55 protein-coding genes (1 of these 55 cut by a window edge) are annotated in these 56,023 nt (G+C 60.5%); 20 read left to right on the top strand and 35 right to left on the bottom strand.

The features are described from left to right. Nucleotides 1–1,145 carry the 3' portion of an MFS transporter gene (locus tag HA46_RS09755; RefSeq protein ID WP_033788800.1) on the top strand. The gene continues 220 nt to the left of window position 1, outside the view, so only the last 1,145 of its 1,365 coding nucleotides appear in the window; its start codon lies beyond the left edge, outside the window; the stop codon is at nt 1,143–1,145. Between the two features lie 71 nt (nt 1,146–1,216). Here HA46_RS09755 and adhP read toward each other — a convergent pair whose 3' ends face one another. Further along, on the bottom strand, nt 1,217–2,242 hold the full coding sequence (adhP, locus tag HA46_RS09750) for an alcohol dehydrogenase AdhP (protein ID WP_084883944.1): 1,026 nt from the start codon (nt 2,240–2,242) through the stop codon (nt 1,217–1,219). Between the two features lie 154 nt (nt 2,243–2,396). Next, complete coding sequence (locus tag HA46_RS09745) at nt 2,397–2,888, bottom strand: YajQ family cyclic di-GMP-binding protein (RefSeq protein ID WP_033788798.1); 492 nt, start codon at nt 2,886–2,888, stop codon at nt 2,397–2,399. 138 nt (nt 2,889–3,026) lie between these two features. Between HA46_RS09745 and panE the strand changes: the two genes are divergently transcribed. Both panE and yajL read left to right on the top strand, forming a co-directional pair. Continuing rightward, complete coding sequence (gene panE, locus HA46_RS09740; RefSeq protein ID WP_084883941.1) at nt 3,027–3,947, top strand: 2-dehydropantoate 2-reductase; 921 nt, start codon at nt 3,027–3,029, stop codon at nt 3,945–3,947. Beyond that, the gene (gene yajL / locus HA46_RS09735; RefSeq protein ID WP_084883938.1) at nt 3,901–4,497 is read left to right on the top strand and encodes a protein deglycase YajL; all 597 of its coding nucleotides are present in this window, start codon (nt 3,901–3,903) and stop codon (nt 4,495–4,497) included. Before panE ends, yajL begins: the two co-directional genes overlap by 47 nt. A gap of 179 nt (nt 4,498–4,676) precedes the next feature. Here yajL and thiI read toward each other — a convergent pair whose 3' ends face one another. After that, the gene (gene thiI / locus HA46_RS09730; RefSeq protein WP_084883936.1) at nt 4,677–6,125 is read right to left on the bottom strand and encodes a tRNA uracil 4-sulfurtransferase ThiI; all 1,449 of its coding nucleotides are present in this window, start codon (nt 6,123–6,125) and stop codon (nt 4,677–4,679) included. A 231-nt stretch (nt 6,126–6,356) separates the two neighbouring features. On the opposite strand from thiI, the gene xseB reads away from it, so the two are divergent. Genes xseB through HA46_RS09710 form a run of 4 tightly spaced genes read left to right on the top strand, consistent with a single transcriptional unit; the run spans nt 6,357 to nt 10,414 of the window. Next, the gene (xseB, locus tag HA46_RS09725) at nt 6,357–6,599 is read left to right on the top strand and encodes an exodeoxyribonuclease VII small subunit (protein ID WP_033752728.1); all 243 of its coding nucleotides are present in this window, start codon (nt 6,357–6,359) and stop codon (nt 6,597–6,599) included. Further along, nucleotides 6,599–7,498, top strand: a complete 900-nt coding sequence (gene ispA, locus HA46_RS09720) for a (2E,6E)-farnesyl diphosphate synthase (RefSeq protein ID WP_033788794.1) — start codon at nt 6,599–6,601, stop codon at nt 7,496–7,498. Before xseB ends, ispA begins: the two co-directional genes overlap by 1 nt. Nucleotides 7,499–7,517: 19 nt before the next feature. Further along, nucleotides 7,518–9,383, top strand: a complete 1,866-nt coding sequence (gene dxs / locus HA46_RS09715; protein WP_084883932.1) for a 1-deoxy-D-xylulose-5-phosphate synthase — start codon at nt 7,518–7,520, stop codon at nt 9,381–9,383. A gap of 56 nt (nt 9,384–9,439) precedes the next feature. Continuing rightward, nucleotides 9,440–10,414 (top strand): aldo/keto reductase, encoded by a 975-nt coding sequence (locus HA46_RS09710; protein ID WP_033788793.1) that lies wholly within the window; start codon nt 9,440–9,442, stop codon nt 10,412–10,414. 238 nt (nt 10,415–10,652) lie between these two features. Here the strand turns inward: HA46_RS09710 and pgpA are convergent, their stop codons facing one another. From pgpA to nrdR, 6 genes are all read right to left on the bottom strand, one after another. Continuing rightward, nucleotides 10,653–11,150, bottom strand: coding sequence for a phosphatidylglycerophosphatase A (gene pgpA / locus HA46_RS09705; protein WP_033788792.1), 498 nt, complete (start codon nt 11,148–11,150; stop codon nt 10,653–10,655). After that, nucleotides 11,137–12,114 carry a thiamine-phosphate kinase gene (gene thiL, locus HA46_RS09700; protein ID WP_084883927.1) on the bottom strand — a complete coding sequence of 326 codons (978 nt, stop codon included), beginning with the start codon at nt 12,112–12,114 and terminating at the stop codon, nt 11,137–11,139. The genes pgpA and thiL overlap by 14 nt, the downstream gene beginning before the upstream one ends. Before the next feature lie 50 nt (nt 12,115–12,164). Then, a complete protein-coding gene (nusB, locus tag HA46_RS09695) occupies nt 12,165–12,584 on the bottom strand; it encodes a transcription antitermination factor NusB (protein WP_033752734.1) in 420 nt (139 codons plus the stop codon). A gap of 19 nt (nt 12,585–12,603) precedes the next feature. Then, nucleotides 12,604–13,074 carry a 6,7-dimethyl-8-ribityllumazine synthase gene (gene ribH / locus HA46_RS09690; protein ID WP_033752735.1) on the bottom strand — a complete coding sequence of 157 codons (471 nt, stop codon included), beginning with the start codon at nt 13,072–13,074 and terminating at the stop codon, nt 12,604–12,606. 89 nt (nt 13,075–13,163) lie between these two features. Continuing rightward, complete coding sequence (ribD, locus tag HA46_RS09685; protein ID WP_179944735.1) at nt 13,164–14,264, bottom strand: bifunctional diaminohydroxyphosphoribosylaminopyrimidine deaminase/5-amino-6-(5-phosphoribosylamino)uracil reductase RibD; 1,101 nt, start codon at nt 14,262–14,264, stop codon at nt 13,164–13,166. 2 nt (nt 14,265–14,266) lie between these two features. After that, a complete protein-coding gene (gene nrdR, locus HA46_RS09680) occupies nt 14,267–14,716 on the bottom strand; it encodes a transcriptional regulator NrdR (RefSeq protein WP_033788790.1) in 450 nt (149 codons plus the stop codon). A 178-nt stretch (nt 14,717–14,894) separates the two neighbouring features. Here nrdR and lysM point away from each other — a divergent pair, with 178 nt between their 5' ends. Beyond that, complete coding sequence (gene lysM, locus HA46_RS09675; RefSeq protein ID WP_033752737.1) at nt 14,895–15,332, top strand: peptidoglycan-binding protein LysM; 438 nt, start codon at nt 14,895–14,897, stop codon at nt 15,330–15,332. A gap of 17 nt (nt 15,333–15,349) precedes the next feature. Further along, entirely contained in the window at nt 15,350–15,904 is a 555-nt protein-coding gene (locus HA46_RS09670) for a SadB/YajI family lipoprotein (protein WP_084883925.1), read from the top strand. A gap of 62 nt (nt 15,905–15,966) precedes the next feature. Here the strand turns inward: HA46_RS09670 and secF are convergent, their stop codons facing one another. The 5 genes from secF to queA form a co-directional block, all read right to left on the bottom strand. Further along, nucleotides 15,967–16,935, bottom strand: coding sequence for a protein translocase subunit SecF (gene secF / locus HA46_RS09665; protein WP_033788787.1), 969 nt, complete (start codon nt 16,933–16,935; stop codon nt 15,967–15,969). Between the two features lie 10 nt (nt 16,936–16,945). Then, on the bottom strand, nt 16,946–18,793 hold the full coding sequence (gene secD / locus HA46_RS09660) for a protein translocase subunit SecD (RefSeq protein ID WP_071997378.1): 1,848 nt from the start codon (nt 18,791–18,793) through the stop codon (nt 16,946–16,948). A gap of 25 nt (nt 18,794–18,818) precedes the next feature. Beyond that, a complete protein-coding gene (gene yajC, locus HA46_RS09655; RefSeq protein WP_033752741.1) occupies nt 18,819–19,151 on the bottom strand; it encodes a preprotein translocase subunit YajC in 333 nt (110 codons plus the stop codon). A 25-nt stretch (nt 19,152–19,176) separates the two neighbouring features. Beyond that, nucleotides 19,177–20,301 (bottom strand): tRNA guanosine(34) transglycosylase Tgt, encoded by a 1,125-nt coding sequence (tgt, locus tag HA46_RS09650; RefSeq protein ID WP_033752742.1) that lies wholly within the window; start codon nt 20,299–20,301, stop codon nt 19,177–19,179. A 76-nt stretch (nt 20,302–20,377) separates the two neighbouring features. Beyond that, entirely contained in the window at nt 20,378–21,448 is a 1,071-nt protein-coding gene (queA, locus tag HA46_RS09645) for a tRNA preQ1(34) S-adenosylmethionine ribosyltransferase-isomerase QueA (protein ID WP_084883922.1), read from the bottom strand. A 105-nt stretch (nt 21,449–21,553) separates the two neighbouring features. Here queA and HA46_RS09640 point away from each other — a divergent pair, with 105 nt between their 5' ends. From HA46_RS09640 to HA46_RS09625, 4 genes are all read left to right on the top strand, one after another. After that, nucleotides 21,554–22,135, top strand: a complete 582-nt coding sequence (locus tag HA46_RS09640) for an ACP phosphodiesterase (protein ID WP_033788783.1) — start codon at nt 21,554–21,556, stop codon at nt 22,133–22,135. A gap of 87 nt (nt 22,136–22,222) precedes the next feature. Next, a complete protein-coding gene (locus tag HA46_RS09635; RefSeq protein WP_033788991.1) occupies nt 22,223–23,473 on the top strand; it encodes a mechanosensitive ion channel family protein in 1,251 nt (416 codons plus the stop codon). Between the two features lie 184 nt (nt 23,474–23,657). Further along, the gene (locus HA46_RS09630) at nt 23,658–24,473 is read left to right on the top strand and encodes an inositol monophosphatase family protein (protein WP_084883919.1); all 816 of its coding nucleotides are present in this window, start codon (nt 23,658–23,660) and stop codon (nt 24,471–24,473) included. 468 nt (nt 24,474–24,941) lie between these two features. Next, entirely contained in the window at nt 24,942–26,897 is a 1,956-nt protein-coding gene (locus HA46_RS09625) for an acyltransferase family protein (protein ID WP_084883916.1), read from the top strand. 75 nt (nt 26,898–26,972) lie between these two features. On the opposite strand, the gene proY is transcribed toward HA46_RS09625, so the two are convergent. From proY to phoB, 6 genes are all read right to left on the bottom strand, one after another. Then, nucleotides 26,973–28,322 carry a proline-specific permease ProY gene (gene proY, locus HA46_RS09620; protein ID WP_033752747.1) on the bottom strand — a complete coding sequence of 450 codons (1,350 nt, stop codon included), beginning with the start codon at nt 28,320–28,322 and terminating at the stop codon, nt 26,973–26,975. A gap of 66 nt (nt 28,323–28,388) precedes the next feature. Further along, entirely contained in the window at nt 28,389–29,708 is a 1,320-nt protein-coding gene (gene brnQ / locus HA46_RS09615) for a branched-chain amino acid transporter carrier protein BrnQ (RefSeq protein WP_033788777.1), read from the bottom strand. 401 nt (nt 29,709–30,109) lie between these two features. Continuing rightward, nucleotides 30,110–31,213, bottom strand: a complete 1,104-nt coding sequence (locus HA46_RS09610; RefSeq protein ID WP_084883913.1) for a cobalamin-independent methionine synthase II family protein — start codon at nt 31,211–31,213, stop codon at nt 30,110–30,112. Nucleotides 31,214–31,376: 163 nt separating this feature from the next. After that, nucleotides 31,377–32,312, bottom strand: a complete 936-nt coding sequence (locus HA46_RS09605; RefSeq protein ID WP_084883910.1) for a PstS family phosphate ABC transporter substrate-binding protein — start codon at nt 32,310–32,312, stop codon at nt 31,377–31,379. An 18-nt stretch (nt 32,313–32,330) separates the two neighbouring features. Next, on the bottom strand, nt 32,331–33,644 hold the full coding sequence (gene phoR, locus HA46_RS09600) for a phosphate regulon sensor histidine kinase PhoR (protein ID WP_033788774.1): 1,314 nt from the start codon (nt 33,642–33,644) through the stop codon (nt 32,331–32,333). A 14-nt stretch (nt 33,645–33,658) separates the two neighbouring features. Beyond that, on the bottom strand, nt 33,659–34,348 hold the full coding sequence (gene phoB, locus HA46_RS09595; RefSeq protein ID WP_033788773.1) for a phosphate response regulator transcription factor PhoB: 690 nt from the start codon (nt 34,346–34,348) through the stop codon (nt 33,659–33,661). 195 nt (nt 34,349–34,543) lie between these two features. Between phoB and sbcD the strand changes: the two genes are divergently transcribed. Genes sbcD through HA46_RS09580 form a run of 3 tightly spaced genes read left to right on the top strand, consistent with a single transcriptional unit; the run spans nt 34,544 to nt 39,782 of the window. Then, nucleotides 34,544–35,743: an exonuclease subunit SbcD gene (gene sbcD, locus HA46_RS09590; protein ID WP_084883907.1), complete on the top strand. Its 1,200-nt coding sequence runs from the start codon at nt 34,544–34,546 to the stop codon at nt 35,741–35,743. After that, on the top strand, nt 35,740–39,423 hold the full coding sequence (locus HA46_RS09585; protein ID WP_084883905.1) for an AAA family ATPase: 3,684 nt from the start codon (nt 35,740–35,742) through the stop codon (nt 39,421–39,423). Before sbcD ends, HA46_RS09585 begins: the two co-directional genes overlap by 4 nt. Next, entirely contained in the window at nt 39,423–39,782 is a 360-nt protein-coding gene (locus HA46_RS09580; protein ID WP_084883901.1) for a cell envelope integrity protein TolA, read from the top strand. The genes HA46_RS09585 and HA46_RS09580 overlap by 1 nt, the downstream gene beginning before the upstream one ends. 3 nt (nt 39,783–39,785) lie before the next feature. Here the strand turns inward: HA46_RS09580 and mak are convergent, their stop codons facing one another. Beyond that, entirely contained in the window at nt 39,786–40,697 is a 912-nt protein-coding gene (gene mak, locus HA46_RS09575; RefSeq protein ID WP_084883899.1) for a fructokinase, read from the bottom strand. Between the two features lie 146 nt (nt 40,698–40,843). Here mak and rdgC point away from each other — a divergent pair, with 146 nt between their 5' ends. Then, nucleotides 40,844–41,755 carry a recombination-associated protein RdgC gene (gene rdgC, locus HA46_RS09570; protein WP_033788768.1) on the top strand — a complete coding sequence of 304 codons (912 nt, stop codon included), beginning with the start codon at nt 40,844–40,846 and terminating at the stop codon, nt 41,753–41,755. A 59-nt stretch (nt 41,756–41,814) separates the two neighbouring features. After that, entirely contained in the window at nt 41,815–43,209 is a 1,395-nt protein-coding gene (locus HA46_RS09565) for a hypothetical protein (protein WP_084883896.1), read from the top strand. Nucleotides 43,210–43,312: 103 nt separating this feature from the next. Here HA46_RS09565 and ppnP read toward each other — a convergent pair whose 3' ends face one another. The 7 genes from ppnP to aroL all read right to left on the bottom strand — a co-directional run bounded on the left by ppnP (nt 43,313) and on the right by aroL (nt 48,924). Beyond that, complete coding sequence (gene ppnP, locus HA46_RS09560) at nt 43,313–43,603, bottom strand: pyrimidine/purine nucleoside phosphorylase (protein WP_033788767.1); 291 nt, start codon at nt 43,601–43,603, stop codon at nt 43,313–43,315. Nucleotides 43,604–43,709: 106 nt separating this feature from the next. Further along, complete coding sequence (locus HA46_RS09555; protein WP_084883893.1) at nt 43,710–44,387, bottom strand: AroM family protein; 678 nt, start codon at nt 44,385–44,387, stop codon at nt 43,710–43,712. Then, the gene (locus HA46_RS09550; RefSeq protein ID WP_084883890.1) at nt 44,387–45,319 is read right to left on the bottom strand and encodes a DUF1177 domain-containing protein; all 933 of its coding nucleotides are present in this window, start codon (nt 45,317–45,319) and stop codon (nt 44,387–44,389) included. The genes HA46_RS09555 and HA46_RS09550 overlap by 1 nt, the downstream gene beginning before the upstream one ends. Nucleotides 45,320–45,331: 12 nt before the next feature. Next, nucleotides 45,332–46,888 (bottom strand): OPT/YSL family transporter, encoded by a 1,557-nt coding sequence (locus HA46_RS09545; protein WP_084883887.1) that lies wholly within the window; start codon nt 46,886–46,888, stop codon nt 45,332–45,334. Nucleotides 46,889–47,051: 163 nt separating this feature from the next. Continuing rightward, nucleotides 47,052–47,813 (bottom strand): IclR family transcriptional regulator, encoded by a 762-nt coding sequence (locus tag HA46_RS09540; protein ID WP_084883884.1) that lies wholly within the window; start codon nt 47,811–47,813, stop codon nt 47,052–47,054. A 270-nt stretch (nt 47,814–48,083) separates the two neighbouring features. Beyond that, entirely contained in the window at nt 48,084–48,275 is a 192-nt protein-coding gene (locus HA46_RS09535) for a YaiA family protein (protein WP_071997377.1), read from the bottom strand. 124 nt (nt 48,276–48,399) lie between these two features. Continuing rightward, a complete protein-coding gene (gene aroL, locus HA46_RS09530; RefSeq protein WP_033788758.1) occupies nt 48,400–48,924 on the bottom strand; it encodes a shikimate kinase AroL in 525 nt (174 codons plus the stop codon). A gap of 280 nt (nt 48,925–49,204) precedes the next feature. Between aroL and HA46_RS09525 the strand changes: the two genes are divergently transcribed. Further along, nucleotides 49,205–49,900 (top strand): DUF2076 domain-containing protein, encoded by a 696-nt coding sequence (locus tag HA46_RS09525; RefSeq protein WP_033788757.1) that lies wholly within the window; start codon nt 49,205–49,207, stop codon nt 49,898–49,900. 2 nt (nt 49,901–49,902) lie between these two features. Here the strand turns inward: HA46_RS09525 and HA46_RS09520 are convergent, their stop codons facing one another. Genes HA46_RS09520 through HA46_RS09510 form a run of 3 tightly spaced genes read right to left on the bottom strand, consistent with a single transcriptional unit; the run spans nt 49,903 to nt 51,324 of the window. Next, complete coding sequence (locus HA46_RS09520; protein WP_033752765.1) at nt 49,903–50,352, bottom strand: YaiI/YqxD family protein; 450 nt, start codon at nt 50,350–50,352, stop codon at nt 49,903–49,905. A gap of 9 nt (nt 50,353–50,361) precedes the next feature. Next, nucleotides 50,362–50,805, bottom strand: coding sequence for a DUF421 domain-containing protein (locus HA46_RS09515; protein ID WP_033788756.1), 444 nt, complete (start codon nt 50,803–50,805; stop codon nt 50,362–50,364). Nucleotides 50,806–50,814: 9 nt separating this feature from the next. Continuing rightward, nucleotides 50,815–51,324: a hypothetical protein gene (locus HA46_RS09510; protein ID WP_084883881.1), complete on the bottom strand. Its 510-nt coding sequence runs from the start codon at nt 51,322–51,324 to the stop codon at nt 50,815–50,817. A gap of 87 nt (nt 51,325–51,411) precedes the next feature. On the opposite strand from HA46_RS09510, the gene proC reads away from it, so the two are divergent. Then, the gene (gene proC, locus HA46_RS09505; RefSeq protein WP_084883878.1) at nt 51,412–52,224 is read left to right on the top strand and encodes a pyrroline-5-carboxylate reductase; all 813 of its coding nucleotides are present in this window, start codon (nt 51,412–51,414) and stop codon (nt 52,222–52,224) included. 35 nt (nt 52,225–52,259) lie between these two features. Here proC and HA46_RS09500 read toward each other — a convergent pair whose 3' ends face one another. The 4 genes from HA46_RS09500 to iraP all read right to left on the bottom strand — a co-directional run bounded on the left by HA46_RS09500 (nt 52,260) and on the right by iraP (nt 55,733). Further along, a complete protein-coding gene (locus tag HA46_RS09500) occupies nt 52,260–53,786 on the bottom strand; it encodes an FAD-dependent oxidoreductase (protein WP_084883875.1) in 1,527 nt (508 codons plus the stop codon). Nucleotides 53,787–53,957: 171 nt separating this feature from the next. Further along, nucleotides 53,958–54,869, bottom strand: coding sequence for a lipid A hydroxylase LpxO (gene lpxO / locus HA46_RS09495; protein WP_084883872.1), 912 nt, complete (start codon nt 54,867–54,869; stop codon nt 53,958–53,960). 192 nt (nt 54,870–55,061) lie between these two features. Further along, on the bottom strand, nt 55,062–55,370 hold the full coding sequence (locus HA46_RS09490) for a PsiF family protein (RefSeq protein ID WP_033788750.1): 309 nt from the start codon (nt 55,368–55,370) through the stop codon (nt 55,062–55,064). Between the two features lie 108 nt (nt 55,371–55,478). Then, complete coding sequence (gene iraP / locus HA46_RS09485; protein ID WP_033788749.1) at nt 55,479–55,733, bottom strand: anti-adapter protein IraP; 255 nt, start codon at nt 55,731–55,733, stop codon at nt 55,479–55,481. Between the last annotated feature and the right edge of the window lie 290 nt (nt 55,734–56,023).

Here is a 56,023-nt window from a genome sequence, read left to right as displayed (position 1 = left end):
GCATCGGCCGCAAGCCGCTGATCGTCGGCGGCCTGCTGCTGTTCGTCCTCGGCAGTATTATCGCCGCAACCACCACCTCTATCTGGGGCATCATTCTCGGCCGCGCGCTGCAGGGCTCCGGCGCAATCGCCGCCGCCGTGATGGCGCTGCTCTCTGATTTGACCCGCGAACAGAACCGCACCAAGGCGATGGCCTTTATCGGCATCAGCTTCGGCGTCACCTTCGCAATCGCAATGGTGGTCGGCCCCATCGTTACCCACGCGCTCGGCCTGCACGCGCTGTTCTGGATGATCGCCATTCTCGCCTCGCTGGGTATCGTGATTACCCTGCTGGTGGTGCCGAGCGCGCCCGGCCATGTGCTGAACCGCGAATCGGGTATGGTGAAAGGCAGCTTCCGCAAGGTGCTCGGCAATTCGCGCCTGATCAAACTCAACGTTGGCATTCTCTGCCTGCATATTTTGCTGATGTCCAGCTTCGTCGCCCTGCCCGGCCAGTTCGAGCAGGCGGGGCTGCCCGCTGCCGAACACTGGAAAATCTATCTGGTGACGATGCTGATCGCCTTTGTCGGCGTGGTGCCCTTTATTATTTACGCCGAGGTAAAGCGCCGCATGAAGCGGGTATTCGTCGCCTGCGTCGGTTTGATCGTCATTGCAGAGATCGTGCTGTGGGGCGCGGAAGGCCACTTCTGGACGCTGGTGATCGGCGTGCAGCTCTTTTTCCTCGCCTTTAACCTGATGGAGGCGATTCTGCCGTCGCTGGTGAGCAAAGAGTCGCCGGCCGGCTATAAAGGCACGGCGATGGGGCTCTATTCCACCAGCCAGTTTATCGGCGTGGCGATTGGCGGCAGCCTCGGCGGCTGGGTATTCGGCCATTTCGACGCGCAGACGGTGTTTCTGGTGGGCGCCATCGTGGCGGCGGTCTGGCTGTTCGTCGCCATGACCATGCAGGAGCCGCCCTACGTCAGCAGCCTGCGTATCGTGCTGAGTGACAACGCGCTGGCGGTGCCGAATCTGGAACAGCGTTTGAAAGCCCAGCCGGGCGTATCAGCAGTGTTGATCGTGCCGGAAGAGAAAAGCGCCTATATTAAGATCGACAGCAAGGTCACCAGTCGCCCTGAGCTGGAGGCGCTGCTGGCAAGCAGCTAGCGCACACGGGCTTCTTCGCGATGACACAAAAGAACCGGCTTTGCGCCGGTTCTTTGCTTTTCACGCCAGCGTTAAAGCGACATATCCACCACGATCCGCCCCTCAATTTTTCCGGCGTGCATACGCTCAAAGATAGAGTTGATATTACTCAGCGGCTCGACGGCAATGGTCGCTTTCACCTTATTGCGTCCGGCAAAATCGAGCGCCTCCTGCAAATCTTTTCGGGTACCCACGATAGAGCCACGCACCGTGATACCGTCCAGCACCATATCAAAGATAGAGAGATCGAACTTACCCGGCGGCAGCCCGTTGAGCACCATGGTCCCGCCGCGCCGCAGCGTGCCGATAGCCTGTTCAAAGGCCGCTGGCGACACGGCGGTGACCAGCGCCGCATGTGCGCCGCCAAACTGCGCGTGAAACATCTTCGCTGGGTCGTCTTTACGTGCGTTTGCCACGACGCTGGCACCGAGACGCTGCGCAAAAGCCAGCTTCTCATCGTCCACGTCTACCGCAGCCACGTTAAGCCCCATCGCCACCGCGTACTGCACCGCCAGATGACCCAGGCCCCCGATACCGGAAATCACCACCCAGTTTCCAGGCCGGGCCTCTGTCATTTTCAAGCCCTTGTAGACCGTGACCCCTGCGCAAAGGATCGGCGCAACCTCGGCATAATCGAGGTTATCAGGCAAAATGCCGACATAGTTGGCATCGGCCAGGCAATACTCCGCAAAGCTGCCGTTAACCGAATACCCCGCATTCTTCTGCTCATGACAGAGCGTCTCCCAGCTATCAAGGCAGTGCTCGCAGTGCCCGCACGCCGAATAGAGCCAGGGCACGCCGACGCGATCGCCCAGCTTGAGGTGAGTGACGTTCGCCCCGACGGCCACGACTTCGCCCACCCCTTCATGACCGGGAATAAAAGGCGGCACGGGTTTGACGGGCCAGTCGCCCTCCGCCGCATGAAGATCGGTATGGCAGACGCCGGTTGCCGCAATTTTGACCAGCACCTGCCCTGCGCCAACTTCTGGTATCGGCACCTGCTCAATAACCAGCGGTGCACCAAACGCCTTAACCACGGCAGCTTTCATCATTTTCATGACTTCTCTCTCCTGTTGAGGGTTTCATCAAGAGAGTTGCACACCTTTGCCGCTAAGCATATTGATTTAACGCAGAGGGAAGAGGAAATAAACGGGGCGAGAGAGGCAGTAAGCAAAGCGTGCAGCAGATCGGCCGCCGCACGCCTTAAGAGGATTAATCGCGGAAGTTCTTAAACTGGAACGGCTGGCCAAGATTGCCGCCGCGCACCAGCGCCATCGCGCTCTGCAGATCGTCGCGCGATTTGCCGGTAACGCGCAGCGAATCGCCCTGAATCTGCGTCTGCACCTTGATCTTGCTGTCTTTGATCAGCTTCACGATCTTCTTCGCGACTTCGCTCTCAATGCCCTTTTTCATTTTGGCATCGACGCTCCAGCTCTTGCCGCTGTGCTCGATCTCCTCGGGGATATCAAGCGCGGCGCCCTCGATGCCGCGCTTGAGCATCTTCTCGCGCAGCATATCCACCAGCTGTTTCACCTGAAAATCGGACTCGCTGGTCACTTTGATGGTTTCATTCTTTTCGTTGAGCTCGAAACTGGCGCTCACGTTGCGAAAATCGAAGCGGGTCGTTAATTCACGGTTGGCGTTTTCGACCGCGTTGCGGACTTCCTGCATGTCGACTTCTGAAACGATATCGAAAGATGGCATCTCTTCTTCTCCTGACGCTAAAGTGACATGCATAATACGCGTCTTGCCGCACTAAACAAAATCAGGCTGCGCACAACGCTATACTTACTATCGCTGTGTATAACAGAACAAACGACAAACCCGGATACGGGAGGCAGTATGAAGATTACCGTGTTGGGTTGTGGCGCTATTGGCCAGGTCTGGCTCGCCGCCCTGGCGCGCCAGGGCCACGAAGTGCAGGGATGGCTGCGCGTGCCGCAGCCCTACTGTTCCGTCAACGTGATTGATTACCAGGGGCAGGTGAGCAACAACACCTTTATCGCCAACGACCCGCTGTTTCTGGCCGCCAGCCAGTTGCTGCTGGTGACGCTCAAAGCGCCGCAGGTTTCGCCCGCGCTGCGCAATCTGCAGAGCGTGCTGTCGGACGATTGTCCGGTGCTGCTGCTGCACAACGGCATGGGTACGCTGGAAGAGCTGAAAGGCCTGAGCCAGCCGCTGCTGCGCGGCATCACCACGCATGCGGCGATGCGCGACGGCACGGTGATCAAACATGTCGCCAGCGGCATTACGCATATCGGCCCGGCAAACCGGAAAAGCGCGGCTTTTAGCGACCTCGCCGATATCCTGCACGCGGCGCTGCCGGACGTCGCCTGGCACGACAATATCGCCGCCGCCTGCTGGCGCAAGCTGGCGGTCAACTGCATCATCAACCCGCTAACGGTGGAGCACGACTGCCAGAACGGCGCGCTGCGCGCCTGGCCCGAGCAGATCGATCTGCTCTGCCAGGAGCTGAGCTGGGTGATGGAGCGAGAAGGCCAGCACATCAACGCCGACAGCCTGCGGGACATTGTCTACAACGTGATTGAAACCACCGCGGCCAATACCTCCTCTATGCTGCAGGACGTGCGCGCGCAGCGTCTGACTGAAATCGATTATATCTCCGGCTTTCTGCTGCGACGCGCGCGCGCGCAGGGCATCGCAGTGCCGGAAAACACTCGCCTTTATGAGCTCGTAAAACGCAAGGAGTCCCATTATGACCGCGAACACGCCAGTTCTCGTTTGCCTGGCACATGGCAGTGAAGAGACCGAGGCGGTCACCACTATCGATTTGCTGGTGCGCGGCGGCCTGAAAGTCGTCACCGCCAGCGTGGAGAGCGACGGCACGCGCGAAATCGTCTGTTCGCGCGGCGTGCGCCTGCTGGCGGATGCGCCGCTGGTGGAGGTGGCCGATGATGACTACGCGGCGATCGTGCTGCCGGGCGGTCTGAAAGGCGCGGAAACCTTCCGCGATAGTCCGCTGCTGGTGGAAACGGTGCGCCAGTTCCACCTCTCTGGCCGCATCGTCGCGGCGATCTGCGCGGCGGCCGGCACGGTACTGGTGCCGCACGACCTCTTTCCGGTGGGCAATATGACCGGCTTTCCCGGCTTAAAAGAGACGATCCCGGCGGAGAAGTGGATGGAAAGACGCGTGGTGTGGGATCCGCGCGTCAATCTGCTGACCAGCCAGGGGCCGGGCACGGCGATGGATTTCGCGCTTAAGCTCATCGATCTGCTGGCGGGAAAAGAGAAAGCGGCGGAGGTAGCGTCCCAGCTGGTGCTGGCGGCGGGCATCTACGATTACAGCGAGTAGCTTGTTCATCAGGTGCCGATGCAGGTGCCATGGCCCGATCGCAAAGACGCAAAAAACGTCATCCCTGACAGCTCGACCCGCGCAGTCCCTTACGCGGGACGCTTTGCTCTTCTGTCCATGTCACCCGCATTTCAGGTTGCAAGCAGTCTGAGGCTGCGCACTATGCGCAGCCTTTTTCATTACGGACGATAAACCTTCACGTTTTTGAAGCCCTGCTCGTGCAGATAGAGCGCCTGCAGCTTGCTCATCACGCCGCGATCGCAGTAGAGCAGCCAGGTCTTGCTCTGGTCGAGATCGCCGAACTGGCTGCTTAGCTTATAGAATGGCAGCGATTTCACCTCGGTGCCCTGCAGCGCCAGCGGCTTATCTTCCTGTTCGTCGATGGCGCGGATATCCAGCACCACATCGTCGCTGCCGAACGAGTCGACGGTTTCCACTTCCACGACTTCTTCTTCGGCCTGCTCGGCGATGTCGCGGATATCAACGTTGCTCGCCTCTTCCACCACGCGCTGCAGAATAGCGAAGTCGAAGTTTTGCTCTTCCGCTTCAATCTTCGCCTTAACCGCTTTCACCGTCGGGCTTTTAGAGATGACACCGCAATATTCCGGCATGGTGCTGGCGAAATCTTCGGTGCCAATCTCGCGCGCCACTTTGATGATGTGCTCTTTATCGTGCGAGATCAGCGGACGCAGGATCAGGGTATCGGAGGCGTTGTCGATCAGGCGCAGGTTGGTCAGCGTCTGGCTGGAGACCTGACCCAGCGCTTCGCCGGTCACCAGCGCCTGCACGCCGTAGCGCTCAGCGACCATCGACGCGGCGCGCACCATCATGCGCTTCAGCACCACGCCCATCTGGCCGTCATCCACTTTTTCCAGAATTTCGCCGACCACCGGTTCAAAGTTGATCGCCACAAAGCGCACGCGGTGCGAGCGGCCGAAGCGGTTCCAGATATAGTGCGCCACCTGGCGAACGCCGATTTCGTGCGCTGCGCCGCCGAGATTAAAGAAGCAGTAGTGCACGCGACAGCCGCGGCGCAGCAGCATATAGCTGGAGACGCCGGAGTCGAAGCCGCCGGAGATCAGCGACAGCACATCTTCCTGCGTGCCGATGGGGAAACCGCCTAGCCCTTCATAGCGGCCGGTGATCAGCATCAGCCGATCGTCGTCGATTTCGAGATGCACGGTGACGTCGGGCTTGTTCAGCTGAACCTTCGCGCTGGCAATATGCTGATTCAGGCCGCCGCCGACGTAGCGCTCTACGTCCTGCGAGCTAAACTCATGTTTACCGCGGCGCTTAACGCGCACGCAGAAGCTTTTGTTCTGCAGGCTCTCGCCATACTGCGCCAGCGTCTGCTCGAAAATATCGTGCACGTCGCTGTAGCTGCGATCTTCGACCGACAGCACGTGATGAATGCCGGGAATGCGGGTGAGCTCATCCACAATCACGCCGCGCAGCCCTTCGTCTTTCGACCGGACTTCGATGTGATCCCAGTGGCGCACCACGGCGATATCGTCGCCGACGGTTTTCAGCACGTTGCGAATATTGCTGGTGAGAATTTTAATAAAGCGCAACCGCACCGACTGACTTTTGATGGTGATTTCGGGAAATAACTTGATGATAAACTTCATGGCGACACGAATTCGTTGGGCAAATAAGTGCGAGCGAGCGGCACTTAGCTGGTAAAATCACAAAAATTGCGGGCTAAAGGGCGCAGCCGCATCCGAGGCGCGAGAGTATACCACCTTTGTCGGGTGACTGCTTCTGCAACCGCAGTCACATTGATTATTTTGCTAATCAAACGCTCTCCGCTACCATGACCGATTACGAGAGAAAGTCTTACACGTGAGTCGACACTGAATATGCCGAAAAAAGCCGAACAGCCCGCTAGTTTTGAAACCTCCTTGCAGCAGCTGGAGCAGATTGTCAGCCGGCTCGAGAGCGGCGAGCTGCCGCTGGAAGAGGCGCTGAATGAGTTTGAGCGCGGCGTACAGCTGGCGCGCAACGGTCAGCAAACGTTACAACAGGCCGAGCAGCGCGTACGCATTCTGCTCAGCGACGATAAAGACGCCGATCTCAGCCCCTTCACGCCGGAAAAAGAGTAATGGATTTTATTCACCTGCTGAGCCTTTATCCGGAGCGAGCCAATGCCGCGCTGTCTCGCTTATTAGCGCCGCTTCCCTTTCAGAGTTCTCCTCTGGTTAACGCTATGCGTTATGGGGCACTATTAGGCGGTAAACGCCTGCGCCCCTTTCTGGTCTACGCCACCGGCGAAATGTTCAACGCGGATCCAGCGAGCCTTGACGCGCCCGCCGCCGCCGTGGAATGCATTCACGCCTACTCCCTGATCCATGACGACCTGCCCGCGATGGATGACGATGCGTTGCGTCGCGGCCAGCCGACCTGTCATATCAAGTATGGCGAAGATACCGCGATACTCGCCGGCGATGCGCTGCAAACGCTGGCGTTTTCTATCCTGGCGGACGAGCCGATGCCGGGCGTCAGCGACGCCAGCCGCATCGCGATGATTGCCGAACTGGCGCGTGCCAGCGGCGTCGCGGGCATGTGCGGCGGCCAGGCGCTCGACCTGGCGGCGGAAGGCCAGCGGGTCGGGCTGGAACAGCTGGAGCAGATCCATCGCCATAAAACCGGCGCGCTGATCCGCGCCGCCGTGCGCCTTGGCGCGTTAGCGGCGGGCGAGCGCGGACGCGACGCGCTGCCAGCGCTGGATATCTACGCCGACGCCATCGGCCTCGCGTTTCAGGTACAAGACGATATTCTTGATGTGGTAGGCGATAGCGCCATCACCGGCAAAAAACAGGGCGCCGATCAGGATCTGGATAAAAGCACTTACCCGTCGCTGCTGGGGCTCGACAATGCCCGAGCGAAAGCCAGGGAGCTTCACCAGCAAGCGCTGAGCGCGCTGGATATTCTTGCGGCGCAATCGTTAGACACCACAGCATTGCAGGCGCTGGCAAGCTTCGTAATTGAACGCGACAAATAACTTCCATAATGAGTCTCTGATGAGTTTTGATATTGCAAAATACCCGACACTGGCGCAGGCAAGCACCGTTGAGGAGCTGCGTTCTCTCCCGAAAGAGTCGCTTCCGGCGCTGTGCGACGAGCTTCGCCAATACCTGCTGGACAGCGTAAGCCGCTCCAGCGGCCATTTCGCCTCGGGTCTGGGCGTCGTCGAGCTGACCGTCGCGCTGCATTACGTCTACAACACGCCGTTCGATCATCTGGTGTGGGACGTCGGACATCAGGCCTACCCGCATAAAATTCTGACCGGACGCCGCGACCGCATCGGCACTATTCGCCAGAAAAACGGCCTGCACCCCTTTCCATGGCGCGGCGAGAGCGAATATGACGTGCTCAGCGTCGGCCACTCCTCTACTTCCATCAGCGCCGGTCTCGGCATGGCGGCGGCGGCGGAGCGCGAAGGCCTGGGCCGCCGCACCGCCTGCATTATCGGCGACGGCGCCATTACCGCCGGTATGGCGTTTGAGGCGATGAACCACGCGGGCGATATCAAGCCCGATATGCTGGTAATCCTCAACGACAACGAGATGTCGATTTCGGAGAACGTCGGCGCGCTGAATAACCGTCTGGCGCAGATCCTGTCCGGCAAAACCTATTCGCGCCTGCGCGAAGGGGGCAAGCGCGTGCTGGGCGGACTGCCGCCGATTAAAGAGCTGGTGAAGCGCACTGAAGAACACCTGAAAGGCATGGTGGTGCCGGGTACGCTGTTTGAAGAGCTGGGCTTTAACTATATCGGCCCGGTGGACGGTCACGACGTGCTGACGCTGGTGACGACGCTGAAGAATATGCGCAGCCTGAAAGGGCCGCAGTTTCTGCATATCATGACCAAAAAAGGCAAAGGCTACGCGCCGGCGGAACAGGATCCAATCGCCTGGCACGCGGTGCCGAAGTTCGATCCCGCCAGCGGCGCGCTGCCTAAGAGCGCCGAAGGTCTGCCGAGCTACTCTAAAATTTTCGGCAGCTGGCTGTGCGAAATGGCGCAGGACGATCCAAAGCTGATGGCGATCACGCCGGCGATGCGCGAAGGCTCCGGCATGGTGGAGTTTTCGCGCCGCTACCCGGCGCAATATTTCGACGTGGCGATCGCCGAGCAGCATGCGGTGACTTTCGCCGCGGGCATGGCGATCGGCGGCTATAAGCCGATCGTCGCGATCTATTCCACCTTTCTGCAGCGCGCCTACGATCAGGTGATCCACGACGTGGCGATCCAGAGGCTGCCGGTGATGTTCGCCATCGATCGCGGCGGCATCGTCGGCGCCGACGGGCAGACCCATCAGGGCGCGTTCGACCTTGCGTTTCTGCGCTGCGTGCCGGAAATGGTGATTATGACGCCGAGCGACGAGAACGAATGTCGTCAGATGCTCTATACCGGCTATCACTATCAGGACGGGCCGAGCGCGGTGCGCTATCCGCGCGGCAATGCGGTCGGCGTCGAGTTGACGCCGCTGCAGAGTCTGCCGCTGGGCAAAGGCGTAGTGAAGCGCCAGGGCGAAAAGCTGGCGATCCTGAACTTCGGCACGCTGCTGCCTGCGGCGGCGGAAGCGGCGGAAGCGCTTAACGCCACGCTGGTGGATATGCGCTTCGTTAAGCCGCTGGATGAAGCGCTGATCGCCGAGCTGGCGCAGAGTCACGAATCGCTGGTGACGCTGGAAGAAGGCGCGATTAAAGGCGGCGCGGGCAGCGGCGTCAACGAGACGGTGATGGCGAAGCGCCTGCGCGTCTCGGTGCTTAACCTCGGCCTGCCGGATGAGTTTATTCCGCAGGGCACTCAGGATGAAGTGCGTCACGATTACCAGCTGGACGCGCAAGGCATTCAGCAGCAAATCCGCGACTGGCTCGCGCAGTAATCCCCTGCCCTCCTCTCCTGCTATGCTTGATGGTTTAATGCATAGCAGGAGCTTCCATGAAAACCACTCAGTTAGGCAACACCGACCTTCAGGTTTCCCGTCTCTGCCTTGGCTGCATGACTTTTGGCGAGCCGGACCGCGGTCGCCACGCCTGGACGCTGCCGGAAGCGAGCAGCCGTCCACTGATCCAGCAGGCGCTGGAGGCAGGCATTAACTTTTTCGATACCGCGAACAGCTATTCCGATGGCAGCAGCGAAGAGATCGTCGGCCGCGCGCTGAAGGCATTCGCGCGCCGCGAGGAGATCGTGGTCGCTACCAAGGTTTACTTCCCGCTCAGCAATCTGTCGCAGGGCCTGTCGCGCAAAAATATTATGCAGTCGATCGACGACAGCCTGCGCCGCCTGGATATGGAGTATGTCGACCTGCTGCAAATTCACCGCTGGGATTATGAGACGCCGCTGGAGGAGACGCTGGAAGCGCTGAGCGACGTGGTGAAGGCGGGCAAAGCGCGCTATATCGGCGCCTCTTCGATGCATGCCTGGCAGTTCGCCAAAGCGGTTTATACCCAGCGGCAGCACGGCTGGGCGCCGTTCGTCAGCATGCAGGATCAGTACAACCTGATTCAGCGCGAAGAGGAGCGCGAGATGCACCCGCTCTGTCAGGCGGAGAATATCGCCGTGCTGCCGTGGAGCCCGCTGGCGCGCGGCAGGCTGACGCGCCCCTGGGGCGAAGCCACCGCGCGTACCGCCTCGGACGAGTATGGTAAAACCCTCTATAGCGCGACGGAAGAGAACGATGCGGCGATTGCGCAGCGCGTGGAGGCGATTGCCGCACAGAAAGGGGTGAGCCGCGCGCAGGTGGCCCTCGCCTGGCTGCTGCATAAGCCCGCCGTTACCGCGCCGATTATCGGCGCATCGCGCGCCGAGCAGCTGGCGGACCTGGTCAAAGCGGTTGAGGTGGAACTAAGTACTGAGGAAATTGCCGAGCTGGAGACGGTTTATCAGCCGCATCCGGTAGTAGGCTTCGAATAAAGTTCCCTTTCAGGCCGCACAATGTCACTACAAGCGGGTGGCATGGGCAGAAGAGCAAAGCGTCCCGCGCCAGGGACAAAAACGCCGGGAGCGTTTTTGAACAACGCACAGCGTTGGCCCGGTAACGGGCGCACCTCAGGGATGAGGTGCGTATCTGCGCGGGCCGAGCGAGCATGGACGCCTTGAGCGACTTTGCGATCGGCCCATGCCACCCGCGTGGGCACACTATGGCAGCCTGTCAGGCCGCCAGCCACACCCCTGCCGCATAGAGCAGCGCCGCTGAGATCACGCCGGCGATGATATCGTCCACCATAATCCCCATGCCGCCGTGCACGTTACGATCGAACCAGCGGATCGGCCAGGGCTTCCACATATCGAAAATGCGGAACACCACAAAACCGGCCAGCACCCACTGCCAGCTATTCGCCGGAATCGCCATCAGCGTAATCCACATGCCGATAAACTCGTCCCAGACGATGCTGCCGTGATCGTGCACGCCCATATCTTTGGCGGTGCGGTGGCAGATATAGACGCCAAGGCTAATGCCCAACAGCACGATCAGCGAATAGAGATCCTGCGGCAGCCGCGCCATCAGCCACCAGAACGGGATCGCCGCCAGTGAACCCATCGTGCCCGGCACATAAGGACTCAACCCGCTACCGAAACCGGTGGCGAGCAGATGCCAGGGATTACTCATGCGCAGACGGCCCTTCGCCACATCCTTATTTCGCGTCAAAATGATCAAATCCTTTATGGCTGAAGGTAACCGGTTTGCCGTGCTCCAGCAGCATTAGCCCTTCCGCTTCCGGCATCAGCTGCCCGATGCAGGTAAAAGGCACCCCAAGGTGGCCCAGCGCTACGTCGAGCGCGCCGCGGTTCATCTCCGGTACGGTGAAGCAGAGCTCGTAATCCTCGCCGCCGCTCAGCGCCCAGCGCAGCACCTGCTCAGGCTCGAAATGGTCGCGCAGCGCAGACGACAGAGGCAGCGCCTCCAGATTCAGCCGCGCGCCGCAGCCGCTGGCCTTGAGAATATGGCCGAGATCGGAAATCAGGCCGTCGGAGAGATCGATCGCCGCCGAGGCGAGCGAACGCAGCGCCTGGCCCTGCAGGATGCGCGGCATCGGCCGCAGGTGGCGCTTAATCAGCGCCTCATGCACCGCCGGCTCGTTAATGCGATGACGATGCTGCAGCAGCGCCAGGCCCGCAGCGCTGTCGCCCAGCGTGCCGGTCACGTAGATCCAGTCGCCCGGCTTCGCGCCCGATCGCTTCAGCGCGCGCCCCTGCGGCACCAGGCCGTGGATGCCGAGCGTCATGCTCAGCGGGCCGCGCGTGGTATCGCCGCCCACCAGCTGCATATCGTAATACTCCAGCAGCTCGAACAGGCTTTCGCTAAAGGCTTTCAGCCACTCTTCGTCGACCTCCGGCAGCGTCAGCGCCAGCGTCAGCCAGGCCGGATCGGCCCCCATGGCCGCCAGATCGCTGAGGTTGACCGCCAGCGCTTTATAGCCGAGATCGGCAGGGTGGATATCGCGTAAAAAGTGGACGCCCGCCACCAGCGTATCGGTGCTGATTGCCAGCGTCTGTTTCTCCGGCACGCACATCAGCGCGCAGTCGTCGCCGATGCCGGTCTCGACGTCGCGGCGGCTGCGGGTTCTGCGATTAAAATAGCGTGCGATGAGTTCGAATTCGCCACAGGACATGGTTGCGTTCCGCTTACTGATGAAAAAAGGCCAGCAAGCTGGCCTTTTCTTTATTTGCGATTGGGTCTGATTTGTGGAGCGGCTTTATCCAGCACGCCGTTGACGAACTTATGGCTATCTTCGGCGCCAAAGACTTTCGCCAGCTCAATACCTTCGTTGATTGCCACTTTGTAGGGCACATCAGCGCGCTTGCTCAGTTCATACAGCGAAATACGCAGGATTGCTTTTTCTACCTGGCCCAGCTCTTCAAGCTGGCGCGACAGGTAAGGTTTCATCAGCCCATCCAGATACGCGCTGTTGGTCGCCACACCGGACAGCAGTTCGCGGAAATAGGTAATGTCGACGTCTTTGACGTCCTGTTCCGCCAGAAACTGGTATTCCACATCGGCAATGTCGTTTTTAGACAATTGCCAGGAGTAAAGCGCCTGGACAGCGCACTCGCGGGCGCGGCGACGAGCAGCAGGTTTCACAAAATTCCCCTTACAAAAATCAGGCTTTGATGGCTTTCAATACGTTAATCATTTCGAGTGCGGTCAGGGCCGCTTCGGCGCCTTTGTTACCCGCTTTGGTACCGGCACGCTCAATAGCCTGCTCGATATTTTCCGTGGTCAGCACGCCGAAAGTCACCGGGATTTCGCTGGTCATCGCGACGTTAGCGATGCCGGAGCTGGCTTCGCCGGCGACATATTCAAAGTGGGCGGTGCCGCCGCGAATGACGGTGCCCAGCGCCACGATGGCGTCGTGCTTACCGCTGTTCGCCAGCGCGCGGGCTGCCAGCGGCAGTTCGTATGCGCCAGGAACCCAGACGACGGTGATGTTTTCATCTTTCACCTGACCGATACGCTTCAGGGCATCGATCGCGCCGTGCAGCAGGCTGTCGTTGATGAAGTTGTTAAAACGCGCGATAACGATGGCGACATTGGCCTCAGGCGTGGCAACAGCAGCTTCGATAACTTTCATACTTATCCTTTCAGGGTTTTGTTATGGCCCCGCAGGGGGGCGGATTCTATCACACTCTTTGGCGGCGTGCTCTCGCTTTTCCGCCGCGGTCAGCGCGGCGTCAGCGTCAGGCGCAGATCGGGACCGACCTGGCGCACGTCGCTAAATGAAAAGGCCGGCGCATCGGCCAGCTGCGCTAAGCCGGGCAGCTGGCACAGGCCGCGCGCGGCGTCGCCGAGCAGCCTCGGCGCCATATAGACGATCAGCTCGTCCACCACGCCCGTCTGCAGCAGCGCGCCAGCCAGCGACGCGCCCGCTTCGACCCACAGGCTGTTCACCTGCTGTTTGCCCAGCAGCATCATTAGCGCCACCAGGTCGAGCTGCTCGCCGCGCGGCGGCACGGCGATCTGCGTCACGCTCTCCGGCCAGGCCTGCTGATCCGGCGCGGCGCGCATCAGCCAGGTTTCGCCCGGCTGGGCAATCAGTTTATGCTGCGGCGTCACCCGATTGCGGCTGTCGACGATCACGCGCAGCGGCTGCCGCAGCTCTGCTTCGTTCAGCAGCGACTGCGACTCGCTATCGAGCTCTGCCCAGCGCACCGTCAGCGACGGATCGTCCGCCAGCACGGTGGCGCTGCTGCTGAGGATGGCGGAGCTCTGCGCCCGCAAACGCTGCACGTCGCGACGCGCGGCGGCGGAGGTAATCCACTGGCTTTCGCCGCTCGCCATGGCGGTGCGGCCATCCAGCGAGGCGCCGAGCTTGAGCTGAACAAACGGAAACCCGGTGCGCATGCGCTTCAGAAAGCCGCGATTCAGCGCTTCCGCTTCCGCCATCATCAGCCCGTGGCTGACTGCGACACCCGCCTGCTGCAGGCGGTAAAGTCCGCGCCCGGCGACCTGCGGATTGGGATCCTGCATCGCCGCGACCACGCGGCTAACGCCGGCGGCGATCAGCGCGTCGCAGCACGGCGGCGTGCGGCCGTGGTGGCTGCACGGCTCGAGCGTGACGTAGGCGGTGGCGCCGCGCGCCCTGTCGCCCGCCATGCGCAGCGCGTGCACCTCGGCATGCGGCTCGCCGGCGCGCTGATGCCAGCCTTCGCCGACGATCTCGCCGTCGCGTACGATAACGCAGCCCACGTTGGGATTGGGCGTCGTGGTAAAACGTCCGCGCCGCGCCAGCTCCAGCGCGCGCGCCATATAGCGTTCATCCATAATCAATCCTGTAATCTGGCAATCTCCGCGCCGAAATCGCGAATATCTTCAAAGCTGCGGTAGACCGAGGCGAAACGAATATAGGCGACCTTATCGAGCTTTTTCAGCTCGTCCATCACCAGATTGCCGATCAGCTTGCTGGGAATCTCTCGCTCGCCGGTGGCGCGCAGCTGGGTTTTGATATGGTTTACCGCACTTTCCACCGCATCGGCGCTGACCGGGCGCTTTTCCAGCGCCTTCATCATGCCGCTGCTGAGCTTGTCTTCATTAAAGGGTTCGCGCACGTCATTGCTTTTCACTACCCGCGGCATCACCAGCTCCGCCACTTCGAAGGTGGTGAAGCGCTCATGGCACACCAGACACTGCCGGCGTCGCCGAACGGACGATCCTTCACTAACCAGACGTGAATCAATGACTTTAGTGTCCACAGCAGAGCAAAATGGGCAGTGCATGACCTTTCCTGACGCTAAACAAATGGGCCACACAGTGTAGCGCGAATGGCATGTCAACAAAATGTATAAGCGTGCCTTTCCTCTTTTGCCAATCGGCAGGAGAGGTCGCGAGAAAGTGTCTATGCTTACAGATGTCGTCAGAAAGACGGCCTACACCATGACAATCTGGAGGATATATATGGGTTTGTTTAACTTTGTGAAAGAGGCAGGCGAAAAACTGTGGGACGCGGTATCCGGCCATGATGATGCCAGCAAAAAGCTGAAAGAGCACATCGACAAGCTGGGCTTACCTGACAGCGACAAAGTAAACGTAGCGGTCAACGGCGACACCGTAACGGTGAGCGGAGATGGCATTTCTCAGGAGCTGAAAGAGAAAATTCTGGTGGCGGCCGGCAACGTCGCGGGCATCACCAAAGTCGACGACCAGGTCAAAACAGCCGACGGCGCGCCGGAAGCGGAATTCTATACCGTGAAAAAAGGCGACACGCTGAGCGCAATTTCGAAAGCGGTTTACGGCAACCCCAACGAATACAATAAGATTTTCGAAGCCAACAAGCCGATGTTGACCCACCCTGACAAAATCTATCCGGGCCAGGTATTACGCATTCCTAAATAACGGACAAGGAAGACTTTATGATCAGGACGGTTTGGGCGCCGCTGGCGTGCGCGATGGCGCTGTTAAGCGGCTGTAGCTCGACGCCCGCCAGCCCCAAAGTGAATCAGCTGCATCAGGAAGTGAGCCAGCTGAATCAGCAGATGCGCCACCTGACCACTCAGGCGAGCGCCATCGAAATCCAGGGGCAGCTTAACAGCAACTCGACGCAGGGCGCCTGGCTGGTGCCGCAGGCTGACACGCCGGTCGAGCTGCAAACCCAGCTCGGCAAGCTGCGCCTCTCGCTGACGCGCGTAGCGGCGGAAGCTAATGGCACGCGCGCTAACCTGACCATCAGCGCCACAGACAGCCAGCCCGTTCCGGCGCTGCGCGCGCGCGTGGTATGGGGCGAGCGCGATCCGGCGACGGGCAAGCCGCTTGACGCCACCAGCCTGAGCCAGGCGATCGAGGTGCCAGCCGCGCTGCTGCCGCGCGCCTCGGTTATCGTGCCGCTGCGCCTGAGCGGCCTGACGCCGGACCAGCTCGGTTTCGTGCGCGTGCACGACGTAGTGGGCGACGCGCCCGCCGCGCAGTAACAGAAGCGCCCAAACAAAACGGGCTGCCAGATGGCAGCCCGTTTTTTTATTACGCTTGCGCGTTACGGCATGATTGAAGGCTGGTCCGCGCCCTCTTTCTCCACCTTCTGCACCAGCATATGTTCGCGCTTCATGCCCAGCTTCAGCGCCAGCGCGGAAGAGACATAAATCGACGAAATGGTACCGATGGAGACGCCGATCAGCATCGTCAGCGAGAAGCCTTTCAGCAGCGCGCCGCCGAAGATGAACAGGATCAGGATCATCGCCAGCGTGGTGAGGGAGGTGATCAAGGTACGGCTCAACGTCTGGGTCAGCGACACGTTGGTGATATCGTAAGAAGAGCCGCGGCGGATCTTGCGGAAGTTCTCGCGAATACGGTCGGATACCACGATTTTATCGTTAAGCGAGTAGCCAATCACCGACATCAGCGAGGCGACGATGGTCAGATCGATCTCGATGTGCGCCAGCGACAGAATGCCGCAGGTGATGATCACGTCGTGCGCCAGCGCCAGCACGGTGCCGAGCGCCAGACGCCACTCAAAGCGAAAGCCGATATAGATCAGAATCGCAATCAGCGCCGCCAGCAGCGCCATCGCGCCCGCCTGCGCCAGGTCGTTGCCCACGCTCGGGCCGACGAACTCAATGCGCTTCACCGTCGCGTTCTGCTGGGTGGTCTGATTGATGATGGTGATGATCTTGTTGCCTAGCTCCTGGCCGGCCGGTCCGTCCATGGGCGCCATGCGCACCATTACGTCGCGGCTGCTGCCGAAGTTCTGCACGATAGGATCGGCATAACCCGCTTTTTCCAGCCCGTCACGCAGCGTATCCAGCTCTGCGGGTTTCTCCAGCGCGATCTCGATCACCGTACCGCCGGTAAAATCGAGACCCCAGTTGAAACCGCGCACTGAGACCATGGCGATAGACGCCACGATCAGCAGGCCGGAGATAATAAACGCCAGCGTGTCCCAGCGCATAAAGTCGACGACTTTACGCCCGTGGTTCAGCTGTTCAATATTGTATTCCTGTGCCACAACGCACTCCTCAGATAGACAGCTTGTTGATGCGCTTGCCGCCGTACACCAGGTTCACGATGGCGCGCGTTCCAACGATCGCGGTAAACATCGAGGTGGCGATACCAATAGCGGTGGTAATCGCAAAGCCTTTAATTGAACCTGTACCAACGGCATACAGGATGATGACCTTGATCAGCGTGGTCACGTTAGCATCGACGATACTGGAGAAGGCGCCTTTATAGCCTTCATGAATCGCCTGCTGCACGGAACGGCCGTTTCTCAGCTCTTCCTTAATACGCTCGTTAATCAGTACGTTCGCATCCACCGCCACCGCCAGCGTCAGCACGATACCGGCGATACCCGGCATCGTGAGCGTGGCGCCCGGCAGCAGCGACATGACGCCGACAATCAGCACCAGGTTGCACAGCAGCGCGCTGGTGGCGATCAGCCCGAACTTTTTATAGAACACCACCATAAACAGAATCGAAGCGATCAGGCCCCACAGGCAGGCTTCAAGCCCCTGCGTGATATTCTGCGCGCCCATGGTCGGCCCGATGGTGCGCTCTTCCACGATCTGAATCGGCGCAATCAGCGCGCCCGCACGCAGCAGCAGCGAGAGCTGACGCGCTTCGTTCGGGTTGTTGATGCCGGTGATGCGGAAACTGTTGCCGAGGCGAGACTGGATATTGGCGACGTTAATCACCTCTTCCTGTTTCACCAGCACCGCGCGACCGTTGGCGTCTTTCTTACCGCTGTCTTTGTACTCCACAAACAGGGTCGCCATCGGCTTGCCGATGTTGTCCTTGGTGAAGTTAGACATGATATTGCCGCCCGCGCCGTCCAGGGAGATATTGACCTGCGGCTGGTTGTACTCGTCCATGCTGGATGTTGAGTCGGTGATATGGTCACCGGTCAGGATTACGCGCTTGTAGAGCACAACCGGCTGACCTTCGCGCGTCTGTTTCACTTCCGAGTCGCCCGGCACGCGGCCGTTGGCGGCGGCGGTCGGATCGGCGGTGGTGTTCACCAGACGGAACTCCAGCGTCGCAGTGGCGCCGAGGATCTCTTTGGCGCGCGCGGTATCCTGAATGCCTGGCAGTTCAACGACGATGCGATCGGTGCCCTGACGCTGCACCAGCGGTTCGGCGACGCCGAGCTGGTTAACGCGGTTACGCAGAATAGTGATGTTCTGCTGAACGGCGTATTCGCGCGCTTCGCTGAGGCGCGCGTCGCTCATCACCGCGCGCAGCGCGTCGCTGCCGCTGGAGGAGATGACCATGTCGCGATGGCGGGCGCTCAGCCAGTTAATCGCGGCATCGCGGCTATCGCCGTCGCGGAAACGGATTTCCACGCCGTAGTTGGCGATTTTATTGACGTTGGTATAGGGGATATTCTTTTCGCGCAGATCGCTGCGCAGGCTGTCGGCATTCTGCTCCTGCAGCTTGCCCAGCGCGGTGTCCATATCCACTTCCATCAGGAAGTGCACGCCGCCGCGCAGATCCAGACCGAGCTTCATCGGCTCAGCCGCCAGCATGCTCAGCCAGCGCGGGGTAGCCGGCGCGAGGTTGAGCGCGACGACGTAGTTCTCGCCAAGCTTATTCACAATCGCTTCACGGGCGCGCAGCTGCACATCCGTGTTGGGGAAGCGCGCCAGAATGGCGCCGTTTTCCAGCGCGAGGGATTTGCTCTGGATATTCTCTTGTTTTAACAGGTTCTGAATCTGATCCAACGTTTGTTCACTGGCGGCGACGCCGCGCGCGCCAGTGATCTGAACGGCCGGATCCTCACCATACAGGTTGGGAAGCGCATAGAGCAGGCCGACGAGAATGACGACGACCAGCATCACGTACTTCCACAAAGGATAACGATTTAACACGGCAGTTCCCTTAGGGAAGTAAATATTAGAGCGCCTTCATCGTACCTTTCGGCAGGACGGCGGCCACGAAATCACGTTTGATAACCACTTCGTTAGTCTCGTTCAGGGCGATTGAAACATAGCCCGTGTCGGACACTTTCGTCACGCGACCTACCAGGCCGCCGCTGGTCAGCACTTCGTCGCCTTTAGCGATGGAATCCATCAGCTTCTTGTGCTCTTTCGCACGCTTCTGCTGCGGACGCAGGATCATGAAGTAAAAAATCAGGCCAAACACCACCAGCATGATCACCAGAGAATACGGACTTCCCTGCGACGGTGCACCTGCGGCAGCCACGGCGTCAGAAATGAAAAAGCTCATTTAATTTCCCTCATTGATAGAATTATCAGACGTTTAACGGCGGAACCGCTTTGCCCGTCCGTTGGTAGAACTCGCTAACAAAGCGCTCCAATTTACCCTCTTCGATAGCCTGGCGTAAACCCGCCATCAGGCGCTGGTAGTAGCGCAGGTTATGAATGGTATTCAGGCGCGCGCCGAGTATTTCGTTACAGCGATCAAGATGATGCAAGTAGGCGCGGCTGTAATTGCGACAGGTGTAGCAATCACACTCCGCATCCAGCGGCGAGGTGTCGTCTTTATGCTTCGCGTTACGGATTTTCACCACGCCGTCGGTGACGAACAGATGGCCGTTGCGCGCGTTGCGCGTCGGCATCACGCAGTCGAACATATCAATGCCGCGACGTACGCCTTCCACCAGATCTTCCGGCTTGCCGACGCCCATCAGGTAACGAGGTTTATCCTGCGGGATCTGCGGACAAACGTGCTCCAGGATGCGATGCATGTCCTCTTTCGGCTCACCCACCGCCAGGCCGCCCACAGCGTACCCATCAAAGCCAATCTCTACCAGACCTTTGACCGAGACATCACGTAAATCTTCGTAAACAGAGCCCTGGATAATGCCGAACAGGGCGTTCTTGTTGCCCAGGCTGTCGAAGCGATCGCGGCTGCGTCGTGCCCAGCGCAGCGACATCTCCATCGAGCGCTTCGCGTAGTCCCAGTCCGCCGGGTATGGCGTGCATTCGTCGAAAATCATCACGATGTCCGATCCCAGATCGAACTGGATCTCCATCGATTTTTCAGGATCGAGGAAGATCGGGTCGCCGTTGATCGGGTTGCGGAAGTGAACGCCCGCTTCGGTAATCTTGCGGATATCGCCGAGGCTGAACACCTGGAAACCGCCGGAATCGGTCAGGATCGGCCCTTTCCACTGCATAAAGTCATGCAGATCGCCGTGCAGCTTCATGATCTCCTGGCCAGGACGCAGCCAGAGATGGAAGGTATTGCCGAGGATAATCTGCGCGCCGGTTTCCTGGACCTCTTCCGGCGTCATGCCCTTAACCGTGCCGTAGGTGCCCACCGGCATAAACGCCGGGGTTTCCACCACGCCGCGATCGAAAATCAGACGGCCACGGCGCGCGCGCCCGTCGGTAGTGTCGAGTTCAAACTTCACAAAGCCTCCATCAGAGAAACAGTCTGATGCGATGGTTAAACAAGCGGTTTACGGCGCCGCCGTAAACCGGACGTCATCAGGCGCCGACCTTCTCGTTCGGTGCCTGCGGATTTTTCGTAATGAACATCGCGTCCCCATAGCTGAAAAAGCGATATTGTTCAGCCACAGCGGCCTGATAGGCCGCCATGGTGTGCTGATAGCCGGCAAAGGCCGACACCAGCATGATCAGGGTCGATTCCGGCAGGTGGAAATTGGTGATCAGCGCGTCGATCACCTGATACTGGTAGCCGGGATAGATAAAAATCTGTGTGTCGTCGAAGAAAGGCGCAATCAACGCTTGCTGGCTTGCCTGCGCCGCGCTCTCCAGCGAGCGCACCGAGGTGGTGCCGACGGCGACCACTTTATTGCCGCGCGCTTTGCACGCCAGCACCGCGTCGACCACCTCCTGCGGCACCTCGGCATATTCGGAGTGCATTACATGCTCTTCGATGCTGTCGACGCGCACCGGCTGAAAGGTGCCCGCGCCGACGTGCAGCGTCACGAACGCCATCTCAACGCCCTTTTCGCGCAGTGCCGCCAGCAGCGGCTCGTCAAAGTGCAGTCCAGCGGTCGGCGCCGCCACGGCGCCGGGACGCGCGCTATAGACGGTCTGATAAAGCTCGCGATCCGCCTCTTCGTCGGGACGGTCGATATAGGGCGGCAGCGGCATATGGCCGACGCTGTTAAGAATATCCAGCACCGCGCGGTCATCTTCGAACGCAATCTCGAACAGGGCGTCGTGACGCGCCACCATCGTCGCCTTCACGCTCTCGTCGTCCCCCAGCAGCAGCTGCGCGCCAGGCTTCGGCGCTTTAGATGCGCGCACGTGCGCCAGCACGCGCTTCTCATCCAGCATGCGCTCCACCAGCATTTCGATTTTGCCGCCGCTCGCCTTCCGGCCGTAAACGCGCGCCGGGATCACCCGCGTATTGTTGAACACCAGCAAATCGCCGGGATTCAGCTTCTCCAGCACGTCGGTAAAGACCCCGTGCGTCAGCTGCCCGCTCGGACCGTCCAGCGACAGCAGGCGACAACCGCTGCGCTGCGCCTGCGGATAGTGGGCGATAAGAGATTCAGGCAACTCAAAAGTAAAATCGGCGACACGCATGGCTAACTTCTTACTCAGGCATAAAAACAGGCGGCACAGTTTAGCGGAAAAGCGGCCAATTCTGAACAACTGGCTGCACGTTCGCACTTCTGGCTATAATGCGGCATGAACTTTCTTGCCCATCTTCACCTCGCTCACCTCGCCGAAAGCTCGCTGCTCGGCAACCTGCTGGCGGATTTCGTGCGCGGAAACCCGTACGAACAGTGGCCGACGCCGGTTGCCGACGGCATTCTGATGCACCGCCGCCTCGATGCGATGACCGACTCCCTGCCGGAAGTGCAGGAGGCGCGCCCGCTATTTCGTCCGGAAACCCGCCGCGTCGCGCCCATTACGCTTGACGTGGTGTGGGATCATTTTCTCGCCCGCCACTGGGCAACCATCCATCCTGAGATCTCGCTGGCGGCCTTCTCGCGCTTCGCTGAACAGCGCGTGGTGCCGCAGATGGCGGGCACGCCGGAGAGTTTTCAGGCGCTGAACGCGGTGATGTGGCGCGAACGCTGGTTCGAGCACTACGCCGATCCGGCGCGCATGGCGCGCGTCCTCAGCGGCATGGCCCAGCGGCGGCCGCGTCTCGCCGCGCTGCGAGACTCTTATCAGGATTTCATCGACCACTACGACCAGCTGGAAACGCTCTTTTTCCGCTTCTACCCGCGCCTGATGGCGCTTGCGAATGAAGGCAAGTTATAGTCAAATATTGCCCGCCAGGCATGGATAGCCTTGCGGAACTCTATGCTTTTACTGGCGTAATTTTTTAATTAATAACAGGGAATGTTTATGCAGAATCTTATCGCGGGCTGGCTGATCCAGGCTGGCCTCACGCAATATACCTATACCGTTGCGCTTCTGATCGTCATTGCATTTATTATTTTAACTGCCGTTGTTATCCATTTTGTTCTGCATCGCGGCCTGCTGCCGATGCTGCGCCGTCACGCTAACGCCAGCTCTCGGCAGTGGCCGAAGGCGCTATTGGATAGTTACCTCTTCGATCGTTTCGTCTGGCTGATGCAGGGCGTACTCTTTAAGCTGCAAATCGAGGTTTTTCTGCACGGCAGCACGCCGTTTTATAGCCTGATAATGATTGCGATTCAGATCTGGATCATGATCTTCTCGCTGCTGATTTTCTTTTCGCTGCTCGATATGCTGCAGCGCCTGAGCGCCAGTAGCGCGCTGGCGCAGCAAATGCCGGTGCGCGGCATCGTGCAGAGCGTAAAGCTGATCGCCGCCGTTCTGATCGCCATCATGATCATATCCCTGCTGCTCGGGAAGTCGCCCAGTGTGCTCATCACCAGCCTGGGCGCGATGACCGCCGTGCTGATGCTGGTCTTTAAAGATCCGATACTGGGCCTGGTGGCGGGCATTCAGCTCTCGGCCAACAATATGCTGAAGGTGAACGACTGGCTGGAGATGCCTAAATATGGCGCTGACGGCTCAGTTATCGACATTAGTCTGACCACGGTAAAAGTGCGCAACTGGGATAACACTATCGTCACCATTCCTACCTACGCGCTGATCTCCGACTCATTCAAAAACTGGCGCGGCATGTCGGAGTCTGGCGGACGCCGCATCAAGCGCTGTATTAATATTGATACCACCAGTATCCATTTTCTGACTGAGGCGGAGCTGGAAACCCTGAAGTGCGCGGAGCTGCTGTCGCCTTATCTGGAGAGTAAAAGCCAGGAGGTGGCAAACTACAATGCGCAGTTAGCATGCGATCTTACGACGCCGCTAAACGGCCGTCGTCTGACGAACATCGGCACCTTCCGCGCCTGGTTAGAGAGCTGGCTGCGCGCGCATCCTCACATTCATAAAGGGATGACGCTTATGGTGCGGCAGCTAGCGCCAGGCGAAAACGGCCTTCCCGTGGAGATTTACGCCTTTACCAATACTACCGTCTGGCTGGAGTATGAGAATATTCAGTCCGACATTTTTGATCATGTCTTCGCCGTCCTGCCTGCCTTTGGCCTGCGTGTTCATCAGTCGCCTACCGGTAACGATATGCGTCAGATCGGCAGAATCAGCGAATAATCCTTTCTTGCTCCCGTCCGTGCGGCAAATAAAGCCCGCGGACGGATCTCACCTTCCTTGAAAGCAATTTTTATTTGCGGCTTAATGAAGCCTTTCTTATCTATGCTAACGATCATGACTGAGTCGGCTGCCTTCTGAGGCGGCTATAGCATTTCGCCGGGTTCAAAATCATAAGAGGGAAAGGATGTCATCCGCTTCGCAAACCGAAACAGACGCGCGTTACCACTATGCCTGTGAAATCGCCCGCGCGGCGGCCAGCCGCGCCTATGCCTGGTACCAGCAGCGCCAGCAGCTGGTGGTGGAACACAAGCGGGATTTACAGGATGTGGTCAGCGAGGCGGACCGCAACGTCGAAGAGCTGATTAAAACCCTGATTGCCGAACGCTTCCCGGACGATGCGGTGCTAGGGGAAGAGAGCGGCGGCGAGGTCGAGGGCGCGCGCTGGGTATGGGTGGTGGATCCCATCGACGGCACCGCCTGCTTCCTTAACGGCCTGCATAACTGGTGCGTATCCCTTGCCGTCTTGTGCGACGGCGAAGCGCTGATTGGCGTAATTTGCGATCCGAACCATCAGGAGCTGTTTCACGCGCGCGCGGGCCGCGGCGCGTGGGTCAACGAAACCCGCCTGCAGGCGCACGGCGCGCAGCATCTTAGCGAGGGGGTACTGGGATTAAGCAACTCCAGCCGCGCGCCGGCGGAACAGACCGCCGCATTCATTCAGAGCCTGCTTGCCGAGGGCGGCATGTTCGTTCGCATCGGTTCGGGCGCGCTCACCACCGCCTGGGCGGCGGCGGGCCGTCTGATCGGCTACTACGAAGCGCATATGAATCCCTGGGACAGCCTGCCGGGCATCGTGCTGATGCGCGAAGCGGGCGGCGTCACCAATGACTATCTCGCCAACGGCGGCCTGAAAAAGGGCAATCCGGTACTGCTCGCCAACCCGGTTATCTATGCGCAAATCAACGCGCTGCTCGGCCCTGACGCGATTGAAGAAACCTGAGGCAGAGACGCCTTAAGACAGGCGGCGCAATAGTCTGTAACGCAGAGAGTGCGGCGCGATCGCAAAATCCATCGCCCCCCTGCGCCTTCGGCCCGGCAACGGGCCAACGCGCCGCGTTGTTCAAACGCTTCCGGCCTGTCTGGCGTGCTTGCTCTCCGGGCCATGCTCTCCGCGTCCTCGCCTTCCCTTCCTGAGCTGCCTTTAGCCCGCCTGAACTATCGCCCTTTTATCCTTAACCGCCGCTGCACTGTTTTTTCAGCGCCACTGCGAAGTTTTCTATATTCGCGCCGACATGATTTCCCCGCGCTTTTTTGGCTTAAAATAAAGGCGTCAATCATCCCTTTATCATTATTTTTTTAATTTTGTCTTTTGCTTAATTCGGCGACTGGATTCGCCGATTTCTTTATGGGCGGCGCCAACGACATCAGCGGTGTTAAATACCTTTGTCGATACTCGGGGAATCCGATAATGAAAACGCTCTCATCACAGGATTATCGCGCAGATATCGACGGCCTGCGCGCAGTGGCGATCCTGCTGGTTGTCCTGTTTCACGCGGGCGTCAGCGCCCTGCCCGGCGGCTACGTCGGCGTCGACCTCTTCTTTGTTATTTCGGGCTTTCTTATCGGCGGCTCGCTCTACCGCGACTACGCTGCCGGCCAGTTCTCGCTCTATCGCTTCGCCGTGCGCCGTATTCGCCGCATCGCGCCCGCGCTGTTGACCATGCTATTCGGCCTGCTGTTTATCGGCTATTTCCTGCTTTCGCCACTGGAATATAGCCAGCTGGCGAAATACAGCTTTGGCGTCTTCCTTGCGGTGCCCAATATTATTCTGCTGAAAAGTGCGGATTATTTCAGCGCGCCGGCGGATTTAAATCCGCTGCTGATCACCTGGTCGCTCGGCATTGAAGAGCAGTTCTATCTTGTGCTGCCGATTATCATGCTGCTGGCAGCCAGAAAGCGCCTCTTATTATTCGCGGTAGTGGCGCTGCTGAGCCTGCTGTCGCTGGCGGGCTGCATCTGGCTGACGCCGCAAAACAGCTCGCAGGCCTTCTACCTGCTGCCGACGCGCGGCTGGGAGCTGGGCGCGGGCGTGCTGCTGGCGCTGTGGAGACCTCGGCCGATCGGCGGTCTGTGGGCTAACCTCTTCACGCTGGCCGGACTGGCGCTGATCGCCTTTTGCGCGCTCCGGCTCAACAACGGCGAAGGGTTTCCCGGCGGCCAGGCGCTGCTGCCGGTAATGGCGGCCTGCCTGCTGATCGCGGCGCGCAGCGCAATCAGCCGCCTGGCGCTGGAAAACGTCCCGATGCGCTTTATCGGCAAAATCTCTTACTCCTGTTACCTGTGGCACTGGCCGCTGCTGGCGCTGGCGCGCATCTGCAGCGACGGCCCGGTCAGCGTCAATCAGGGACTGAGCATCAGCGCGATAGCGCTCGGCGTCGCCTGGCTGTCGTGGCGCTGCGTTGAGCAGCCGTTCCGCCGCCCGGCCAGAGAGCCGCGCGCGGTCATTCCCGCCTATTGCCTGATCTCGGGCGCCGCCGCCGCCGCGATGGTCGGCCTGTGGAGCAGCGGCGGCCTTCCCTGGCGCGTCAACGATAAGGTGATCAGCGGCGAAGCCTACAAGATCGACGCTCAGGCCGATCCCTGCCTGGTCGATAGCGGCGCAGGCCTGCCTTCAGCCAGCGCGCACTGCCAGCCGAAGACGTCGCGTCCCGGCATCGCGCTGGTCGGCGACAGCCATGCGGCGGCGATGCGCAGCGCCGTCGCGCGCTACGCCGAGGCGCAGGACAAGCCGCTCTTTCAGCTAACGAAAGCCACCTGCCCGCTGCTGGCGGCGGGCGTCACGCGCGCGCTCTACCAGCAGCCGGCGCACGCCAGCCAGTGCGCGGCGTTCAACGCCGCCGTCATGCAAGAGCTGGTCAGCCCGCGCATCGACGAGGTGGTCATCGCCGCGTCCTGGGCGGCCGGAATAGAAACGCTGCCCGGCGCAGGCTACCGCGACATTCATCATCCCGACAGAGATAACCTCAGCGCGTTGAAACAGGGCATGGACGGGGTTATCGCCCAGCTGCGCCAGGCGGGTAAAAAAGTGGTATTGATCGAGGATGCGCCGTTGCTGTCGCTGGATCCCCTGCGCTACAGCAACAACCGCAACATGCCGCTGCGCCGCGAGCTGAGCCAGTGGCTGAGCGACTGGAAACCTCTGCCGACGCAGAACGCCCGCACCCGGCTCTACTCGCTGCCGGAAGCGGACGTGACGCAGCTGCTGCGCGGCTACGAACAGCGCGACGTGCGCGTGGTCTCGTTACAGGAAAACTTATGCAATCGCAGCGGCTGTCTGGTGACCTGGCAGGGCCTGCCGCTCTATTACGACGATAGCCATCTGAGTCCGCAGGGCGTGGAGATCGCGCTGGGCAGCCGCTGGTAGCGCCTTTAACCCTGCGCCCTAAAGCAAAACGGCCCGCGCAATCTCTTGCGCGGGCCGTTTTCGTCTTATCGCGATTTAAGACTTACGCACCAGCTTATAGCCCGCCAGCAGCAGCACGATCCACACCAGTCCCACATAGAGCGAAATACGCGTATCCGGGAAGTAGCCGATCAGCGCGATAATAAAGCCCAGGAACAGCACGCCGAACAGCGAGGTCCAGATGCCGCCCGGCACCGCGAACTGCAGCTTGCTCGCCGCCTCTTTGCCGATCTTGCGGCGGAAAGCGATCTGCGACAGCAGGATCATAATCCACACCCAGACGGTGGCGAAGGTTGCCAGCGAGGCGATAACCAGGAAGACTTTCTCCGGCATCAGATAGTTGAGATAGACCGCGATCAGCATCGCCGCCATCATCACCACCACCGTCACCCAGGGAATACCGCGCGCGGACACCTTCATAAACATCTTCGGCGCGTGGCCCTGCTGCGCCATACCGTGCAGCATACGTCCTACGCCGAACACATCGCTGTTGATCGCCGACAGCGAGGCCGTCAGCACCACGAAATTCAGGATAGAGGCGGCCGCCGCAATACCGAGATGCTGGAAGGTCAGCACGAAAGGCGAGCCGTTGGTGCCGACCTGATTCCAGGGATAGATCGACATAATCACGAACAGCGTGCCGACGTAAAACACCAGAATGCGCATCGGCACCGAGTTAATGGCGCGCGGAATCGACTGCGCCGGATCTTTGGCTTCGCCGGCGGTAATGCCGATAATCTCGATGCCGCCGTAGGCGAACATCACCATCTGCAGCGACAGCAGCATGCCGACGATACCGTGGGCGAAGAAGCCGCCGTTGCTCCACAGGTTATGAATGCCGGTCGGCTGTCCGCCGTTGCCGATGCCCCAGAAAATCATCGCGAAACCGGCGACGATCATTACCACAATGGTGGCGACCTTGAAGAAAGAGAACCAGAATTCGACTTCGCCGAACACCTTAACGCTCATCAGGTTAACGGCGCCGATAATCAGCACCACGCTCAGCACCCAGATCCAGTGCGGCACCTCAGGAAACCAGACGCCCATATAGATGCCGAAGGCGGTCACGTCGGCAATGGCGACGATCAGGATCTCAAAGCAGTAGGTCCAGCCGGTGATATAGCCCGCCAGCGGCCCGAGATAGTCCTGCGCATAGCGCGAAAACGAGCTGGCCTGCGGGTTATTCACCGACATCTCGCCGAGCGCGCGCATGATGATATAGGCCACCGCGCCGCCGATAATATAGGCGAGCAGCACGCTCGGCCCCGCCATCTTGATGGCATCCGCCGACCCGTAGAACAGTCCGGTGCCAATCGCCGATCCCAGCGCCATAAAACGGATATGGCGCGTGCTCAGTCCGCGTTTGAGCTTGTTGGTTTCTTGCATAACAACCTGTACCTGTAAAAGAAAAACCACGGGCAAGCCCGTGGTCAGAGAAAACAGCGGCGGCGGTTACGAGTGCGCCGTAACCTGCTCGCGTCCTTTGACGCGATCCACAATCGCCGCGATCAGCAGCATCACCAGCGCGGGCGGCAGCCAGGCGAGTCCCTGGTCCGCCAGCGGCAGCTGCTGGCTGAACGCCGGCAGCATATCTTTAAAGCTGGTGGTTTTCACTCCGTCGATAATGCCGAAAATCAGGCTGACCAGCATGGTCGGCGCAACCAGACGGCTGCTCTTGTTCCACCAGTTCAGGGTGAAACTCAGCACGATCAGCACGATACACGGCGGATAGATCGCCGTCAGCACCGGAATCGAAATCTGAATCAGATGGCTCAGGCCGAGGTTCGACACCACCATTGAGAACAGACCCAGAATAAAGACCAGTGCTTTATACGACAACGGCAGGTATTGCGCAAAAAATTCCGCACAGGCGCAGGTCAGACCGACCGCCGTGACCATACAGGCGACGAAAATCAGCGCTGCCAGGAAGAAACTGCCCATGCCGCCGAAGGTCTGCTGCACGTAGGCGTGCAGGATGGCCGCGCCGTTCGCGCTCTGCGCCACCAGCGCGCCGCTGCCGTTGCCGAGCTTAAACAGGCTGAGATAAACCAGCGTCAGGCCGATGCCGGCGATCAGGCCCGCCATCACGGTATAGCGCGTCAGCAGGCTGGCGCTCTCAACGCCGCGCGAGCGCGCCGCGTTGACGATAACGATACCGAACACCAGTGCGCCAAGCGTATCCATAGTGAGATAGCCATTGACGAAGCCGCTGGAGAAGGCGGCGCGCTGATAGTCTTCGGTAGCAGGCGCGATGGTGCCCGCCGGCCAGATCAGCGCGGCGACGCCGAGCACCGTCAGCGCGACGATTTTCAGGGGCGCGAGGAAGTGGCCCACGGTATCCAGCAGCTTGCCGGGATAGAGCGAAACGCCAATCACCAGCGCGAAATAGATAAAGCTGTAGACAAACAGCGGCAGCGCGCCGTCGCCGGTCAGCGGCGCGATGCCCATCTCGAACGATACGGTCGCGGTGCGCGGCGTGGCGAACAGCGGGCCGACCGCCAGATAGCAGACGGTGGCCAGCAGCAGTCCGGCGCCCTTGCCGATAGGGGTGCTGAGCGCGTCGACGCCGCCGCCGACGCGCGCCAGCGCGATAACGGTCATTACCGGCAGGCCGACGGCGGTGAGTAAAAAGCCAATGGCGGCCGTCCAGACATGTTCGCCAGACTGAATACCGACCATTGGCGGGAAAATAATGTTACCCGCGCCGACAAACAGGGCAAACGTCATAAAGCCCAGCGCGAGGATATCCTTCGAGGTTAAACGATGTGTCATACAACTGTATTGCCTGTTACGAGTGTTGCGGTGGAAGTTGGGTTTATGTTGTCCCCAGACCGCGCGTTGACAACGATTTAGCGCGCAATGCCAGCGCATCGTGCTTGCCTTAATCGTGTCGCGCAGGTGAATTAAGCTGCTTTTGTTCTGTTCACAAGTGGGATGCTACGACAACGGCCGTAAGTAGAACGTTTATAGCGGAGAAAGGCAATACGGGATCGGAAAACCAGAAGGTTATGACGGAAAACAGAGCAAAAATAGTGAATATCTCGGATATATCTCCGCAGGGCATCAGATGATGTGCTTATTTTTTCTGCAGCGCGTAAGAAATTTCAGCGTAAGTGTACGGCATGATGCACAAAAGGCGCGTTTTACGCGCCTGTTTGCACAAGTTTACAGCATTACCACACCTGTCCGGCGATATCGACCACCAGGCGAATCTTCGCCCACTGCTGCTCTTCGCTCAGGCTGTTGCCCTCTTCTGTCGAGGCAAAGCCGCACTGCGGGCTGAGACAGATCTGGTCAAGGCTGACGAACTTCGCCGCCTCCTGCAGACGCGCCTTCACCTGCGCCGGATCTTCCAGCTCGCCGTTTTTAGTGGTCACCAGGCCCAGCACCACTTTCTGGTGGCCTGGCTTGATAAAGCGCAGAGGCTCGAAGCCGCCGGCGCGCTCGTTGTCATACTCCAGGAAGAAAGCGTCGATGTTCACGCCGCCGAACAGAATCTCTGCCACCGGCTCATAGCCGCCTTCAGAGATCCAGGTAGAGCGGAAGTTGCCGCGGCAGACGTGCAGGCCCACGGTAAGATCGGCGGGCTTGCCCTCCAGCGCTTTGTTGAGCACGCGGGCGTAGGTCTGCGCCAGCTGCTCGGGATCGTCGCCGCGCTCGCGGATTTGACGCTTTTGATCTTCCGAGCAGAGATAGGCCCAGACGGTATCGTCCAGCTGCAGATAGCGGCAGCCCGCATCGTAAAAGGCTTTGATCGCCGTTTTATAGGTGTCGGCCAGGTCGTCGAAGTAGTCCGCCAGATCGGGATAGACGTTTTCGTCGATCACTTTGCGGCCGCCGCGGAAGTGCAGCACGCTCGGGCTGGGGATGGTCATCTTCGGCACCGCGTCGCCCGCGACGCTCTGCAGGAAGCGAAAATGCTCCAGCATCGGGTGATCGCGGAAGCCCAGCTTGCCCACGACGCGCACGCCGTGCGCTTTGGTCTGGACGCCGTTGAACTGAATGCCCTGCTCCGCTTCGAACAGCTCGACGCCCTCCAGGCCGCCGAAAAAGTCGAAGTGCCACCAGGCGCGGCGGAATTCCCCGTCGGTCACCACCTGCAGCCCGTTGGCGATCTGCTTGCTGACGACGTCGCGGATCGCTTCATCTTCGATACGGGTCAGCTGGGTTTTATCAATCTGGCCGGCGGCATACTGCTCGCGCGCGTTTTTGATGGCGGCGGGACGCAGGAAGCTGCCGACGGTATCGGCGCGGAACGGGGCGGTCTGTGCGGTCATCTTCACTCCTGGCACCCTGACCGTTAATCACGGCAGGGAATAATTTCGCTAAGTTATATATAGCCATCTGGATGGCTAAACGTCTGTAGACAGATTGGCACGCGCCCGCCTTATCTGCAACAGAAGAAATTTCAGCGGAGTTGAAAAAAATTCACGTTAGCGTTTACTTCGCCTCTATCGCAGACAGAGCCTGATCGCGTTGCGCCGCCGACAGCGGAAGATAGCCCGCCTCGCTGACGCGGCGCTGGCCCTGCGGCGAAAGCACCTGATGAAGAAAGGCGTTTACCAGCGGCGGCAGCGGCTTGCCCGGGGGCTTATTGACATAGATATAGAGCGGGCGCGCCCAGGGATAACGGCCGCTGCGGATAGAATCGGCGTCCGGCGCCACCGTCGCGCCCTGCGCGTCAGTGACGGCCAGCATCTTCACGCCGCTCAGGTGGAAACCGAAGCTGGCGTAGCCGATGCTGCGCGGATTGGCGGCGACCGCCTGCACCACGGCGGCCGAGCCGGGAAACTCTGCCACGTCGGCGCGAAAATCGCCGTTGCACAACGCCTGCTGCTTGAAAAAGCCCCAGGTGCCCGAGGCGGAGTTGCGTCCGTAGCGCTGAATCGGTCGCCGCGCCCAGTCGGGCTGCCGCACGCCCATATCGCCCCAGCGCGCTGGCACCTGCGGCGCGCCGCACAGGCGCGTCACGGAAAAGATGGCGTCGAGCTGGCGCATATCGATCTGCGTCAGCGGATTGCGCTGATTGACCACCACCACCAGCGCGTCGAGCGCCACCGGCACGGCGAGCGGGGGGTAGCCATAGCGCGCCTGAAAGGTTTGCCGCTCTTCCGCCTGCATCGGGCGGCTCATCGGCCCGAGCTGCGCGGCACCCGCCGCCAGCGCGGTCGGCGCGGTGGAGGAGCCGGAGGCCTGCACCTGTAGATTGACGCCCGGCGCCCGCGCGCTGAAATCTTCGCTCCACAGCATCATCAGCGTTCCCAGCGTGTCTGAGCCGACGCTGCTGAGGTTGCCGGTGAGCATTTCGGGCTGAGGCGCCGCCGCCAGCGTCAGCGCGGGCGAAAAGAGAGAAAGCAACAGCAGCAAGGCGCGCATGAGAGGTTCCATTAACGGTTAATGGACGGCATTCTCCTGCAATCCCGCGCTAACGATCAACCTTGACGGCAGGGTAAAGGTAAAACAGGTCTCTTTATCGGGAATGCTGGTGATCTCCAGTCGCGCATTATGGTGGCTAAGGGCGTGCTTGACGATCGCCAGCCCCAGTCCGCTGCCGCCGGTGGCGCGCGAGCGCGCTTTATCCACGCGGTAGAAGCGCTCCGTCAGGCGCGGCAGGTGCTCGGCTGAAATCCCCGGCCCGTTGTCGCAGACTTTGAACTGCGCCCCCTGCCGGCTGCGCAGCCAGCTGATGTCGATGCGCGTGCCTTCTGGCGTATGGTTGACCGCGTTGTAAACCAGGTTAGAGAGGGCGCTGCGCAGCTGATCGTCGTCGCCGAGCACCTTGAGATGCGGATCGGTATGGAAGTGGATCTGGTGACGGCCGCCGCTCAGCGTCTCCGCTTCGCGCTGCAGCAGGTGCAACATCATCGGCACGTCCACCGTCTCTTTCATGTCGATGGCCGGCGCCGCCTCGATGCGCGACAGCGTCAGCAGCTGGCGCACCAGGCTGTCCATGCGGCGCGTCTGCTCCTGCATGGTCTGCAGCGCTTTGCCGCGCGAGCGCTCGTTCATCACCGAGTCGTTCATCATCTCCAGATAGCCCTGCAGCACCGTCAGCGGCGTGCGCAGCTCATGGCTGACGTTGGCAAAGAAGTTGCGGCGCGCCCCTTCCAGCTGGTGCATCTGCGTCACGTCACGCGCCACCATCAGCCACTGGCCCTCGCTGTAGGGCATGATGCGAAACTCCATATGGCGCTGATTATTAAGAATTAAGGTGAGCGGCTTGTTGAAATCGCGCTGGCGAATATAGCGGGAGAACTCCGGATAGCGCAGCAGGTTGAGGATATTCTGGCCGTTATCTTCCGGCCAGCGCAGGCCGAGATGCTGCTGCGCCAGACCGTTGCACCAGAAAATGGCGCCCTCTTCCGTGGTAAGCACCACCGCGTCGGGCAGCGTCTCGGCGCCGCTGCGGAAGCGTTTGATCAGGTTGCCCAGCTCGCGCCGCCGCCGCCGGTTGCGCAGCTGCATCTGATAGAGGCCGTAAAACAGCGGCTCCCAGCTCGCCTGTCCGGTGGGCGGCGTCATGGTGCGATCGACCCACAGCCAGTGCGACAGCCGCATCAGATTATAGAAGTGCCACAGCAGCATCCCTAGCAAACTGATCAGCAGCAGCCAGGGCAGATAGCCGAAAATCAAACCGATAATCAGCGCCGGCAGGCAGGCCAGCGCCAGCTCGAAGAGCAGTCTCTTCCAGGAGAGTCGTTCCAGCACGGTAAAGACTCCGTTTAGTAGCGGGCGGAGAAACGATACCCCGTTCCGCGAACGGTTTGAACCATGCGATCGTGGCCGGAAACTTCCAGCGCCTTACGTAAGCGGCGGATATGCACGTCGACGGTGCGATCTTCCACATAGACATTGGTGCCCCAGACGTGGTTCAGCAGCTGCTCGCGGCTGTAGACGCGTTCGGGATGGGTCATAAAGAAGTGCAGCAGCTTATACTCGGTCGGGCCCATCTCAAGCGGCGTCGACTCCGACATCACGCGGTGCGACGAAGGGTCCAGGCTCAGGCCCTGCATCTCGATCACCTCTTCCACCGCCATCGGCGAAATGCGGCGCATAACCGCCTTGATGCGCGCCATCAGCTCCTTCGGCGAGAAAGGCTTGGTGATGTAGTCGTCCGCGCCCACTTCCAGACCGCGCACGCGATCTTCCTCTTCGCCGCGCGCCGTCAGCATCATCACCGGAATATCCCGCGTCAGGGCTTCGCGCTTGAGGTGCTTGATAAACTGAATGCCGCTGCCGCCCGGCAACATCCAGTCCAGCAGAATTAAATCTGGCCAGGGCTCAATCAGTTTCCCTACCGCGCTGTCATAATCCTCGGCCTCAATGGGCTGGTAGTCGTTCTGCTCCAGAACAAAGCACAACATTTCACGGATAGGGGCTTCATCTTCCACAACCAAAATGCGCTTAGCCATTGCAACTCCTGCTGATGTGACTGCTGTCACCGTTATATGCGGCGCCATTATGCGTCAGATTTATGACACTTTTATGAAAAACATAGCCGCTTAATCAGCGCGTTAACACTGCTTTATGACAGCCGGCGCAGCTTTTTTCGCTTTTGCGCCATAGCCGGTATAATCCTCCGGCAAACCATTACCGCAGGGAGTTTTATGCGCATCATTCATACCGCGGACTGGCACCTCGGTCAGTTTTTCTATAACAAGAGCCGGGCGGCCGAGCACCAGGCCTTTCTCGACTGGCTGCTGGCGCGCATCGAGGAGCATCAGGTCGATGCGCTGATCGTCGCGGGCGACCTCTTCGATAGCGGCGCGCCGCCAAGCTACGCGCGCGAGCTCTTTAACCGTTTCGTGGTGGCGTTGCAGCCGACCGGCTGCCAGCTGGTGGTGCTGGCGGGCAATCACGACTCGGTCGCCACGCTCAACGAGTCGCGCGCCCTGCTCGCCTGCCTGAATACCCAGGTGATCACCACGCCGCAGGCGGATCACAATCTGTTGCTGCTGCGCGACCGCGCCGGCGAACCGGGCGCGCTGCTCTGCGCCATTCCCTATCTGCGGCCGCGCGATATTATGCGCAGCCGCGCGGGCCAGTCGGGGCGCGAGAAGCAGCTCAGCCTGCTGGAGGCAATCGCCGCGCACTATCAGCGCAGCGTCGACGCGGCGCGCGCGCATCCGCTGGCGCTGCCGGTGATCGCCACCGGCCATCTCACCACCGTCGGCGTCAGCAAAAGCGATTCGGTGCGCGATATCTATATCGGCACGCTCGACGCCTTTCCCGCGTCGGCTTTTCCCGACGTCGACTACGTGGCGCTCGGCCATATCCATCGCCCCCAGCGCGTCGCCAACAGCGATCATATTCGCTACAGCGGCTCGCCGATCCCCCTCAGCTTCGACGAGCTCGGCAGCGAGAAAAGCGTCTTTTTGCTGGAGCTGAATCGCGCCGGTTTGCAGAGCGTGACGCCGCTGCCCGTTCCGCCGTTCCAGCCGATGAAAATGCTGAAAGGCTCGCTGGCGGAGATCGAGGCGCAGCTGGCGCCCTTTGCCGACCATCAGGGCGACAAGCCGGTATGGCTCGATATTGAGGTGACGACCCAGGAATTTCTCAGCGATCTGCAGCGCCGCGTCGAGGCGCTGACCGCCGATCTGCCGGTCGAGGTCCTGCTGCTGCGCCGCAGCCGCGAACAGCGCCAGCACAGCCTGGCGCAGCTAAAAAACGAAACCCTGAGCGAGCTAAAAGTGGAAGAGGTCTTTGCCCGCCGCATCGCGCTGGCGGAGGATATCGAAGAATCCGAGCATGCGCGCCTCAGCGCCCTGTTCCGCTCCACCCTCGCCTCGCTTGAGGAGAGCGAATGAAAATCCTCACGCTGCGCTTTAAAAACCTGAACGCGCTGAAAGGCGAATGGTTTATCGACTTTCGCGCTGAACCCTTCGCCAGCAACGGTCTGTTCGCCATAACCGGCGCGACCGGCGCAGGCAAAACCACCCTGCTCGACGCCATCTGTCTGGCGCTCTATCACCAGACGCCGCGCCTCGGCGTGCTGTCTCAGACGCAAAACGGTCTGATGACGCGCGACACCGCCGAATGCCTCGCCGAAGTGGAGTTCGAGATCAAAGGCGAAGCCTGGCGCGCCTTCTGGAGCCAGAACCGCGCGCGCGGCGCGGCCGACGGCAAGCTGCAGGCGCCGCGCGTCGAGCTGGCGCGCTGCATCGACGACAAAATCTTCGCGGACAAGGTCAACGACAAACTAAAACTGATCGAGTCGCTGTCGGGCCTCGACTTCGAGCGCTTTACCCGCTCGATGATGCTGTCGCAGGGGCAGTTCGCCGCCTTCCTCAACGCGAAGCCCGGCGAGCGCGCCGAACTGCTGGAGGAGCTGACCGGCACCGAGATCTACGGCCAGATCTCCGTCGCCATCTACGAGCGTCACAAGGCGGCGCGGCAGGCGCTGGAGAACCTGCGCAGCCGCGCCGGCACCCTGGCGCTGCTCGACGCCGAGGCGCGCGACGCGCTGCAGCAGCAGCTGGCCGCGCTGACCGAAGCGGAGCAGGCGCTGACTCAGCAGAACGACAGCCTGCGCAGGCAGCATCAGTGGCTGACCCAGGCGCAGCAGCTCGACAGCGATATTCAGGCCGCGCAGGCCGCGCTGGAGGCGGCGGAACTGGCGTGGCGCGACGCGGAAGCGGATCGCCAGCGGCTGGTGCGCAGCGAGCCGGCGGAGAAGCTGCGCGATAAATTAGCTCAGCGCGATAGCCTGCTGCATGAGCAGCAGCGCCTGCAGCAGACGCAGCAGCAGCTCACACAGCAGCGCCAGGCCGCCGAGCAGCAAACGCAGAGCGACCTGCGCCGCCGCGAGGCGGCCCAGACGGCGCGCGACGCCGCGCTGCGCGAGCAGCAGGCGCAGGAGACGCTGCTGACAGAACAGGTGATGCCGCTCGACCAGCAGATCGCCGCCCTGCTGGCGCAGGCGCAGCAGCAGCGGCAGGAAAGCGAGCAGCAGCAGCAGGCGCTGACGCAAAGCGCGCGCGCGCTGCAGCAGGAAACGGCACAGCGCGACAGCCTGCAGGCCGCGCTGGCGAAACAGCAGCAGTGGCGCGCGGATCAGGGCGCGCTGCCGCAGTGGGGCCCTTCGCTGGCGCTATGGCAGGAGCGCTTCGCCCAGCTGACGCAGCGCGAAAACGCGCTGGAGGCGCTGCGCGAGCAGCAGCGTCTTCAGCAGCAGAGGCTGGCGCAGCGGCAGGCGGAGATCGCCCGCCTGGAGCAGCAGGCAACGCCGCTGAGCCAGGCCGAACAGCAGGCGGCGAGCGCCCTGGAGCAGGCGCAACAGGCGCTGGACGATCTGGAGCAGCGCCATCCGCCGCAGGCGCTGCAGGCCAGCCTGGCGCAAAGCGAGACGAGGCGCCCGCTGCGCCAGCAGTTGGTGGTGCTCGCCTCACAGTGGACACCGCTGCATCAGCATCTCGCCGCGCGTCAGCAGCGCCTCGTCGCGCTAGAAAAGACGCTGCAACAGGATGACGAAACGCTGCAGACGCTGCGCGCCGCCTTCGCGCGCGAGAAGGCGTCGCTGGCCGATATCAAAAAGATCTGCGAGCTGGAGCAGCATATCGCCGATCTGGCAGCCTGGCGCGCACGCCTGGAACCCGAGCAGCCGTGCCCGCTGTGCGGCTCGTGCCAGCACCCGGCGGTCGAGCGCTACGCCGCGCTGCAGCTGAGCGAGAACCAGCGACGGCTGGCCGAACAGGAGCTGCAGGTCGAGGCGCTGCGCGAACAGGGCATTAAAAAAGGCGAGGCCGTTAAGCAGGCGAAGGCCGAACGGCAGCGGCTGCAGGAGGAACTGGCGGCAGATGCCCAACAGCTGGATGATCTAACCCAGCAATGGCAGGCTCTACAGCGTGAGCTAGCGCTCACATTCGATGCGGGAGACAGCGCCGCGCTGGCTGCCTGGCAGCAGCAGCAAAGCAGCGAGGAGCAGCAGCTGCAGCAGCTGATGCGTCAGCAGGAGAGCGCCGCGCGCCAGCGCCAGCAGGCGAAAGATGAGCATCTGCGCCATCAGCAGGCGCTGCAGCAGCATCAGCAGCAGCTTCAGCTGGCCCAGCAAACGCTCACTAACCTGCAAGAGGGCGCGACGACGCTGGCGCAGCGTCTGGAACAGGAAGAGCGCGACTGGGGACAGCGCCGCGACGCGCTGCATCAGGCGCTGACAGACGCCGGTCTCGCCCTGCCCGACGCGGCGTCGCGCGACGGCTGGCTGCAACAGCAGCAGCAGCGCTGGCGACAGTGGAACGAGAGCGAGCAGCAGATTGCCCAACTTCAGCCGCAGCTGGCGCGCGCCGAGGCGCAGTGCAGCAGCCTGCAGCAGCGCGTTGAGAGCGAACGGCAGCGGCTCGACGCCCTGCAGCAGCAGCGCGCGCAAAGCGACGCGACGCTGGCGCAGCAGCGCGCGACGCGGCAGGCGCTGTTCGGCGATAGCGACGTCGCCGCAGCGCGGCGGCAGACGCAGGCGCAGATCCAGCAGCAGGAGGCCGCCCTCGCCGCCGCGCTGGAGGCGCTGCAGAAAACCCAGAGCCACCTCAGCCAGCTGGCCGGGCGCGCCGCAGAGCTCGACGCGCAGCAGGAAAAAGTCAGCCGAGGGCTGCACGAGGCGCAACAGTTGTTCAGCGCCGCGCTGGCCGCCGCCGGCTTTGACGACGAAGCCAGCCTGCGCGCCGCGCTGCTGGAGGAAGAAGAGGCGCGCGCGCTGCGCAGCCGGTTACAGCAGCTTGAGCAGCAGCGCCAGGCGCTGCAGGCACAGCGGCAGCAGCTGGCCCAGCGTCGGGCGGCGCATCAGCAAAGCCGGCCCGAGGGCACGGCGGAAAACGCCGCCGCGCTGGAAGCGCAGCTTGAAGCGCTGCGTCTGGCGCTGCGGGACAATGCGCGCCAGCAGGGCGAGGCGCAACAGCAGCTTCAGAGCGACGCGCGCCTGCGCGAACAGCAGCAAAGCCTGATGATGCAGATCGAAGAGGATGAAGCGGCGCTGGCCCAGTTGAGCCAGCTAAACGATCTTATCGGCTCCGCCAGCGGCGACAAATTCCGCCGCTTCGCGCAGGGGCTGACGCTGGATCACCTGGTGGCGCTCGCTAACCGCCAGCTCGATCGGCTTCACGGCCGCTATCTGCTGCAGCGCCGCGCCAGCGACGCGCTTGAGCTGGACGTGATCGATACCTGGCAGGCGGACGCCGCGCGCGACACCCGCACCCTTTCGGGCGGCGAAAGTTTTCTGGTCAGCCTGGCGCTGGCGCTGGCACTTTCAGATTTAGTCAGCGTGAAAACCCGCATAGAGTCTTTGTTTCTCGACGAGGGCTTCGGTACGCTGGACGCCGAAACGCTCGACACCGCGCTGGACGCGCTGGACGCGCTTAACGCCAGCGGCAAAACCATCGGCGTCATCAGCCACGTCGAGGCGATGAAAGAGCGCATTCCGGTACAGATTCGGGTGCGCAAGATTAACGGGCTGGGCTACAGCAAACTGGAACTGCCCCGCGCTCAGGAGGCGTAATGAAAACAGGCATGGCGCTGCTGCTCGCCAGCGCGCTGCTGGCGGGATGCAGCAGCAAACCGCAAAGCAATCTCAGCTGCGACCGCTCTTACTCGGCGGCGCAGTGCGACTATCTGCGCGACGTTCAGCTCCAGCTGATCGACAGCTTCAACAGCAGCGTCGCGCCGCGCTATCCCGGCCAGACCTGTCTGGTGTCGGCGCACCGCCGCGCCGACGGCGGCTACAGCGTGCTGCGCACCGAAGGCGACGAAGCGCTCTGCCTGCGCGCCTGGCAACAGGTCAGCAGCGCGCGCAACCTGCCGCTGCCGCCGGTCGGCGTGCCCGAGGACTGGCAGTTTCCCTTCGGCGCGACGCGGTAGCCTCTACTTTTCCAGCGGCCAGAGCCAGGCCGCGCCGCGCACCCCGCTCGAATCGCCGTGTTTTGCTTTTAGCACCGGCGTTTCACACTCCCCGCCGAAAACCCACTGCTTCATCAACGCCGGCACCGTCCGATAGAGACGATCGTTATTGCTCATGCCGCCGCCGAGCACGATCGCATCGGGATCGAGCAGGTTCACCACCTGCGCCAGCGACTTCGCCAGCCGGGTTTCATAGCGCTGCATCGCCTGCTCGGCGACGGGATCCTGCTGCGCGATCAGCCTGACGATCTCCGCGCCTTTCAGCGCCTGGCCGCTCAGCCGCCGGTAGTCGATGGCGAAGCCTGTGCCGGAGACAAAGGTCTCGATGCAGCCTTTCTGGCCGCAGTAGCACGGCACTTCCTCACGGTAGCGCAGCTCCTCTTCATCCATCCACGGCAGCGGATTGTGCCCCCACTCGCCTGCATTGCCATTGCCGCCGATGCGCGCTTCGCCGTTAATCGCCACGCCCGCGCCCGAACCGGTGCCGATGATCACCGCGAACACCAGCGGCTGGCCCGCGCCTGCGCCGTCTACCGCCTCTGAGACCGCCAGGCAGTTGGCGTCGTTGGCGATGCGCACCTCGCGCTGCAGCGCCAGCGCCAGGTCGCGATCCAGCGGCTGGCCGTTAAGCCAGGTGGAGTTAGCGTTTTTCACGCGGTGCGCGTAAGGCGAAATCGTGCCGGGAATGCCGACGCCGACGCTACCGGTCTGACCGGTTTTCGCTTCGGCGAGACGCACCAGATCCGTAATCGCCTGCACCGTGGCGGCGTAGTCGTCGCGCGGCGTATCCACGCGGTGGCGAAAAAGCTCATTTCCCTCGTCAGACAGGGCGATCACTTCGACCTTGGTGCCGCCCAAATCAATACCTATACGCACGCATTATTCCTCATTATTCGTCAGGGTAGGAGATACATTAGGAGCGGCGTCGGGGAAAGGCAATGAAACCGTTTCGATGTTTCGCTATCATGCGCGCTGACCTCTCGACTTGTGCGCCAGATCGCGCGACCCGGTAAGGAATTATGATGTTGTGGTTTAAAAATATGATGGTTTATCGTCTGAATCGGGACATTCCGCTCTCTGCAGACGACATGGAAAAACAGCTTGAGGCTTACACCTTCTCTCCCTGCGGCAGCCAGGATATGAGCAAAACCGGCTGGGTGTCGCCAATGGGCAACCGCAGCGACGCGCTGACCCACGTGAACAACGGCCAGATCGTGATTTGCGCCCGTAAAGAGGAGAAGATCCTGCCGTCGCCGGTGGTGAAGCAGGCGCTGGAAGCGAAGATCAGCAAGCTGGAAGCGGAACAGAGCCGCAAGCTGAAGAAAACCGAAAAAGATTCGCTGAAAGATGAAGTGCTGCACAGCCTGCTGCCGCGCGCCTTCAGCCGTCTCAGCCAGACGTTTATCTGGATCGATACCGTCAACAACCTGATCATGGTCGACTGCGCCAGCGCGAAAAAGGCTGAAGATACGCTGGCGCTGCTGCGTAAGAGCCTCGGCTCGCTGCCGGTAGTGCCGCTGACGCTGGAAAGCCCGATCGAGCTGACGCTGACCGAATGGGTTCGCTCTGGCGATCTGCCCGCCGGTTTCGCCCTGATGGACGAAGCGGAGCTGAAGGCGATCCTCGAAGATGGCGGCGTGATCCGCTGTAAAAAACAGGATCTGGTGTGCGACGAGATCGCCAACCATATCGAAGCGGGCAAGCTGGTGACCAAACTGGCGCTCGACTGGCAGGAGCGCATTCAGTTCGTGCTGGCGGACGACGGCTCCGTGAAGCGCCTGAAGTTCAGCGACACGCTGCGCGAGCAGAACGACGATATCGACCGTGAAGATTTCGCTCAGCGTTTCGACGCCGACTTTATCCTGATGACCAGCGAACTCGCCGCGCTCACCAGCAATCTGGTGGAAGCGCTGGGCGGGGAAGCAAAACGCTGACCGTTCAAGGATGACGCGCCTTTGCCGATAATCACTTCTTTCGGCAAAGGATTCCCGCTATGTCTCGTTTCTCTACCCGTGCGGCGCTGCTCGCCGGGTTAATGCTCTTCTCCTCCGCCAGCTTTGGCGACGCCTCTTTTACCCGCCTGAATGCGTTGCGTATCAACGACCGCCTTAATGTCATGGTGGCGCTGGCCGGAAAATCGGGCGGCGCGATGCAGGTCTGGCAGGCTTACGACTGCAAAACGCTCTCTGCCGAGGCGCTCTATCGCAATCTGCTCGACGCCAGGGGCATGACTACCGCACGTTTTTACGGCAGCGAATTTGGCCGTTACACACCGCCGCAGCCGGGTCCCAATCAGGATCCTGAAACGCTGAAGCGCATCTGCAGCCTGCCGGAGAAAGCGGTAGTCTGGGAAAAAATCGAACCGACCAACCGCTTTGGCGCCACCGCGCTGGTGGATGTCGCCAGCCTGAAGCGCAGCGGCGACGAATTGCAGGTGCGCCTCGGCTACGACTATGCGACCAAAGATTTCGATCCGCCCTATGACGCGCCTTACGCGTTCAAGGTGGAAAACTATCGCTTCAACTGTCAGACGCAGGCGCTTGCACCCGTGTCGATGATGGATGTGGATGATAAAGGCTACGTGACCGACTCGCTGGACAGCGGCGATATCGCAGATCGTAAAGCCTCTTTCCCGCTGACGCCGCTCATGAAGCAGACCTTTACCCGCCTTTGCGCCACCGCCGATCTGCAACGCTTCCGCGCGCTGGGCCGCTTTGTCTCCGCGACGCACAAGGCGGTCAGCCGCAACGCGAGCAACATGCTGCCCGATCTGAGCGAAAATCCGGCCTCGGTGCTTGCGGCGCTGCCGCTGGACAAAGAGCTGGAACAGCAGGTTCATCAGCTGATTGCGCCCTGGGCACTGCCGCGTTTTCGCCAGCTGAACTGGGTGGAAAACAGCCCCTCGGGCAAGGTAGCGGTGCGTATCGACGTTGACGAGCAGGGCTACCTGCGCAAGCTGGAAAACTACGGAATCTGGAAGGTGCAGCGCCTGACGCTGGGCAATCTGATCCAGCTGAAGTTTGCGATGTCGATTGCCTCGCAGCCCAGTCGACTGGAAGCGCTAAAAACCACGCTGCGTTTCCCGCTGGTGGCCGGACAGACGTTTACCGTCGACACCGATTTAGTAGAGCGCGCGCCATCATCGGACGTGCGCCGCACGCGGCAGCAGTGCAGCGTGCAAGCAGGCGGCGAGGCGCAGAGCATCAACCCCGCTTTCAGCGGTCGCTATCTGCAGGTAGCCTGTCGTAGTGAGGGTGACGGACAAAAGACGGTTGAGACGCGCGACGCGTGGCTGGAGGATCTGCGTGTGCTGGCGCCGCTGGCGTCGAAGCTGGGCAGCGCGCCGTGGCAGGATACGCGGCTGGAGCAGGTCGCCATCATCCGCTAAAAACCGCACTGCAGACGGCTGACAAACTTACAACCGGCGTAACCGATCCCAAGTAGCAAAGCGGCCCGCGAAAAGAGTATCGCGGGCCGCTTTGCGGTCATTTTTACTCTTTCAGATAGCGGCAGAGGTAGGCGCTCGGCTCGCCCACCTGCAGATGAAACTCGCTATGGCCCGGCACGTTGAACACCGAACCCGCTTCAAACCATTGCCACTCGGTTTCGCCCGGCAGCAGCACCTTCAGCGATCCGCTCACTACCGTCATCTCTTCCGGCTGCGCCGTGCCGAAGGTGTATTCGCCTTCCGCCATCACGCCTACGCTGGCGCGACCAGTGCTGGCACTGTCGAAACCGATCGATTTCACTTTTCCGTCAAAATACTCGCTTACATTGAGCATATTACTTCCTCACAGCACATTAAGGTATCTGGCAGTGTAGAGCGGAACTCGCTGATCTGTCACGCGAATTGCAGCGCCGCCTCCTGCTTTGTGATCGCGTCGGTTATCAGACGATAAGTTCAGCGGCCAGTTTGGCGACCAGCACGTTGGAGAGAAGCACCGGAATGCCGAGCAGCTTCTGCAAAAAGTCGCGATGTGTCTGGTTATAGCCGACGCAGTCCAGCACCACCACGTCCGCTCCCTGCTCCTGAAGGAGGAGCGCGGCGTCGGTAAGCTTCTCGCGATCGGGAATATAGGGGCTGGCGACGGCGAAACAGGGCCGATGCTTCAAATTGCGCCACTTATTCGCCTGCTGCTGGATCTGCTCCTCGACCGGCACCACGATGCCGAGCTGATGGTCCTGCACAATGGCGGCAACCAGCGGCGGAATAATGCGGTCCGGCTCCAGCAGCAGCGCGCTTTTCGCGGTCAGCGCGCCGAACTCGCCGGTGCAGAGCAGCAGAATAGTGTCGTAGCCTTCTTCTTCCAGCGCGGCGATTTTCGCCTGCAGTCCCTGCTCTACCTTCGCCGTGGCCAGCCGCACCTGCGCGCCATTCTGCAGGCGCGACACCAGCACGCCGTCCTGGGCGTCAGGGGCGAAGCGCGCGGCGATCTCCGCTTCGCTCAGTCCATCCAGCAGGCCGACATGGTCGGTCTGCTCGCCGGGTAAAAACTCCGTCAGGAGCGGCATGATATCGCTGCGCGGCGACTGACCGATGGTCAGGGTAACCAGGGATTTCGTCATTATTCGTCTCGTTTACGTAGATGGCTCAGGCTGCCATAGAGCGCCAGCAGGCGGGCATATTCGTCCGCATCGTAGAAATGGCAGGTCTCGCGGCCGAACTCTTTCGCCACCTCCACCGCAAACTTCGCCGCCGCCGCGATATCTACTTCGTGGCTGGCGCCGGTGCCGCAGCCCGGCACCACCGATTCGGCGGTGATCGCTGCGCCGACCACCGGCACATCGGTGGCGGTAGAGGGCTGCAGAATGCTGTTGAGGTGATAGATGCCGTTGCCGTAAGGGGTAATATCCTGAGTCGTGATGGGAAAGGTCACCGCCGGACGGCCGGTGGTCATCTCCATGATGCGCAGCAGATCGTCCGATACGCGCAGGATATAGCCCTCTTTTACCGTAGGCGACAGCGCAAATCCTTTGTGGTTGATAATGCGGTTGCCTTTGGTGGTGTCGATCGACAGGATAGCGTCGACCTCCTGCACCACCTCATTGTCGTTCATGGTGACGTCGTCGATAGGCGAATCCATAAAATCGACCGGCTCGTGCGGACGCGTCGGCGCATCGGGACAGATATGGGTGGTGACGATGACATCGCCCGCCAGCACGTCGCCTTTGGTCTGCATAACGGCCAGCTTCAGCGCGCTGCTCACCGCCGCAACGGCGCCATCGGCGTCGGAAACCATGCCGATGCGCGTCGGGCGCGCCCCGATGCCGCCCAGACGGCCGATAATGCCGAGCGTCGGCGCGCTGCCGCCGCCAGCTTTGCCCTGCGCCCCTGGAATATCGATGCGAATGAAATCGGTGCGCCCTTTCGGGCCGCTGACGCGTTTGAAGCTGGCGTTTACGCCAGGGAAAGCGGCAAAAAGATCGACCACCTGCTGTCCGTCGATACGTGCGCTGTCGAATAATTCAAATACCTGTAACGTCTGATGCAGACTCATGTCATCCCTTAATTATTTTTTGCCGCTGGCAAACAGCGAGTGAAAGAAGCTATAGAGCGCGTCGCCGGCGATAAAGCCTGCCGCCATCACCTCCATCGGCGAGCGGCCGCGTTCGCCCCATATGCGAAGGATCACGATGCGCAGCGCGATGCCTACCACTACCGCCCAGCCGGCCATCGCGTTGTTGATCAGCAGGCCGGTGGCAAGCAGCACGCCGAGCTGGCGTTTCGGGCCGCCAATCAGCTGAATAATGGCGCCGGGAATCGCCCACATCAGCAGGCTGCCGGCGATGCCGGGTTCCGCGCCCGCCTGGATGGTTTTGGCGTAGACGCGCGCTACCGGCGGCAGCAGGTTTTCCGCAAAGAACAGGTTATGCGCGTACCAGACGACGGGAATAGAGACCAGGAACGCGATCATCGCCGCGATCAGCTGGATGCGGCGGCCCCACAGCTCCTGCTGCAGATCCGCGCCGTTGCCGCGCAGGATAAAGCCCGCTTTGAGATCGTAGCCCATGTCGGCGAAGGCGGGTCCGGTCGCTGCGGTGAAGCCGCACAGCAGGCAGAGCGCCAGCGGCGGAAAGCCGAGCAGGATGCCGACGATCAGGGTAATCAGCGCCACTGCGAAGGCCGGGAACCAGCCGGAGTGCATTGCGGCGATGCCGACGATCAGCTCATGCACGAAGGCGGCGAATGCGGCGTAAATCACAAACAGCAGCAGCATCGGCAGGCTCATTTCGCTCCACAGACCGCCCGCCAGCGCCAGCAGCGCCGAAACAATCAGGTAGCCTGCGCCGCCGAGACCGAGCGCGCGCCTGACTTCGTTGCCGCCGCGGCTTACCTTCTGCTCGTCGTGGCGGCGGCTGCGGATCACCATCACCACCTGAATCAGCGCCACCAGCCCCGCGCCGACCATGACGCCGTGCGGCAGAAAGAGCGCGTTGATATCGATGCCGGCAACCGGTTGCGCATAGGCGCGCACCAGAAAGCCCACCCCGAGCATGCCCAGCGCCCAGATATTGCCGATAAAGGCGGTGCCGAAAGCGGACATCGGGATCTTCAGCATTGAGCCGAGAATGCCGCCGACGATGCCCGCCGCCAGCAGCCAGGCCTGTCGTCCGCCCTTGTCGCCCGCTTTGATCGCCTCTGCGGCGGCCACGCCCGGCGGCCAGGCGTTGCTGGCGGGGAAGACGCGGGTATCGAACAGACGGTAGAGCAGATAAGCGTCCAGCAGCATCGCCGCGCTGACGCCGCAGAACATCGGCAGCACCAGCTGCGGCTCGCCCAGCGCCCAGGGCACCGCGATCGGCATTAATAAGCTGTTGGCGGCGCCGAAAGTGGCGGAGGAAATAGCCGTTTGCGCGAGGTTTTGAATTTCGATCGAACGATAGCGGCGAAACGCCTGTAAGGGAATACGCGCCAGCAGCATGGCGAATAGCGCGCCGATAATAGAAGTATTCGGCGTCACGCCGATAGTGGTAATAAGCTGCACGCCGATAATGGCGCCTGCTACCGACAGGGCGATTAATACTATCGCCACGCCAGCCTGTTTAACTGGATTAACCTTCTCCATATTGTCCCCGTCAGGAATGCCGGTAGAAATGAAATGACGCTTCGCGAGCCTGAATCAGACTCGCTTACGTCGTTTTTTTATTTCGTCCGTGAGATTGAATAAACAGGCCCGAAGGCCTGGCGTTTTCCCGGTGTGGCGAAAGTATTGCGCCGATAAAATAAATTCAGAGTGGCGTTGCGCCATATTTCTCGGCCAGGCTGCCGGCCGTTATGCGTAATTCATCGAGCAGCGCAGGCGGATAGCCCGGCGAACTCTCCTGCGATAAAAATGAGAGGCAAAGCGCTACCGTATCGCCGTGATATTTATTATGCAGCGCGACGGAGAGCGAACTGATGCCGGGCAGCGTTTCATTACGCGCCAGCGACCAGCGCTGGCTGCGGATCGCCGCCAGCTGCGCGCAGAGCGCCTCCAGCGTTTGCGGCGAATTGGGCGGCAGCGGCTGCCAGGCGTCGCGGTAGCGCTCGCGCACCTCTTCTTCGCTAAGCTGCGCCAGCAGCACGCGGCCGGTCGAGGTGGCGGCGGCGATCATGCGGCTCCCCGGCGGCGTCACCAGCTGGGTGAAGTGGCGTCCGTGAAACATGCGCATCACCACCAGATCGCGCCCGTCAAGGCGCGAGATATAGCCGATGCTGCCTGTTTTATCCGCCAGCCGCGCCATCGCCGGCGCGGCGCTGTCTACCAGCGGCGCGGAGAGATAGTGGCCGGCGACCGACAGCAGCACGCGGCCAATATGAAAACAGCGGCTCTCCGCGTCGCGCTCCAGCATGCCCTGGCGTTCCATGGTGGCCAGCAGGCGCGATACGGTGCTTTTCGGCAGGCGCAGCGCCTCGACGACATCGGTAAACGTCAGCCCGGGATTTCCCTGCGTCACGCCTTTTTGCTGAAACAGCTTAAGCACCGCGGCGGCGTTTTCAAGCGTGGTCATATTGGGAGTTTCACTATATGGAACCGAGTTCCTGTATCGATGGTTAAAACTAAAACGTGGAGGAATAAGGGTCAAGCGTCAATTTTTGTCAGGGGAAATCGCGCGCAGTGAAATAACCGGTCTGGCGGCAAAGAGAAATGATTTTATAAGGGAGTTGCGAGAAATAGCAGAATGGATAACAGCTTCGCTGCGCGCAGGCAGCTAATAACAGCAAACAGCACTCAGCGAAAAAAGCGCATTCAGGCTGGCGTCCCTGCCAGAGAGATTGCCCTACTCTTTTTCCACATCCTCATAGCGAACTTTGGCGTCCTGCGCTTCTGCTTCCGACGTATGTTCGCTAATTAAGGTATTGGGCGATGGATGATCGGCGCGTAGCTCCCATGAAGTGACGGTGCTGCCCTGCGGTCCCTTCTCAACGGCGACAACGCGAGCTTCGCGTGGATAAGGCGGTCTGGTTGGCATATTCAATCCCTCCTGGCTAATCGTATTCCACACGACGAGACGATTCCCGTCTGAGGATCAGTATAGCCAGGCTACGCAACCCAGACGGGAAAGCGGGAAGAATCTGAAGAAAAAGCGGGGGAAACTAGCTGGCGCGCGCCAGCGACAGCGACTGGAGGATCTCGTCGATAACGCGCTCTGGCGGCTGCATGGCGTTGACTTCATGGTGGGCGGCGTCGCGATAGAGATGCGCGCGCTCGCGCAGAATATCGCCCATCTCTTCGGCGATGGGACGGCCGGTCAGCGTGGGGCGCTGCGCCGCTTCCGGCTGGCTCTCCAGCCGCTGCGCCAGAATATGTGACGGCGCGCTGAGCCAGATCACGCGCCCCTGTTCGCGCATAAAGCGGCGATTGTGCTCCGCCAGCACCATGCCGCCGCCGGTAGCGATTACCGTGGCTGGCGCGGTAACCGCTTTCAGCGACTCCGTTTCCCGCGCGCGAAAGCCTTCCCAGCCTTCATCGGCCACGATTTGCGCGACGCTGCGCTGGGTGCTGAGCTGCAGATGGTGATCGGTATCGCGAAAGGCGTAGCCGAGCGCGCGCGATAGCGCTTCGCCCACGGTGGTTTTGCCGCAGCCGCGCGCGCCGATCAGATAAATAGGTAGAGACATCGGGCAGTTCCTCCGCCGTTACAGGCCGTATATCGCGGCATATCGCTTGATAATGCGACGCATCATAACTGGAAACCGCCAGAGCCTCCACCCGTGAAGCAAGAATTGCGCATCCTTTTCAGCCTTTCGCACCAATATCATTAAATATTAACGCGTTAACCATGCGCGTTTCGTGCAGATCGCGCCAAATCAAGCGGCGGCAACATTTGCTTACCTGCTGGATTTTACTTTGCTGCGCTCCGCCCCCATATACTTATTCAGTCGCAACAGGAGAGCCATTATGTATAGCCAGGAACACCAATTGATTGAGGGTCTGTTCAGCCGTCTGAAACAGGCCGAGAGCCAGACCGGACCGCGTGACGCGGCGGCGGAACAGCTGATTAAAGAGCATCTGCAGCAGCAGCCCGGCGCGCCTTACTATATGGCGCAGGCGATCCTGATCCAGGAAGCCGCGATGAAGAAAATGAACGACCGCATTACCGAGCTGGAGAACCGCCTGGCGCAACAGCAGCAGCAACCTCAACAGCAGAGCAGCGGCGGTTTTCTGTCGAGCCTGTTCGGCGGCGGCTCGCGCCAGCAGGCGCCGGCGCAGCAGCAGCCACAGCAGCAGGCGTGGAACAACGCGCCGCAGCAGCCGCAATATAACAACGCGCCAGCCGCACCGGCGCGCGGCACCGGCTTTCTCGGCGGCGCGCTGCAAACCGCAGTGGGCGTCGCAGGCGGCGTGGTAATGGCGGATATGCTGACCAGCCTGTTCCACCACTCGCAGCCGGAAGAGATCGTTAATATTATCAACGAACCCGATACGCCGCTTCCGCAGGTCGATGAAAACCTCGACACTTTCAACAGCGGCGGCAGCGGTTTCCTTGACCAGAACAACGGCTGGGATAACAACTACGCCGACAATAACGACTTCAACGATCTCGGCAACGACAGCTTCGACGGCTTTAACGACGACGACGACAGCTTTGTCTGATTTCAGCGCTGGCGCTGCGTCAGCCAGCTGTCGAGCGCGTTAGCGAACTGCTGGCGGTCCCGCGGACTCATCGCCGCGGGGCCGCCTGTTTGCACGCCGCTGGCGCGCATCGTGTCCATAAAGTCGCGCATGGTCAGCTTTTCACGAATGGTGGCGGGCGAATAGCGCTCGCCGCGCGGGTTAAGCGCCGCGCCCCCTTTCTCCAGCACCTCGGCCGCCAGCGGAATATCTGCGGTAATCACCAGATCCCCGGGCTCTACGCGCTTCACAATCTCGTTATCCGCGACGTCGAATCCGGCGGGCACCCGCAGCGTTTTCAGCCAGGGCGACGGCGGCACGCGCAGCGACTGGTTGGCGACGAAGGTCACCTGCGTTTTGGTGCGATCCGCCGCGCGGTAAAGCACCTCTTTAATGACGTTAGGGCAGGCGTCGGCATCAACCCAGATAACCATGTTCTTTCCTTACTCTTTGGGAATGATGGAGATCTTGCCGGTCTTCTCCAGAATGGCAAACTTTATTTGGTCCAGCCGTTCCAGCCCCTGCGAGCTGCGCGCGCTCTGCAGAATATCCTCTTCGTCTATCCCGGCGCGCTTCGCCCGCTGGCGCAGCAGTTTGCCCTCTTCCACCAGAATCAGCGAAGAGCCGTCAATCAGCCGCTCCATGCGGGGAAAGCGCGTTTTCATCACGCCGAACAGAATATCAATCACGATCAGCGTGACGATAGTCAACCCGGCGCCGGTAACGGAAAAGTCATCGCCGAGCAGCGCCTGCTGGGTCGCCTCGCTGATAATCAGCAGCAAAATCAGGTCAAAAGAGGTCATCTCCATGAGGGTGCGCCGTCCAGCGATTTTAAACACCACCATCAACAGCAGATACATGCTGGCTGCGCGCAAAACCGTTTCCATAGGGCTCTCCTAAGGGTAGATAAACTGGCTGAACCTTACGCTGGAGGCGTCGTCGAGCGTGACGGTAAGGTGATAGCGGCCGAAATCCTGCGCCTGGGAGCCGATCCAGATAGTGGCCTCCTGCTGATCGGCGCGGCGGTGCCAGCGCAGCACCAGGCTATCGCCGGTGCTCCAGGCGTCGTCCGGCTGCGGCTGAAGGGTCTGCAGCTGAATATCGTCGAGCTGCGGGCCGCGCAGCCTGATCTGATAATCTTCGCCGCGCAGCTGTCTCAGATGCAGCGTCATATCCATGTTGCTTTCCCGTCGCCCGAAGCGTTCGTAATCGACGCTCAGCCGCTTATCCGTGCTGGCGACGCGCTGGTTGCTCAGCCAGCCTTTCGAAAACAGCCCTGCCGCGCCAGCGACGACAACCAGCAGCAGCAGCGCAAAACCCGCGTGCTGAATACGCCACTCGATACGTTGCCACGGCATATTCTCTTTAATCGGATAGTGCCGGCTTTGATTTTCATTGTCGCCCATGCCCTGTTCTCCTTGCTGACTTGTTATTAATCCTGGCTGAAGTAAGCTAACGCGTTAAGATTTTCGAACTTTCTTAAGGATACGGCGATGCTGGAGAAGAAGATTGGGTTTATCGGCGGCGGCAATATGGCCAAAGCCATTATCGGCGGACTGGTAAAAAGCGGCCAGGTCGCGCCCTCGAACATCTGGGTATTTGACCGCAAGGCGGAGGCCAACGAGGCGCTGGCGCGCGAGTACGGCATTCAGGCCGCGGAGAGCGCCGAGGCGCTGGCACGCGAAGTCGATATTCTGTTCGGCGCGGTCAAACCCAACGTCATCCTGAAGGTGCTGAAAGATGTGGCCAGCCAGCTGAAAAAAGAGGCGCTGGTGGTCTCTATCGCCGCGGGCGTGACGCTCGATTCGCTGGCGACGGTGCTTGGCCACGATCGTAAAATCGTGCGCGTCATGCCGAATACGCCGGCGCTGGTCAACGAAGGGATGACCTCGATAACGCCTAACTTGCTGGTCGAGCAGCCGGAAATCGACGAAGTGGTCACGATATTCGAGAGCTTCGGCAAAGCGGCGGTAGTCAGCGAATATTTGATCCATTCGGTGGTCGGCGTGAGCGGCTCTGCGCCCGCCTATGTCTTTATGTTCATCGAGGCGATGGCGGATGCCGCCGTGCTCGGCGGCATGCCGCGCGCCCAGGCCTATCAGTTCGCCGCCCAGGCGGTGAAAGGCTCGGCGCAGATGGTACTGGAAACCGGCAAACATCCCGCAGAGCTGAAAGATATGGTCTGCTCGCCCGGCGGTACCACCATCGAAGCGGTGAAAGTGCTGGAAGAGAAAGGCTTTCGCGCCGCCGTGATGGAGGCGATGCAGCAGTGTATGGCGAAGTCTGAAGCGCTGAGCAAAAAGTGACGCATGGGGCGGAGCGCACGCTCCGCCCGCTTGCGCTATCCCTGACGGCTCGCCACCGTCGCCAGCGCCTGCGCTATGGTCATCGGCTGCTGCATCTCCAGCACTAGCGCCGCCGTGAGCGTATACATGCCGCAGGAGAACGCCGCCGCCAGCTTGCCCTGCTGGCCGTAAAGCGCGATAAACTTTTTCTCCTCCAGCGAGCCTATCAGGCGATACTCGTCCCACTCTTCGGCATGACCGAGATATTCGTAGCGTGTGCCAAAGTGCGTGGTCCAGAAAAAGGGCACGCGGTCGTACATCATACGCTTATCCAGCATATTAAAGGCGGCGATGCGCCCCTGCTGATGGGCGACGCGATAATGCTCGACGCGCAGCGGCCCCTGGGGCGTCAGATAGCTGGCGATATCTCCCGCCACCCAGACGTTTTGCGTAACGCGCAGCTGGCTGTCGGCGAGCAGGCTGCCATCTTCGCGCAGCGGCAGATCGTGAATAAACCCGGTGGCGGGCTGAATGCCGGTCGCCAGCAGCACCACGTCCGCCTTGATGCGGCGGCCATCCTGCAGACGCAGCGCGGTAACGTGCTGCTCCCCCTCCAGCTCTGCCGGATCCCCATCAACAAAATGCACGCCGTTGCTGCCGTGCAGATCGCGGAAATAGCGGCCGATCTGCTCGCCGAACTGGCGCGCGAAAGGAAGCGGATGCCGCGCCACCACCGTGACCTCGACGTCGCGATTGCGCAGCGCCGACGCCATCTCCATGCCGATAAAGCTGTTGCCGACGATCACCAGCTGCTGGCTCTGGTCGACCTCCTTTAGCAGCGCATCCGCCTGCGCCAGCGAACGCAACAGGTGTACGCCCGCCAGATCGCGGCCCGTTAAATCGGGACGCTGCGGCGCGCCGCCTGAGGCGATCAGCAATTTGTCGTAAAACAGCGAGTCGCCATCAGCGAAGTGGATACGCTGCTCGCGCGTGTCGAGACGCGTCACTTCGCCCTGGAGGCGATCGACGTGTTGCAAAATATCCTCTTTCAGAATGCGCGGCACATCCTTGATATCCATCTTGCCGGAGGGAACGAATTTCGTCAGCGCCGTACGGTCGTAGGGCGCCTCCGGCTCGCGTTCCACCAGCACGACCTTTCCCTTAAAGCCTTCCCGGCGTAGCGTCCAGATAGCCGCGCTGCCTGCCGCGCCGCCGCCGAGTATCGCATAAACCGGCGCGTCGCCGCCGCTGCCGATGGGCGTCGCAGATGACATTGCTTTAGGGTTGACCTGCACAATGCCGTTCTCGACGCGCAGCGGAAACTGTTTGAGATCGGCCAGCGCCAGCGGCTCGCACATATGACCATCCTCCAGCGCGAACACGGCTTTATGCCAGGGACAGACCAGCTTATCGCCGCAGATAGCGCCCTGCTCCAGCGGTGCACCCGCATGCGGACAGGTGGCCTGATAAGCGCGCACCTTTTCTCCGTCGCGCACCAGCAGAATATCGGTATCGGCTATTTTGGTTTTGGTGGGCTGGCGGTCGGGCAGATCGTTTAAAGCGATGACGGGCTGATAATTCATCACGCGGCTCCTTCTTTATCGTTGTTAATCAATGCGCCCTCGGCGGACGCCGTTATTCCCCTATAAAAAGTAAGTGTGGCAAAGGAAAGCGAAAGGCAGCGTCTGAAAATAAAAAAAAGCGGTTAACCTGTTGTTAATCCGCTCTTTTTAAAATTTAAGCAAGTGTAAATTTCAGAATAAAAGGCTCGGCAGAATAATTAGCGCAAACAGCGCTGCAATCAGACTATATTTCACCCAGTAATAAAGCGTGCGGTTACGCTTCTTCAGCCGCTGCCCTGCGTTACGGATCGCATAGACGTACTTGAATATACGGTTGATAAAACCGGTACGGTCATTTGCATCATTAGGCGACGCGGCGGCTGCCATCAGCCAACGGCCAACGCCACGATTGACCGCTTGCGCCCAGCGCCATTTCATTGGCCGCTCAATATCGCAAAACAAGATGATTCGCGTTTGCTCGCTTTCATTTTGCGCCCAGTGCACATAGGTTTCGTCAAAGATAACCGCCTCGCCGTCGCGCCAGCTATGACGTTGGCGATCGACTTCAATAAAGCAGCGATCGTCGTTAGGGGTTTGCAAACCAAGGTGATAACGCACCGATCCTGCATAGGGGTCGCGATGCTTCCCCAGATGGCTACCGGCAGGCAATTCAGCGAACATCGCCGCCTTGACCGAAGGTATACGGCTTACCAGCTCGGTTGTGACCGGACACAGCTCGCGCGCTGAAGGATGGGCGTCGCTATACCACTTGAGGTAGAAACGCTTCCAGCCTCGCTTAAAAAACGTATTAAAACCGGCGTCATTGTTGCTTTGCGCCGCCTTAATATGATCCTGCAGGCGCAGCGCCTCTTCCCGAATCACCTGCCAGTTTTCCGTTAGCTGACGCAGTTCAGGAAAATCCTCTGGCGGAAAATAGGGCTGTTTGGCAGGCAGCGTCGAAAAACCCGTCATAAACATGTTAATCGGCGCCATAAAGGTGGAGTGATCGAAAAGCTGACGCGATAACCTCTGTTTTTCGACGCCGCGAGAATGCGCGTAGATAACGCTAATAATAAATATACCGATAATAATGACGGCTACCATACAACAGTTCCTTATGTTGCTGTAATGAACGCGCTTGCTGCGCGAAGCGCAGGGAGGAGTAAAGAGTATTTAATATTTTTCTCAGCGATCGGCTTATCAACGCGTGCGGATAAATCGCTACAGGGTAAACGATGATGAAATGGCTTTTAAAGAGAGTGGAGTACGGCCGCGCACGGCCGTATTAAGTGAGGATCAGGACTTTTTGAGGCAGCCGCTCATAAAGGTTTTACGCGCGTCGCCGCTGAGCTTTTTAGCGCCTGCTTCGCTATTACAGCTTTTCATTTTTACCTGCTGCGGCGTCATGTCGGCAAGCTTACTCTCTTTTTTCAGGCACTCGCTCATAAAAGATTTACGCGCGTCGCCTTTCAGATTCTGCGTGCTGGCGTGCTGGTTGCACTGCGTCATTTTTTGCTGCTGCGCGGTTTTCTCGGCGGCCTGGGCCAGGCTGACGCCGCTCACCAGCAAGCCTGCCGTTATGACTGCCGCTAAATGCAATTTCATGGTGTGACTCCCTTGATGAAGAATCCGTTAATTCTGGCACGAGAAAAACAGAGCGGTGGAGATTTGCGCAAATTTGCAGCGCCGATCGCACTGCTCCGCTATTAACAATCAGACGCGCGGATGGTTAAGTAATTTGTCCAGGTAGTTACGTAGCAAGAGCGCATCTTCATTACTGGCGTCGGCGTCGGCATTATGCATCGCGTGTTCGATACTTGCGGCGATAGCATGTTGTTGTTCTGGCTCAAGCTTGCGCAGCATCGCCGTTACGATAATTTCCAGCGCCTCAACCTGAGCCACCAGTTCTTTAGACTCTTCTTCTTTTGCCGCCAGTTTTACCAGTAATTCAGCGATAAGGTTCTTCATGCCCTTTTCCCGTCGGTAAATAAAAGCAGACGTTATCACTCGCCAAAATAAAAAAACAGCGCTTTTGGCCGATTTTCCTCGGCTCTCTATAACCTCTTTTATTAAAACAGGGCTTAAACATATTTTAAGAAGCGGGCGAAACGTTTTGTCGTTAATTAAGCGAAACGTCAATCGTTTCAGCCCGGAATAAAGCGGGCGTTAAGCGGGATTAACGCGGGTCGGTGAAACCGTGACCGTGACCGCCCCAGCCGCCACCGCCGCCAGGACCTCCCCAGCCGCCGCCCGGGGGT

The sequence above is a fragment of the Pantoea septica genome (assembly GCF_002095575.1).
Taxonomy (GTDB): Bacteria; Pseudomonadota; Gammaproteobacteria; order Enterobacterales; family Enterobacteriaceae; genus Pantoea; species Pantoea septica.
This window is presented reverse-complemented; position numbering and strand designations above follow the sequence as displayed.

Excerpts from the sequence above, each read along its gene's own strand:
- dxs (WP_084883932.1), top strand. The coding sequence starts at position 7,518 with ATGAGTTTTGATATTGCAAAATACCCGACACTGGCGCAGGCAAGCACC.
- HA46_RS09510 (WP_084883881.1), bottom strand. The coding sequence starts at position 51,324 with ATGGGCGACAATGAAAATCAAAGCCGGCACTATCCGATTAAAGAGAAT.
- sbcD (WP_084883907.1), top strand. The coding sequence starts at position 34,544 with ATGCGCATCATTCATACCGCGGACTGGCACCTCGGTCAGTTTTTCTAT.
- xseB (WP_033752728.1), top strand. The coding sequence starts at position 6,357 with ATGCCGAAAAAAGCCGAACAGCCCGCTAGTTTTGAAACCTCCTTGCAG.
- HA46_RS09670 (WP_084883925.1), top strand. The coding sequence starts at position 15,350 with ATGATCAGGACGGTTTGGGCGCCGCTGGCGTGCGCGATGGCGCTGTTA.
- proC (WP_084883878.1), top strand. The coding sequence starts at position 51,412 with ATGCTGGAGAAGAAGATTGGGTTTATCGGCGGCGGCAATATGGCCAAA.
- HA46_RS09525 (WP_033788757.1), top strand. The coding sequence starts at position 49,205 with ATGTATAGCCAGGAACACCAATTGATTGAGGGTCTGTTCAGCCGTCTG.
- HA46_RS09565 (WP_084883896.1), top strand. The coding sequence starts at position 41,815 with ATGTCTCGTTTCTCTACCCGTGCGGCGCTGCTCGCCGGGTTAATGCTC.
- nrdR (WP_033788790.1), bottom strand. The coding sequence starts at position 14,716 with ATGCACTGCCCATTTTGCTCTGCTGTGGACACTAAAGTCATTGATTCA.
- lpxO (WP_084883872.1), bottom strand. The coding sequence starts at position 54,869 with ATGGTAGCCGTCATTATTATCGGTATATTTATTATTAGCGTTATCTAC.
- adhP (WP_084883944.1), bottom strand. The coding sequence starts at position 2,242 with ATGAAAATGATGAAAGCTGCCGTGGTTAAGGCGTTTGGTGCACCGCTG.
- aroL (WP_033788758.1), bottom strand. The coding sequence starts at position 48,924 with ATGTCTCTACCTATTTATCTGATCGGCGCGCGCGGCTGCGGCAAAACC.
- HA46_RS09610 (WP_084883913.1), bottom strand. The coding sequence starts at position 31,213 with ATGACCGCACAGACCGCCCCGTTCCGCGCCGATACCGTCGGCAGCTTC.
- HA46_RS09580 (WP_084883901.1), top strand. The coding sequence starts at position 39,423 with ATGAAAACAGGCATGGCGCTGCTGCTCGCCAGCGCGCTGCTGGCGGGA.
- HA46_RS09500 (WP_084883875.1), bottom strand. The coding sequence starts at position 53,786 with ATGAATTATCAGCCCGTCATCGCTTTAAACGATCTGCCCGACCGCCAG.
- ribD (WP_179944735.1), bottom strand. The coding sequence starts at position 14,264 with ATGGATGAACGCTATATGGCGCGCGCGCTGGAGCTGGCGCGGCGCGGA.
- HA46_RS09635 (WP_033788991.1), top strand. The coding sequence starts at position 22,223 with ATGCAGAATCTTATCGCGGGCTGGCTGATCCAGGCTGGCCTCACGCAA.
- HA46_RS09490 (WP_033788750.1), bottom strand. The coding sequence starts at position 55,370 with ATGAAATTGCATTTAGCGGCAGTCATAACGGCAGGCTTGCTGGTGAGC.
- yajL (WP_084883938.1), top strand. The coding sequence starts at position 3,901 with ATGACCGCGAACACGCCAGTTCTCGTTTGCCTGGCACATGGCAGTGAA.
- HA46_RS09585 (WP_084883905.1), top strand. The coding sequence starts at position 35,740 with ATGAAAATCCTCACGCTGCGCTTTAAAAACCTGAACGCGCTGAAAGGC.
- ppnP (WP_033788767.1), bottom strand. The coding sequence starts at position 43,603 with ATGCTCAATGTAAGCGAGTATTTTGACGGAAAAGTGAAATCGATCGGT.
- thiI (WP_084883936.1), bottom strand. The coding sequence starts at position 6,125 with ATGAAGTTTATCATCAAGTTATTTCCCGAAATCACCATCAAAAGTCAG.
- HA46_RS09520 (WP_033752765.1), bottom strand. The coding sequence starts at position 50,352 with ATGGTTATCTGGGTTGATGCCGACGCCTGCCCTAACGTCATTAAAGAG.
- HA46_RS09640 (WP_033788783.1), top strand. The coding sequence starts at position 21,554 with ATGAACTTTCTTGCCCATCTTCACCTCGCTCACCTCGCCGAAAGCTCG.
- ispA (WP_033788794.1), top strand. The coding sequence starts at position 6,599 with ATGGATTTTATTCACCTGCTGAGCCTTTATCCGGAGCGAGCCAATGCC.
- HA46_RS09625 (WP_084883916.1), top strand. The coding sequence starts at position 24,942 with ATGAAAACGCTCTCATCACAGGATTATCGCGCAGATATCGACGGCCTG.
- rdgC (WP_033788768.1), top strand. The coding sequence starts at position 40,844 with ATGTTGTGGTTTAAAAATATGATGGTTTATCGTCTGAATCGGGACATT.
- yajC (WP_033752741.1), bottom strand. The coding sequence starts at position 19,151 with ATGAGCTTTTTCATTTCTGACGCCGTGGCTGCCGCAGGTGCACCGTCG.
- HA46_RS09555 (WP_084883893.1), bottom strand. The coding sequence starts at position 44,387 with ATGACGAAATCCCTGGTTACCCTGACCATCGGTCAGTCGCCGCGCAGC.
- HA46_RS09535 (WP_071997377.1), bottom strand. The coding sequence starts at position 48,275 with ATGCCAACCAGACCGCCTTATCCACGCGAAGCTCGCGTTGTCGCCGTT.
- HA46_RS09630 (WP_084883919.1), top strand. The coding sequence starts at position 23,658 with ATGTCATCCGCTTCGCAAACCGAAACAGACGCGCGTTACCACTATGCC.
- panE (WP_084883941.1), top strand. The coding sequence starts at position 3,027 with ATGAAGATTACCGTGTTGGGTTGTGGCGCTATTGGCCAGGTCTGGCTC.
- proY (WP_033752747.1), bottom strand. The coding sequence starts at position 28,322 with ATGCAAGAAACCAACAAGCTCAAACGCGGACTGAGCACGCGCCATATC.
- brnQ (WP_033788777.1), bottom strand. The coding sequence starts at position 29,708 with ATGACACATCGTTTAACCTCGAAGGATATCCTCGCGCTGGGCTTTATG.
- ribH (WP_033752735.1), bottom strand. The coding sequence starts at position 13,074 with ATGAAAGTTATCGAAGCTGCTGTTGCCACGCCTGAGGCCAATGTCGCC.
- thiL (WP_084883927.1), bottom strand. The coding sequence starts at position 12,114 with ATGTCCTGTGGCGAATTCGAACTCATCGCACGCTATTTTAATCGCAGA.
- HA46_RS09605 (WP_084883910.1), bottom strand. The coding sequence starts at position 32,312 with ATGCGCGCCTTGCTGCTGTTGCTTTCTCTCTTTTCGCCCGCGCTGACG.
- queA (WP_084883922.1), bottom strand. The coding sequence starts at position 21,448 with ATGCGTGTCGCCGATTTTACTTTTGAGTTGCCTGAATCTCTTATCGCC.
- HA46_RS09545 (WP_084883887.1), bottom strand. The coding sequence starts at position 46,888 with ATGGAGAAGGTTAATCCAGTTAAACAGGCTGGCGTGGCGATAGTATTA.
- HA46_RS09515 (WP_033788756.1), bottom strand. The coding sequence starts at position 50,805 with ATGGAAACGGTTTTGCGCGCAGCCAGCATGTATCTGCTGTTGATGGTG.
- HA46_RS09745 (WP_033788798.1), bottom strand. The coding sequence starts at position 2,888 with ATGCCATCTTTCGATATCGTTTCAGAAGTCGACATGCAGGAAGTCCGC.
- lysM (WP_033752737.1), top strand. The coding sequence starts at position 14,895 with ATGGGTTTGTTTAACTTTGTGAAAGAGGCAGGCGAAAAACTGTGGGAC.
- HA46_RS09540 (WP_084883884.1), bottom strand. The coding sequence starts at position 47,813 with ATGACCACGCTTGAAAACGCCGCCGCGGTGCTTAAGCTGTTTCAGCAA.
- HA46_RS09550 (WP_084883890.1), bottom strand. The coding sequence starts at position 45,319 with ATGAGTCTGCATCAGACGTTACAGGTATTTGAATTATTCGACAGCGCA.
- phoB (WP_033788773.1), bottom strand. The coding sequence starts at position 34,348 with ATGGCTAAGCGCATTTTGGTTGTGGAAGATGAAGCCCCTATCCGTGAA.
- iraP (WP_033788749.1), bottom strand. The coding sequence starts at position 55,733 with ATGAAGAACCTTATCGCTGAATTACTGGTAAAACTGGCGGCAAAAGAA.
- HA46_RS09710 (WP_033788793.1), top strand. The coding sequence starts at position 9,440 with ATGAAAACCACTCAGTTAGGCAACACCGACCTTCAGGTTTCCCGTCTC.